Here is a 57,671-nt window from a genome sequence, read left to right as displayed (position 1 = left end):
CGCAGATCGCCAGTCGTTGCGTCTCATGATTGTCGGCGGCGACGGCTGGACCTTCGTCATGCATCCGCTGATGGGGGTCGCGACGCTCGATGAGGACCCGGCCGGGTCGGCATGAACGCGCGTCTGAAGTGGGATACGCGAGAAGGTGCGCGAACGTCCGCAACTGGGTCATCAGACTGAGGCGTCGATCGCGCAACCATGTCCCCTGTAGTGGGCCATTCCAGCTACCGTGCAGCGCAGTCTTTGCCGGTTCTGCATCCCTGAGTGGCAATGTCGGAAACGGACAATCCGGAAAATTTTATCGGGAAAACGGAACCCCGGACGGCCGCTAGCGGGACCAGCTCGACCTGCTACCGGCACACTTGCCACCCGGATGTTCGCCGATTGCTTGGGGAATATCCGGCCCAGCTTAACCGCAAACACCGCCGGCCCGCTATGCCAGGTCCCACCCAACAACAACGGAAATGGATCAAAAGCCGCTTGCCGATTATCGATATGCCAAATATCGTTTACCAATACAGTGCGGGGGCAATGCGGTGGGTGAGGGAGTCGATCAATAACGCCGAAGGATCGCGTTCTGACGGGCGCAACGATCCTGCTGAGGCTGATGTTGGTCATGAACATCGTCCTGCTGGTGATGTTCGCGGTAGCACTCGCGCTGTCCTGGCCGCTCGGACACGCCCTCGCGCTCCGGCTCGGTGCGAAATACGGGCCGTCGCTCGATGTCGCGGACGCGGTGATGGCGATGCGGCTGATGGTGGTGCTCGGGATCGCTTCCGCGCTCGCGATCCATCCGATCTTCGCCAGCCTGCTCCGGATCGTCGCGACCGTGCAGGCAGGCGATCCGTTCGTCGACGCGAACGCCACGTTGCTCGGCCGAATTGGCTGGGCACTGCTGGTCCTCCAAGGCCTCGATCTCGTGCTGGGCGCGCTGATGCGCTGGATCTCCGCGCTCAAGCTCGATGCGACGGGCTGGAGCCCATCGCTCGGCGGGTGGATCGCGGTCGTCATGATTTTCGTGCTCGCGCGTGTTTTCCGGATCGGCGCACGGATGCGCGACGACCTGGCGACGACGGTCTGATGCCGGTCGCGGTCAGCCTGGACGACATGCTTTACAAGCGCCGCATGACGCTGACCGAATTGTCCGAGGCGGTCGATATCACGCTCGCCAACTTGTCGATCCTGAAGACGGGCAAGGCCAAGGCAATCCGCTTCACGACGCTGGAAGCGATCTGCCGCGTGCTCGAATGTCAGCCCGGCGACCTGCTGAGGGTTACCGATGAACCGTCGGACGAAACGTTCGCGACGATAGAAACGGGGAAATAGCGGATGGACGCACTGGTTCTCGACGACGTAACGAAGCGGTTCGGGGAGCGGACGGCCGTCGACGCACTGAGCTTCACGGTGAAGCCGGGCGAAATCTTCGGATTCCTGGGCGGCAACGGCGCGGGCAAGACCACGTCGCTGCGGATGGTGCTCGACATCCTGCGGCCGACATCGGGGCGGATCGCGGTGCTGGGCTGTCCGCCGGGGCGGGAGAATGCGGCCGATCTCGGCTTCATGCCTGAGGAGCGCGGGCTTTACCGCGGAATGTCGGCGATCGACACCGTCACCTATTTCGGCCGTTTGAAGGGCATGACGACCGCCGCGGCGCGCGCCAAGGGGCATGACCTGCTCGAGCGGTTCGGACTGGCAGGCTCGGCCAAGATGCAGATCGACAAATTGTCGAAGGGCATGGCGCAGAAGGTCCAGCTTGCCGCCACACTGGTAAACAGCCCGAAACTGCTGCTGCTCGACGAGCCGTTTTCGGGGCTGGACCCGGTCAACCAGGGGCTGCTCGAGGACGAGATACTGGGGGCCGCGCGCGGTGGCGCGACGGTGATCTTCTCGACGCACGTTATGCAGCATGCCGAGCGGCTGTGCGATCGGCTGCTGCTGCTGTCGCAGGGGCGCAAGGTGTTCGAGGGGACGCAGCCCGAAGCGCGCGGGCGGTTGCCGGCACGTCTCGGGATCGTCTCGCGCGATACGCCGATGCGGTGCCCCGGCGTGGATCGCGCGGAGGAGGTCGCAACGGATCCGGACGGTTGGCGGACGTACGACGTGACGCTCGGCGACGGCATCGATCCGGCTGACGTCCTGCAATGCCTGACCGAACAGGGCATCACGCTGCGCCGGTTCGACCAGCACCGCGTTAGTCTGCACGAGGTTTTCCTCCACCTCGTCGGTACCAATTCAGCCGATACGCAGGGGCAGCCGTCATGATCCACAACATCTTGCTCGTCGCGATGCGCGAGTTCCGGCAGATCACCGGCATGCGCAGCTTCTGGCTGACGCTGCTTATTCTGCCCATCGCGCTCGCGATCGGACCGATCGCCACCAAGCTGATGGGTTCCGACAAGGTTCAACGCGTGATGCTGATCAATCCCGAAGGCCGCGAGGCGATCGCGATCCGCGCGCGGCTCGACGGCGATCGGCAGCGCCGCATCCTCACCGCGCTCTCACGCTATGCGCAACGCTACGATCTCGACCGGGCGGATCCCGCGGCGCTCTGGGCGCAGCACGACCGGCTTTACGACGATGCGGAGGTCACGGCGTTCGTGAAGGCGGGCGGCATGCCGGCCGCGTTGGCGACGATGAAGCGTGCGGCGACACCTGAAACGCCCGCCTTCGATCCGCCGGAGCCCGACTTCACGATCGTCCCGACCCCGCCGGCGATCGCCAAGGCCGATCCCGCAGCGCTCGACCGGATGCTCAAGCCGTTGATCCAGCCCGGCGAGTTCGGTGACAAGAAGGCCAAGCCGCTCGACTACGCCGTGTACATTCCGCGTGGGTTCGGGACGAGCACGACCGCCGCGCGCCTCTGGTCGAGCGAACAGCCGGCCGCGAACTTCGTCCAGCCGTTGCAGTCGGTGCTGACGTTGCGGGTGCGCGCCGCCTATCTCCGATCGACCGGGCTCTCCCCGACCAAGCCGGCGCGGCGACCACGCTGGTACCGGCGATCGCCATCTCGACGCCGGCACCGGGCGGCGGTCGCGAACGGATGCTGGTGCGTTCGATCGTGCCGTTGCTCAGCGCCTACATTCTGCTGATGTCGCTGCTGCTGTCTGGCAATTGGATCCTCCAGGGGCTGGTCGAGGAGCGGTCGAACAAGTTGATCGAGACGGTGCTGGCCTGCATCAGCCCTGACGAACTCCTGTACGGCAAGCTTGCGGGGACGGTCGCGGTGGGGTTGACGATGGTCCTGGTTTGGGCGCTGTGCGCGGCAGGGGCTGCCTTCGTCACGCAGGGCGCGGTCGGCACGTTCCTGCGCATGGCGCTCGCTCCCCTAGCCTCGCCGTGGATCATCCTGGTGATGCTCTACTTCTTCCTGGCAGGCTATCTCATGGTCTCGATGATCCTGCTCGCGATCGGCGCGATGAGCGATTCGATGCGGGATGCACAGAGCTATCTGACGCCGGTGCTTATGATCATTGCGATGCCGTTCACGATCGTCGCGCAGGGGATCCTGTCGAACACGGGCGCTACCGCACTCAAGGTGCTGACCTGGATCCCGCTCTACACGCCGTTCACGATGCTGGCGCGGCTCGGCGGCGGCGTGTCGGTGTGGGAGATTGTCGGTAGCGCGCTGACGCTCGCGCTTTTCATCGCGATAGAGTTCGTCCTGCTCGCGCGCGTGTTTCGCGCCAGCCTGTTGAATGCGGGACAGAAGCCAAATCTCGCCGCGCTCGCTCGGCTGATGCGGCGGGACCCCGCCTAAATGACTTCCACATCCTATAAAATCTTCCATACCGAAGGAGTTGCGATGCCGTTCAACCATTTCTCCCGCCTGTCGCTAGGCGTTGCCACGCTAGCGCTGTCCGCGTCGGCACTGGCCCAGACCGCGCCACCGACGACCACTAGGTCCACGGCGCCGACTGGCACCCGCTACGGCACGTTCGGGATCGACTTGACCGCCGCTGACAAGGCCGTGAAGCCGGGCGACGATTTCTGGACCTACGCGAACGGCAGCTGGAACAAGCGTACCGAGATCGCCGCGGATCGCACGTCCGCCGGCGGTAGCGTGATCCTGGCCGACCAGGCCGAGCAGCAGGTTCGTACAATTCTCGACGATGCCGCGCGCGATCCGGCCGCGGTCGGCCCCGGTGCGAAGCAGTTCGGCGATCTCTACGCCAGTTTCATGGACGAGGCCGCGATCGAGCGCGCCGGCGCCACGCCGCTTAAACCGTATTTTGCCAAGATCGACGCCGCGAACGACAAGCACAAGCTCCAGACCTTGTTCTCGACGGTCGGCTATGCCGCGCCGGTCGAGGTCGGCCAGCTTCCAGATCCGGCGGATCCCAAGCGTTACGCGGTTGCCGCGGGGCAGGGCTCGCTAGGCATGGGCGGGCGTGATTATTACCTCGAACAGGGTCCCAAATACGACACCTTCCGCACCGCGTACCGCGCCTATGTCGAGAAGATGCTGACGCTGTCGGGTATCGCCGACGCATCGGCCAAGGCTGATCGGATCGTCGCGCTCGAAACCGCGATGGCCAAGGTCCAGTGGTCGCCGGTCCAGTCCCGTGACCTCAAGGCGATGCTGAAGCCAATGGATGCGGCTGGCCGCAAGGCGCTGGCGCCCGAGTTCGACTGGCCGCTGCTGCTGTCGACCGCGGGATACGGCAATTTTCCGACCGTCTACATGACCAACTCGACCGCGCTGACCGAGCTCGGCAAGATCTTCGCGGCCACGCCGGTCGCGACGTGGCAGGACTGGATGAAATTCCGGCTCGCATCCGCCAGCGCGAGCATGTTGCCCAAGGCGTTCGACCAGGCGACGTTTGATTTCTACGGCAAGACGCTCGCGGATCAACCGCAGCAGCGAGCCCGCTGGAAGCGCGGCATCGCGCTGGTCAACGGCACGATGGGCGAGGCCGTCGGCGAGGTCTATGTGAAGCGCCATTACCCACCGGAGAGCGAAGCGAAGATGGGTGAGCTGATCGCCAACCTTCGCGCCGCCTACAAGGAGCGGATCGGCGCGAACGGCTGGATGGACCGGGCGACCAAGACGCAGGCGCTCGCCAAGCTCGCCGCGTTCGATCCGCGGATCGGTCATCCGGTCAAGTATATCGACTATGCCTCGCTCCAGGTCGTGCGCGGCGATCCACTCGGCAACGGGATGCGGTCAGGCGAGTTCCAGCACCAGCTCGACCTCTCGCGGCTCGGCAAACCGGTCGATCGTACCTTGTGGGGGATGACGCCGCAGACCGTGAACGCCTATTATGATCCGCTCAACAACCAGATCACCTTCCCCGCCGCGATCCTGCAGCCGCCCTATTTCGATCCGAAGGCTGATGCGGCGGTCAACTACGGCGCGATCGGCGCGATCATCGGTCACGAAATGGGTCACGGCTTCGACGACCAGGGCAGCCAGTTCAGCGCGTCGGGCAAGTTCGAGAATTGGTGGACGCCCGAAGCACGTGCCGCCTTCACGCAGCGCACGGCTGCGCTGTCGAAGCAGTATGACGCCTACGAACCCATCCCTGGTGTGCACGTGAAGGGGGCGCTCACGCTCGGCGAAAATATCGGGGACCTTGGCGGCGTCGAGACGGCGTATTCCGCCTATCAAAAATATCAGGCGGTGCACGGCAAGGCACCGGTGATCGGCGGTCTGACCGGTGACCAGCGGTTCTTCCTCGCCTATGCGCAGGCGTGGCAGGCAAAACTGCGCGAGGGTGCGGCGCGCGCGCGCCTGCTCACCGATCCACACTCGCCGCCATTCTACCGGGTCAACGGCATCGTCCGGAACGTCGACGCCTGGTACACAGCGTTCGGCGTAAAGCCCGGTGATGCGCTGTATCTTGCCCCCGCCGACCGGGTCCATATCTGGTGAGCCTGAAGGGCGCGCAGCAACCCTGCGCGCCCTTTTAAAGCGAACAGGCAGTCAATCCTGACGTCCGAAAGCCAACGTCCAACGAAATACGCGAATGGCGGGAGTTGGGAGGCTAAAATAGGGCTGCGAATGGCCGATTGTGTTTCGAGCCGGACTGTTATGGCTTTGTCAGGTGGCATCATGGCGGTTTGGGGCAGCCTGATGGATCGGACCGGCTAATACCCGGCAATCCGCTCGACGATGATCTTGACCGCATCGCGGTCGAGAGGCTCGTGATCGATCGAATTATGGATGCCGATACCCTCGATCAGCGCGTCGAGCGCGCGCGCTGTGAGTGGGTCGAAGAAGCGGCCCAAGGCCTCTCGGCTGCTGTCCATCCAATTTTGCATGACCGCGCCGACCGGTGGGTGCCGGGCTGCAAAGGCGTAGAGTTCGTAGCTCAACAACAGCGTGCGCGGTTCCGCCCAAATCTGGTTCGCGATGATGTCGATGACTGCCGTACACGCCGCTGCCCTGTCGGTCGCAGCGTCCAGGCGGGCGTGGAAGGCAGCCGAGGATTCCGCGGCCAATTGCAGGAAGGCCGCCGTGAGCAGGTCCTCCAGCGTCGCGAAATAATAGGTTACCGAACCGAGCGGCACCTGTGCCGCCTCGGCGATGCGGCGATGGGTCGTTGCCGCGGTTCCATGATCCGCAACGACCACCAGAGTCGCATCGATAATGCGCTGCCGCCGTGCCGGATCGTTGCGCCGGGACTGTTGGGTCATCGCCTCTTTACCTCGATCTCGGTATGTGTACATATGTACATAACATCGCGGATGATGGAAAGGTAGCGGGCATGACGGAGGATGGGGTGAGCAGGCGGACGGTGATCGGCGGTGCTGCGGCGCTGGCGATCGCGGGCAATGCCGGCGTCGCGACCGCGCAGGGCTCGGGAATTTCGGCGTTTGGACGCCGTGACGGTCGCTGGCTGAATGCGCCGAAGTCATGGAAGGTCGCGCCCAGCGGCGACCTGACGCTCGTCACCGACAAAGGCAGCGATTTCTGGCGCGAGACGCATTACGGCTTCACCCGAGACAGTGGTCATTTTCTCGGTTTCACCGCGCCTGCCGCGTTTACCGCGCAATTGCGCATTCGCGGCCAGTATCAGAAACTCTACGATCAGGCCGGCATCATGGTGCGGGTCGACGAACGACGCTGGGTCAAGGCGGGGATCGAATTGTCCGACGGGCGCGCCATGCTGAGCAGCGTGCTGACCGACGGAAAGTCCGATTGGGCGACCGGCCCCTACGAGCATGATGCGCAGGATTTCTGGATTCGCGCGACCGTCGCCAAGGGCGTCCTGCGGTTGCAGGTCTCGGCGGATGGCAAGACCTGGCCGCTGGTCAGGCTCGCGCCCTTTCCGATCGCCTCCGCATATCAGGTCGGACCGATGGCCTGCACGCCCGAACGTGCCGGACTGGACGTGCACTTCTCCGACCTGAGCATCACCGCGCCGTTGGGCAAGGACCTCCACGACCTGAGTTGATAGCAATGACGCAGAAGGAACGGATGCTGGCGGGCCAGCTCTACGTCGCCGATGATCCGGAGCTCGTCGCGGACGCGGCGCGCGCCGCCGAGTGGCTCGACCGCTACAACCGCGCATCGACGGCGACCGCGGCGGAGCGCCATCCGCTGTTGGTTGAAGGGCTTGGTCACGCGGGGCGCGGAGCGACGATCCGAGCGCCGTTCCATTGCGACTACGGCTATAACATTCATCTGGGCGAGGGCGTGTTTCTCAATTTCGGATGCACGGTGCTCGATGTGGTGCCGGTACAGATCGGTGCGGGCACGCAGATCGGTCCGGGAGTGCAGATTCTCACCGCCGATCATCCGCGCGATCCGGTTCAGCGTGGCCAAATGCGCGAGTTCGGGCGGTCCGTCACCATCGGTAGAAACGTCTGGATAGGCGGTGCGGCGCTGATCCTGCCTGGCATCACCGTGGGGGACAACGCGATCGTCGGCGCAGGCAGTGTCGTGACGCGCGATGTTCCCGCTGGCGTGACCGTGGCGGGCAATCCCGCTCGCCTGCTGAAATAGCGTCCGGTGACTCACGCACGCTAGCTTTTGCACGGATCGGAATGAGCGTCCGAAGTAGGGAAACGCAAAGGGTCCTACGAACGTCTGCAATCGGGTCACTCCTAGCACCCGATCGGCGGCTTCGGTCGCCTTGCGCTTGGCAACCGTGTCCAGCAGCACGATAAAGGTAGATCGTCAGAATTTTGGGTCGCAATGAATTATCGCCATTCCTTCCATGCCGGCAACAGCGCCGATGTCGTAAAACACAGCCTATTGATCGCTCTCGTGCGGGCCTTGCAGCAAAAACCGGGCGCACTGACGCTGATCGACACGCATGCCGGCTGCGGGTTGTACGACCTTGAGGGCGAGGACGCCCAGCGCACCGGCGAGTCCACGCAGGGCGTACTGCGGGCCTTTGCCGACCCGAACCCGTTGCTGGACGACTACCGTGCCGTCGTACAGGCGGTGAACGTCGGGGCCGAGCTGCACGTCTACCCAGGCTCGCCGCGGATCCTGGCGCAGCGTCTGCGCCCACAGGATTTCCTGATCCTGAACGAAAAACATCCCGCAGATGCCTATACCCTGCGCGGCGTGATGCGCGACACATCCGCTGCCGTGCACGAGCGCGACGCCTATGAGCTTTGGCTGGCGATGGTGCCGCCGCGAACTGCGCGCGGCGTAGTGGTCGTCGACCCGCCATACGAGCAACTCGATGAGCGCGAACGGATCACAGCCACCCTTGCCGCCGCTCACCGCAAATGGGCGCATGGCGTGACGGTGATCTGGTTTCCGCTGAAAGACCGTGCCACGCATTGGCGATGGAAGGCGCAGTTGCGCAAGCTCGGCATCCCGAAACTGCTGGGAGTGGAGCATTGGTTGTACGATGACGATCAGCCCGGCATCTATAATGGCGCTGGCCTTTTTATCGTCAACCCGCCCTACGCCTTCATGCAGGCGCTGCCACCTCTTCTGGAAGCTCTGCGCGCTGTGCTGGCACCGGAGGGGCATAAGGGCGAGATTACAGCCGATTGGTTGGGTGGCTGACGTAAAACTTGCGTCGTCGCCTTCTCCCGAAGGAGAAATGGCCGCGCTGCAGGTTTCAAGCAGAGCATCTCGCCAGACTTGATCGCTGTCGGCGGTTGTCCGGTGATCGTCGCCACCTGTGCTTCGCATTCACCGGGACCTCTACGATCCTAAGACGACCCGTATATGCGTCTCCCCACGGCCACTACGCCACACAAATTCGTCGCTCGACATAGTGCGATCAATTGCGGATGTCCGAAGACAGGGCGAATCTGATCGCTTTAACGGGGGTGTCGTGAAAGAATACAAGGTCATGTCCCAAAAGGACAAGTGGTTCAGTTCGAAGTTTGACCCTGAAAACTCATCGCCCATCCATTCGCGGACGAGATTATCGTTGATGAAGTGAAGCCGTTCCGTTTCGCTGAACGGGACGGCAAGATGACGGAGCTTGTGAAGGCCATGGTCGGAGATAGCTGACGATCGCGCCTGATTACCCCAACTAGAGCAATTATTGCCCGTTTTGGTTCAGTTACCATTCGTTAGGCGTGACCGTCGATCAGTGGGGCACGTGCGACGATGCGCGGCATCGGAGGGGCGAGGGTTGGATCAGCTCGGACATCAAGAATTTCGGTCCCATGACGACCGGGATGCACCTGGAGATCCTTTCGCCGAAGCGGTCCTTGCCGCGGAGGAAGCGGCGATGGGCGTTGCCGGTCAGCCGTCGACCGGTAGCCTCGATGAGGATGACGAAGACGCGCGTTACGCCGTGGCGCTTAGTCCCCAGATCAACTGGACCGCGGCACCGGACGGGAGCATCGAACGCGTCAGCCCCCGATGGGCCGAGATGACGGGCGCAGAACCATCGGCCGCTTTGGGGGATCAGTGGCTCAAAAGGCTTCATCCCGACGATGCGACGGATACGGCGAAGGCCTGGAGGACGTCGGTCAGAACCAAGCTACCGATCGACATCGAGTATCGGTTGAAGACGTGCAACGCCGAATATCGATGGGTCCGTTCGCGTGCAGTGGCCCGGCTCGATAATGCAGGTCGGGTCGTGCGCTGGTACGGGACGCTGGAGGACGTTCATGACCGCAAGTTGGCGGAGCAGGCCCTGCGCGACAGCGAAGAGCGTTTCCGCCTCGCGGCGCAGGCCGCCGGTCTTGGCATCTGGGACTATAATGCATCGCACGACCGGCGTGAGTGGTCAGACGAGTTCAAGGCCATGCTGGGCCTGCCGATCGATGCCACACCGTCCATCGATACCGCGTTGTCCTGCGTCGTGCCAGACGACCGACCCAAGCTGCTGACGTTGATCGGCGCGGTTCGTGCCGGCCATAGCGGACACCGGTTCGAGACGATGGTCCGGATCCGGCGCGCCGACACGGGTGCCGAGCGGTGGATGAAGACGGCCGGGTGGCGGATCGAAGCCCCATTGGGCAGGCTGCACCGCGTTCTCGTGACGGTGCGCGACGTGACCGAGGAACGAAACGTCGAAGACCGGATCAGATGGACGGCGGAGCACGACGGGATGACGCGCCTGCCCAATCGTACGGCGTTCGTGGGGCGGTTGGAGAGCGCCATCGCCACCGCCGCGAGGGATCATACGCATGTTGCTCTGGTGTTGTTCGACGTCGATCATCTGAAGGAAACCAACGACACGATCGGGCACGACGCGGGCGACCTGCTTCTGCAGACCCTGGCCGACCGGCTGACGACTTTTTTGGCAAGCGCGGTGCCATCGGCAGGCTTGGCGGCGACGAATTCGCCGTCATTCTCGAACGAGCCGACGAGGATACCCTCGTCGTCGAGGTCCAGACCGCGCTCGATGCGCTCCGTGAGCCCCTTACCTATGAAGGGCGCATCGTCGATTGCCAGGCTACGGCGGGCGGATCGGTGTACCCCCAGGATGGCGCCAGCGCCGCAGATTTGCTCAAGGCCGCCGACATCGCGCTATACGCGGGGAAGGAGCGCAACCGTGGTGGGTTTCTGCCCTTCCGAGCGGCGATGCGCGCCGACCTCCAGAGACGGTCCTCGATGATCAGCGTCGCCCGCGATGCCGCTCGGGATAACCGGATCATGCCCTATTACCAGCCGAAGGTCTCGCTGAAGGACGACGCCGTTTGTGGTTTCGAGGCGCTCCTGCGCTGGCATCACCCGACGCTGGGTGTGCAAGCGCCCGGAACCATCGCCGCCGCATTCGAGGATCTCGATCTGGCCACCGGTATCAGCGAACGCATGTTCGCCCAAATCATCCAGGACATGCGTCGTTGGCTCGACGACGGCGTTGAGTTCGGGCGCATCGCGGTCAATCTTTCGCCTGCCGAGTTCCGCCACGAATCCCTCGTTTCACGGATTCTGGAGCGGCTACACCGCTCGGGAATAGCGACCTCGCGTCTCGAGCTCGAGGTCACCGAAACGGTATTCCTCGGTCGCGGCGCGGACTCCGTCGCGGAGGCACTGAACGTCTTCAGTCGTGAAGGCGTGAAGATCGCACTCGACGATTTCGGCACCGGGTACGCATCGCTTACGCATCTCAAAGCTTTTCCCGTCGACATCATCAAGATCGACCGCAGCTTCGTCAGCAATCTGGATACGGATCCCGACGATGCCGCGATCATCGACGCGGTCGTCGGGCTTGGTCACAAATTGGGCATGGAGGTCGTGGCGGAGGGCATCGAGACCAATGTTCAGGCGCGCTACCTGCTCGACCGCGGATGTGACTACGGACAAGGCTATCTGTTCGGAAAGGCCGGTCCCGCTGCCACGGTACCATTCATCTTGGCGGGCCAACGCGTCCATGGCGGACAAGAGCCAACGGGCAACGCCGCAGTTCGCGGCTAGGCATCGGTGGAGCGCATGCGCGCCCACCCGAGCCTATCCCCCTGCGCTTGTGTCACCTCGGCTCCACCCAGCGACGACGTTCGGCGCGCTGTCGGAACGCAACCAGATTGACGATCATGAACTTCGCATAACAATTATGTTCAGACGGTGTGCCAAACGATTTGGATAGTCTCCTCGTTTAGGAGACTGGGAATGCTGAAAATCGCACTGATCATCGTGTTGGTCATATGGGGTGGGTCGTTCGCCATAGCCGGTATGATGTTCATCACGAGTAGCCTGTCGAAGCGTTTGCGCAATCGCGTCGGCCCTTAACGGCGGCAAGGTCGCGATTAGCCCGCCGTTCATATTGCCGCGGCAATACGCCGCCGACCGACACATCGATACCGAGGGTGAAACAATGGAGCACGAAACCCGGGAATCGGTATTCGCGACGCGACGGAGCGGCGTGGCGCGCGATCTCGACGCAATTTTCACCGACCGACGCGACACGCCGCGATCGACCAGCATCGTCAAGATCGTGAAGACGCGGCGGCGGCGGGGAGTGATGCCGGCGGTCATCGGCATTGGCGTACTTGTGCTGGCGGGCGCATCGGCGGGGCTGGCGCTATTCGTAGGCGACGTGTCTCCCACCCGGCCTACGACAGTGGCGCAAAAACCTCAACCGTGCGTAAGACCGCTCTCGTCCCGCGTCCGCCAGTAACCCTTCCTGATCCGATACAGGCGTCTGCAGATACGACGTCGGCGTCATCGGTCTCTCCGCCGACGGTGGTCGCATCGACCTCTAAGACATTGCCCTCCCCTCGCAAAACCGAGGTTCAAGTCGAGCGATCCGGGTTGGGCGCTCGATCCGATAATGTCCGGCGCCCGCCTCCGTCGGCTGACAATTGTGATGATCTGCCAGACGACGAGCGTGCATGGTGCATGCGCCCAAGCCTGTTGGCGGCGCATCGTCAGCTCCTCACGACCTATGAAGCGGCGCGTCGTGCCGGCGTCGATAGCGAGGCTTTGGCGCGCGTTCAGAGGCGCTGGACCAATTTGCAGCGACGCGCATCTGACCGCCCGGACGCTACTCTGGACCGCTACCGCGACTTGCGGCTGCAGCTTCTCGATCTCATTGAAGAGCGGCAATCGACGGGGAATGACTGGTGACATCGGCAGCTATTTTGTCTCCTGGCACGCCTCCCATCATCGGCAGTGTCGACGGCCAAATCATATATGCGATTGGTGACATCCACGGCTGCTACGAATTGCTCCGTTCGTTGCTGACAAAGATTGCTCAAGACGTTGCAACGCGAAGCGATACGGCCGCCCCAATCCTGATTTTTTGTGGCGACTATGTCGATCGCGGCCCCGACTCCGCGCGCGTCCTCGACGCGCTTTGCTGGCTGAAGCGTCATGCACCGTATGATGTGCGCTTTCTCAAGGGCAATCACGAGGCTGTGATGCTCGACTATGTTCGAGATCCGGAGCAAGCGCGCGACTGGATGCGGTTCGGGGGCGTGGAAACGCTACAGTCCTATGGCGTCGAACCACCGTGCGCCACGGTCGACGTCTTAGAGCATCTGCGCGCGCGCGACGATCTGCTCGAGCGCTTGCCGGTCGCCCATCTGCACTTTTTGGAACAGCTCGACCTGATGTTGACGGTTGGCGACTACGCCTTCGTACATGCCGGTATCGTGCCGGGTATGCCGCTTGCGGAGCAATCCGAAGCCGACCTGTTATGGATCAGGGACGAGTTTCTCGGTTCGCCGAACCGCCATGAGAAGATCGTGGTCCATGGGCATACCTGGACGAGCAGCAGTCCCGAACACCGCGCCAATCGGATCGGCATCGATACCGGGGCCTATGAAACCGGCGTCCTTACCTGCGTAAAGCTTGAGAACGGGACCGTGACGTTCTTGTCGGTGAGCGATGCGGATTGAGGACCTGCTCGGCAGTATGAGGCCCGAACCGTCGGCACCGCATCTCAGACCGCATCTTCCACGTCGTGCACCTTATGAGGGGCCGACGCCGCGTTCATGTGCCCAGACGATCGCGGCGCTGCGCCGGTTGACGCCGATCTTCGCGTAAAGCCGCGCGACATGGTTGCGGACCGTGTTGCGCGACAGGCCGAGCCGTTCCGAGATCGCCGCGTCGTCGAGATCCTGGCAGATCAGCTCAAGCACCTCGCGCTCGCGCTTGCTGAGATCAGCCGTGGGGGCCGCGGACCCGGTCGCGCCGCGCGGATTCCGCAAGGTCGCCAGCTTGTCCATGATCGACCGGCTGAGCCAGTTGGCGTCCTTCATCACCGTGTCGATCGCCTCGACGAGTTCCAACTCGTCGCGTCGTCGAGCCGAGATGTCCTGATACAGCCAAAGCACGCACGGCGTTCCGTCGACGCTGATCCGTTCGGCGGACACAAGGCAGTCGAGCGCCTCGCCAGCCTTGTGCAGCAGTTGCACGTCGCGACTGCGGAAGCCGCCATGCTCGCCGATCTCGGTTTCGAGTTGCTGGCGCTGCGCGGCATCGTTCCAGAGTTGCAGGTCGTCGGCGATGCGGCCGATCACCGCGTGGTCGGTGTAGCCGGTCAACGCCTTGAACGCCGCGTTGACCTGGACGATGCGGTTGTCGTCGCCTTCGGTCACGACCATCGCGACCGGCGCCATCTCGAACACCGAGGCGAAGTGGCGCTCGCTTGCCTTCAGCGCATGTTCCGCGCGCCGTCGCGGTTCGAGATCGGCGAAGGTGAACAACAGGCAGTCCTGGTTGGCGACCTCGATCGGTTGCCCCGCAAGGATGACCAGCGTCGTCTCGCCGCCGGCGAGCGGCAGTTCGGCTTCGAGCTGCGGGATCGTCTTGCCCGCCGCGACGCATTCCTTGACGAACGCCTTGCGCTCGACCTCCGCCAGGAAGTCGAAATCGAACAGCGTCTTGCCGACGATCTGGTCGCGCGCATAGCCCGACAGGTCGAGGAAACCCTGGTTGACCAGTACATAGCGCTGGTCGGCGACGCGGATGATCAGTGCGGGGGCGGGGTTGGCGTGGAACATCGCCTCGAACCGGTCCTCCGCGTCGAACCGTTCGGAGACGTCGTTGATGACGAGGCCCAGGCAATCGGGCTCGCCGCCATCCTCGTCCATGACGATGTCGCGGACCTGATGGACCCAGCGCGGCTCGTCGGCGTCGACCGGCGCGACCTCGACGATCAGATCGGGAAAGCTCTCGCCTGCGAGCAGCCGCATCAGCGGATAGTCGCGCCGTGGCAGCTTGCGGTGATCCCGGTAGCGTAGCCGGAACCGCGTGGCATACTCATCCGCGGTCTGCCCGAGATCCTCGACCGCGCGCACCCCGTGCATCTTCAGCGCGGCCGGGTTCGCGCTGAGGATGATCCCGGTCGGATCCATCAGGATCACACCCTCGAGCAGTCCGGTCATCAGCTGTTCGAGATGGTGCAGGGTGGGGGCGTGCAGCGATTTCGCGGGCATCTTGGTCATCCCGGTTCAGCGCCGTGGAGGGCTCCTGGTTCCAGTCACACCGGCATTAATCTACCAATGGTCCCGGTACTTGAGCACCAATTTCGAATTTGCCGAAAACCGCGCGAACTGAACGGATCGGGCGCCGCGACCGTTGAGCATTTGTACCAATATCGAACAGGAGCCTCATCATGAACCTCATTATCCTTCTCGTCGTCGGCGGACTCATCGGCTGGGTCGCCAGCATGATCATGCGGACCGACGCGCAGCAGGGCGTCTTCCTCAACGTCGTCGTCGGCATCGTCGGCGCGTTGCTTGCCGGCTTCCTGATCACGCCGCTCATCGGTGGCGCTTCGATCATGGACGGCGCGCTCAACATCCAGTCGATCCTGATCTCGCTGGTGGGCGCGGTGATCCTGCTTGCGATCGTCAACATGTTTCGTCGCGGTACGGTTCGCTGAGCGAACGGGAGGGCGTCGCGCTGGCGTCGCCCTCCCACATCCAGATCGGTACGTAAGAACATTGCATGAACATCGATCTGATGCGATTGGTGGGCCAATGATTCGAAGGACGCGAAATGACCGATCACGATGACGACCAGCAGGAGCCGAAACCGGCGTTCGGCGAGTGGCTTGTGACGCAGAAGGACCGAAGCGATCTTGTCGGTCAACTCTCTGTGGCCGCACTCGCCGACCGCCGCTTCCCCGAAATGGGGATCCCGAAGCGGTGCGGAAGCATCTCAGCGCCATGCAGGCCGAGGGCGACATGTTCGCCGCGGTCGACGATGCTGAGTCCGATTGGTTATCCGTTTAATGCAGGACGCATGGGAGCAGGCCTTCGCCTTGATGGCCGATCACGGACAGATGGGCGCGTGCGAGATCGTCGCGTCCGGTATGCAGAAAACGCCTCCCGGGCGGCCGGAGCAATACCGGCAATGGGAAGTGCTGGCAGACTGCCTGAACGCTGTGGCTGATGCCAGTCGGACGCGGCACTGATGCGCCGGATGGCGTGATGATCGGACCTTGCACCATCGACGGCCCTCTCGAACACGGTGACGCGCGTCCATGATCAGTGCGGTTGTGGCGACGATGGGGCCGCTGATGGAACGGATGGTCTAGCGCCGCGCGTTCAAACGCGACCGCGGGCAGTTCGGCTTGCGTCGGTGTAAGGAGCAAGCGTTTTGGCGACAGAGCCGAGGTGGCTGAAGGCGGCTAGGGCGAAGTTGGGCACAGAAGAGGCTGCCGGTTCAGCGAACAGCGCAACTATTCTAGGCTGGGCGAAGCGGCTCGGCACGAAAGTGCTGGGCATGGTCTACAACGCCGATAGCGTTCCGTGGTGCGGCATATTCGTCGCCTACTGCCTTCAGGAAGACGGTATCGAGCCGGTTGCAATCGCGGTTCGCGCGACGTCGTGGTCGACATGGGGGCAGGCGCTTCGTCCGGAACGGCTGGCACCGGGCGCGGTGCTGGTGTTCGCGCGTCCGGGCGGTGGTCACGTCGGCTTCTATGTCGGCGAGGACGCCGATGCGTATCATATCCTTGGCGGTAATCAGGGCGATGCAGTCACTGTCGCGAGGGTCGCAAAGGATCGGTGTATCGCGCGGCGGTGGCCGCCCGGCCGCCCGGTCATCGGCAAGCCCGTACAGATGGCTGCGCGCAAGCCGATCTCGACCGACGAAGCCTGATCGCGAGTGTCTATTCTCGGTTACCGCGGCGGTAACCTTCAATATCTGGAACGATCGTCTGTCGACACCGCTTCTATGAGCATCTGCACTCTGAGCCATCGATAGGAATCATCATGAGCACGACCCTCATATCCGCCGTTTTCGATACTCATGCCGACGCAGAGCGCGCGGTATTGGAGCTTCGCAATGCCGGCGTCGAAGATCGCGCCATTTCCATCGTCGCTCAGCACGATGGTAAGACCGCGACTACCGACGGCAACGGCGACACGCAGGAGTTCGCTAGTAAGGTTGCGGCCGGCGCTGGCATCGGGACGCTGCTCGGCATTGCGGCGCTTGCCATCCCGGGTGTCGGCTCCCTGGTTGCCGCTGGCGCGATCGCATCGGCGGCGATTCCTGGTGCTGCGATAACCGGAGCAGCCCTCGGTGGTGCCATCGGGGGGCTTGAGAAAGTGATGACCGATCACGGTGTCAGCCGCGTTGATGCCAGCTATTACGAGGGGCGGATTAACGAGGGTGGCGTGTTCGTGTCCGTCGATACTAGCACTGCCGCGGTGACCCTCGAGGATGCAGCCGAGATCCTGCATCGCTCCGGCGGTCATACCTCCACGCGTACCAAGGTGGCCGCGGCGTAATCGCCAGCGGTCTGGGGGCGCAGGCGCCCCCAAGCACTAAAGTGACGCCCGATCAAAAGGCCTAAGTTCCAAAGCCTGCTGACGGACGCGAACGTCTGGCATGGGGCGCCGTTACGCATTGCGTCGCCGTGTAGGTGCGCGGAAGTCAGGCGCTTTGCCCGCGATCCATCGAAGATATTGCCGTATATCATGGCGCTCACGCAACTTATCCATCGTCGCATAGGTCGAAGCCAGCTCGCGATTCGTCACAAAGGCATGGATGGTACGGTGGCAGATTGGATGTACCGGTACGGTCTGTGTGCCGCCCTCGCTCTTGGGAACAACGTGATGCCGCTCCACGCGTTGTCCGAGCAGCCGCCCGCATAATGCGCAGCCCTCATCTTCTTGCTCTGCTGCGGATCTCGCGGCAGCCTCCGCGAGCCCGGCTATCCTTTTTACGCGACCACCCATGCTCGCCATATGAGGATTTCCCGTTCATATTCGAGGGCGCGCTGGCTTGGGGCTTTCGAGAATATGCTTGATGAGACGCTCACTTAGCGGACATCGACCGTTACCTCCGCCGGCCGATACTCGAGGGTTCAAGATGTCCGATCGCTTTACCGTCCTGCTGCAATATGCCCTGCCAAAGCAGCGCCTGACCCTTCTGGCCGGTAGGATCGCCCGCGCGCGGGGCGGTGCTATGACGACCCGGCTGATCCGCTGGTTCGTCGACAGATACGGGGTCGATATGAGCGAGGCCGAAAACCCCGACATTGCCAGCTACGCAAGCTTCAACGACTTCTTCTCGCGGCCTTTGAGGAAGGGCATTCGGCCGCTGGCCTATGCTGACTTCGTCTGCCCGGTAGACGGCGCGATCAGCCAGGTCGGTGCGATCGACGATCATCACATCGTGCAGGCCAAGGGACATCGGTTCACCACGACCGAACTGATCGGCGGCGACGCCGTGTTAGCAGCGGCGTTCCGTCATGGCAGCTTCGCGAACCTTTATCTGTCGCCGCGTGACTATCACCGTCTCCACATGCCGTGCGCCGGCCGATTGACCCGTATGCGCTACATTCCAGGCAGTCTGTTTTCGGTGAACCCCGTCACGGCGCAAGGTGTGCCCAACCTGTTCGCGCGAAATGAGCGCCTCGTGTGCGTATTCGAGAGTCCGGAGCATGGCACATTCGTCATGGTGCTGGTCGGCGCCACCATCGTCGGCAGCATGGCGACCGTATGGCACGGCATCGTCAATGCCAGGCGTACCGGCACGCCGACGGAATGGCGCTATGCCGATCAGGAGATTGCCCTCGAACAGGGCGAGGAAATGGGGCGCTTCCTGCTTGGCTCGACCATCGTAATGCTATTCCAGCAGGGAACGATCGCCTTTGATGAAAGCTGGGTGCCGGCGCGGCCTGTGCGGCTCGGCGAGCGCATGGGTGACGGCCCGGTTTGATCCTCGAGACCGAGAAAAGTCAGTCTCAATCTTCGGCCCAACGCCTGAGCAGGTTGGACTGGGTTTTCGCCAACAGATCCAGCTCGGGCGTTTTACCGAGGCGATCAAACAACGCGTGCCGCGCCGTTTCCAGATCGAACAACAGTTCGCGCGCATCCGCATCGCGGATCAGGCTGCGTATCCAGGTGACGGCGGCCAGTCTTTCGCCGGATATCACCGGCGCGACGCGGTGAAGCGCGGTCGTTGGATAGACAACCGCATCGCCCGCCGCCAATTTGACATCCTGTTCGCCCGCCGCAGACTCGATCACCAGTTCGCCGCCTTCGTACGTATCGGGGTCGGACAGGAAGATCGTGACTGAAACGTCGGTCCGCATGCCACCCATGATCGCGTCATCGACATGGCTGCCATACGCCATGCCGAGTTCGTAGCGGCTGAATAAGGGAGGGCGAACCACGTGCGGTCGTGTCGCCATCCGGAACAACGGGTTCGCGAGCAACCGATCAACCACCAAGTCCTGCATGTCGGCCAGCAACGGGTCGGCACGGTCGACTTGCTCGTTGCGCTTGACCGGGCGGGCTTCGCGACCGGCAGTCCGGCGCCCATCGACATAGCGCGTCTTGCCGAGATTATCTCGCAACGACCGGAGATTGTCGGCGTCCAGAACGTTGGCAATCATGATCAACATTAGGGTTCTCGTGGCATCGGCATGACGTCGGGCGGGTCCCCTATCAGTCCACGCCCATGCGGCCAACGCGTTGGCGAGTAAGGAATTAGGTATGCGTACGAAATTGTGGATGGGCGTCGGTGCCTTTGTCGTCGCGCAGTCGGGCCAGGCGATCCTGTCCGAAGCAGCAGCCAAACCCCTGGCGCCGTCGGTCGATCAGGTCGGTGAAGGCGGCGAGAACGAGCGCGACGAGGGAGAGGGCGAAGGCGAGGGTCGCCACGTCGTGCGCTCGACCAAATCGCGCCATGTCGTCCGCAATCCCCGTCGCGCGCGTGCCGCACAACACCATGCCCGTCAGCGCGGCGAAGGCGAATATGAGGGCGGCGAAAACGAGGGCGGCGAAGGCGAGGGCGAACGCTGATCGCCGGACATACACCAGGATGACCCGGTCCGGGATCACGCGCAGGGTCATTTGGGCAGTGGCGGCGTTGTGCGTTTGCATCGTCGTCTTCGCGATCATAGCGTACCGGCCAGCAATCGCGACCGTGACGCGGCCCGATCCTCGTCTGTTTGATCCGGCGCTCGTTGCGCAGGGCGCCAATGTCGCGCGGTTGGGCAATTGCGTCAGTTGCCATCAGTCTGCAGGCGGGCGTCCCTATGCCGGCGGGTATCCGGTCAAGACGCCGTTCGGAACGATCTACGGCAGTAATATCACACCCGATCCCGCGACCGGGATCGGCGCCTGGTCACCGGCAGCGTTCCGACGCGCGATGCGTGAGGGCGTCGGGCGTGACGGCAGCCATCTGTACCCGGCCTTTCCCTACACCCATTATGCGAATGTGACGGACGGCGACCTGAGCGCGCTGTACGCGTTTCTGATGACCCGACCGGCCGTGCGGTCGGTTCCACCCGCCAACACGATGATTCCGCCGCTTGGATTTCGGCCATTGCTTGCCGGGTGGAAGCTGCTGTTCTTCCGAGGAGAGCCGATTACGACCTATCCCCGCCAATCGACCGCCTGGAACCGGGGGCGCTATATCGGTGAAACGCTGGCGCATTGCACCGCCTGCCACAGTCCGCGTGGCCTGTTGCAGCAGGAGAAGCGCGGCGCGCAGGCGTATGACGGCGGGTGGTCGGGTGGCTGGTATGCACCCCCGATCAACGCGCACTCGCCTGCGGTACGGGCATGGACGGTCGAGCGACTCGAGGCCTATCTCCGTACCGGGCTAAGTACTGCGCATGCCGCTGCGGCGGGGCCGATGGGATCGGCAACCTATAATCTGGCCCGTGCAGCGCCGGCCGATGTCCGCGCGCTCGCGACCTATTATGCGTGGAGGATGCGCGATGCGCCTGCTGCACGGTTCGAGCGGCTGCTGCCCGATCGTCGCGCCTTGGCGTCGCAGCGTCATCCGGACGGCGCGCGGCTCTACGAAGGGGCCTGCGCGGTATGCCACGAGCCGGGCGCGGCGATGATGGTTGCGGGGCGTCCAGCCTTGCCGCTCGGCACACCGCTGCACGAGGACAACCCACGCGACACGATCCAGATAATCCTGAAGGGTCTCCATCCGCCGGTCTCGCCGCGGGGGCCATACATGCCGGCATTCGCCGACGCTCTCGACGACCGGCAAATGTCCGAGATCGTTGCATATCTGCAAATGCGCCACGGCACCGGACCGGCATGGAAGGATTTGGAAAAAGACGTCGCCACGGCGCGCAAGGAGGGCGAATGATCGACCTGACCGTCAATGGCGCGACGACGCGCGTCGATATCGATCCCGCGACCCCGCTGCTCTACGTGCTGCGCGACGATCTGGGACTGCATGCCGCCAAGTTCGGGTGCGGGCTGGGGCAATGTGGGGCGTGCACCGTGCTGGTCGATGACAGGCCGGTGTTCTCCTGCCTGCTTCCCGTCGGCGCGATCGGGACGCGGGAGGTTACGACGGTCGAGGGACTGGGCACGGCCGCAAAACCAGGTGACGTTCAGCGCGCCTTTCTTCACGAACAAGCGGCGCAGTGCGGCTATTGCATCCCCGGCATGATGGCGCGTGCAGAAGCGCTGCTGCGCAAGACGGTGACGCCGACCGAGGATGAGCTGCGGACGGCGATGGCACCCTCGCTGTGTCGGTGTGGGACGCACATGCGGATCCTGCGCGCGGTCCGACGAGCAGCGGTGATGCGCGGCGGCGGCGTGGTCGATGCCGCGGAACCCGTGACGTGAGCGGGGTGGCGTCACGTCGCGACGTGCTGGGTGGTTTGCTGGTTGCATTCTCGCTCGCGCCGGCTGCCGCGCTGGCGCAGACCGGCGGTGGCGAGGGTAGCGGCGGACCGCCGACAATCGCGCCCGACCTGCCGGGGACATTGGCGAAGTTCCCCGATCTCGACGCCTGGATCCGGATCGCGCCGGACGGTCGCGTGACGGTGTTCACGGGCAAGGTCGAACTTGGCACCGGCGTAAAGACAGCGATGGCGCAGCTTGCCGCCGACGAACTCGACGTCGCGATCGAACGGATCGACCTCATTACCGCGGACACCGGCCTGACCCCGAACGAGGGCGTGACCGCGGGCAGTCAGACGCTCGAACAGAGCGGCACCGCGATCGCCAACGCTGCCGCCAACATCCGTCTGCTGCTGGCGGAGACCGCGGCAACGCAATGGGGCGTGCCGGCGACCACGGTATTCACCCGCGACGGCACCGTGCTCGACGGGCAGGGAAGGCGCGTGACTTATGCGGCGCTGGCCGCATCGATCTCGCTGGCGGTGCGCGCGAGAGCAGATGTGCCGCGCAAGCGTCAGGAGGCGCGGCGGCTGATCGGGCAGCCGGTACCGCGCGTCGACCTTCCCGCCAAGTTGACCGGCTTGCCAAGCTATGTGCACGACATGCGGCTGCCCGGCATGGTGCATGCGCGGGTCCTGCGCGGACCATCGTCCGGCACGCAACTGACGCCCGACCTTGCCGCGCTACGTCGGCAACCGGGCGCCGTCAGGGTCGTGCAGCTCGGGCGTTTCGCGGCGATCGTCGGGTCACGCGAATGGCTGCTCGAACAGGCCCTTCGCGTTGCCAATCGCGGCCGCTGGGTGCGTGACGCCGCGGTGCCGGCGCTACCGACGATGCCGGCCGGGTTGCTGACCATGCGGCGGGAAAGCCAGGTGATCGACAACCGCCGCGACGATCCCGGCGCGCGCGGCGTCCAGCGACTGTCTGCGCGCTATGACAGGCCCTATCTGATGCATGGCGCGATCGGGCCGTCCTGTGCGGTAGCGCTGTTTGCCGAGGATCGACTGACGGTGTGGACGCACAGCCAAGGCGTCGAGCCGCTGCGGCAGGCGATCGCCGAACTGCTCGCGATCCCCGCCGACCGCGTCCGGTGCGTCCACCGCGAGGGGGCAGGGTGCTACGGGCATAACGGTGCGGATGATGTCGCCGGGGACGCAGCACTGATCGCTCGCGCTATGCCCGGCGTGCCCGTCCGGCTGCAGTGGAGCCGCGAGCAGGAGCATGGTTGGGAACCGCTCGGCCCGGCGATGCTCGCACAGGTCGATGCGACGCTCGATGCGTCGGGACGGATCGTCGATTGGCGACATCAGGTGTGGAGCAATACGCACAGCACGCGCCCGGTCGCAGCGGGCGACCTTCTCGCCGGCGCCGAAATCATACCGCCGTTCAAACCGACACCGCCGAAACCCATCCCGCAGCCCAATGGCGGCGGCGACCGCAACGCCATTCCACTTTATCGCTTTCCCAACCAGACCATCGTCAGTCATTTCCTGCCCGACATGCCGGTGCGAGTCTCGGCGCTGCGGGGTCTTGGCGCACACCTGAACATTTTCGCACTCGAAAGCTTCATGGACGAGCTCGCGGCGGCGGCGGGACGCGATCCGGTTGCGTTCCGGCTGGCCCATCTGGACGATCCGCGGGCGACCGCCGTGATCCGACGAGCCGCAGCGCGGTTTGGCTGGGCGCGATACCGCGCTACACCCAATCGCGGACGAGGCTTTGCCTTTGCGCGCTACAAGAACCACGGGGCCTATTGCGCAGTCGCGCTGGACGTCGAGCATATCCCCGACGAGGGTCGGCTTATCGTCCACCGCGCCGTCGCTGCCGTGGACAGCGGCGAGGCCGTCAACCCGGACGGTATCCGCAATCAGGTCGAGGGCGGGATCGTCCAGTCGCTGAGTTGGACCGCGTTCGAAGCGGCGGGGCATGACGGTACGCGCCGGACCGACTATGACTGGAGCACCTATCCGATACTCCGGTTTGCCGATGTACCACGCAGCGTGACCGTCGAGGTTGTCGATCGGCCGGGCACGCCGTTCCTCGGTACCGGTGAGTGCGCCCAGGGGCCGACCGCGGCCGCACTGGCGAACGCTCTCGCTTCAGCGACCGGGAAACGTCTGAGAAGTATGCCGTTGACAGGCCGGCTGCCAACGCAGGCTTAAGCCCCTTGGGTGCGTTGGACAGCCATGCATGAACGGCTGAAGTGAAAGGCGGAGAAGCGAGGGTGAATGTCGGAAAGCGGCGCCTCGTGTCGCCAGCCGCGGCCGCGCCGATACTATTCCCTCATTGACGACGGCCAGCATCTCAGACCATCGCCTCGTCCATGACTAAGAGCAAGGGGCGCACCGGTGCGCATGCGCGGGCTAATATCCAGCCTGCACCAACAGCCACCGAACTTGATGCAGCCAAGCGAGAGGTCGCTCAGATTGAAGGGCGGCTTGCCGGCCTGGCGTCCGGGCATCCGTCGGTTAAGATATGGAAGGCCCGTCTTCGTGTCGCTCAGGGCGTGATCGCCCGTGCTCCGCGCGACTGAAAGAGCATTTTCCGATCTATCGCGACGGGTCACCTTCGGTGAAAATGGCCCGCGTGGACGCTGCACGCATTAGCCTCTTGTCCTTGCTCGCGGTGCTAGCGAAGATCGCCCACTAGCACTGGGAGCGTCCATCATGCGTCGTCGATCTTGCGTTGCAGCCTCACCAGAGGACGCATTGCTACTAGCTAGGGGCATGGGCTTAGGGCCTGCGCGGATTGCTGCGGCTGGAATTGCGTCGAGCATCGCATCGGCGGTGCAGCCCGCGTCAATGACGTTGGCGGGCGAGATGCGCGCCCGCAACTGCGCTTTGGCTTATTGAAAGGATGACGATGCGCCACCTGATCCATACTGCCTTGGTTGCTTTAGTCGCTACGGCGGCGCCCGCGGGCGCTGCGACCTACGAACTGAAGGCGACTCCGCAGACGGTCGCCTGGGGGCATTACGATGCGACCGACAAGCCTGTGCTGACGATCCGGTCGGGCGACACGGTGGTGATCCATACGTTGCTGACCAACAGTCCGGCAGGTCTGGAAAAGGCCGGCGTCGCGCCCGCGCAGATCGAACCGGCGCTGCGTGCCGTTTATGACGGCGTCCCGGCCAGCGCACGCGGCCCCGGCGGCCATATCCTGACCGGACCGATCGCGATCGCGGGCTCGGAACCCGGCGACATGCTGGAAGTGCGCATCCGGAAAGTCGATCTGGCGATACCCTATGCCTATAATGCGTTCCGGTACGGGGCGGGGTTCCTGACCGATGATTTTCCCTATGCGCGCATGAAGATCGTCCCGCTCGACACCAAGCGCATGGTCGGCCTGTTCGCGCCCGGCGTCGAAGTGCCACTGGCGCCGTTCTTCGGCAGCATGGGGGTCGCGCCGCCCCCGGCGTTCGGCCGCTACGACAGCGCGCCGCCGACGATCAACGGTGGCAACATGGATGACAAGGCGCTCGTCGCCGGAACGACCTTGTTCCTCCCCGTCTACGCCCCCGGTGCGCTGTTCCAGGTCGGCGACGGCCATGCCGCACAGGGCAATGGCGAGGTCGATATCACTGCACTGGAAACCTCGTTGACCGGTACGTTCGAGTTCGTGCTGCACAAGAAGGCGGCAATCACTTATCCGCGCGCCGAGACGCCCAAGGCCTATATCGCGATGGGCTTCGACGACGATCTAAGCCATGCGACCCGCAAGGCGTTACGCAACATGATCGATTTCCTCGTCGCGGAAAAAGGCATGACGCGCGACGATGCGTACATGCTGATCAGCGTCGCGGGCGATGTCGAAATTACCGAACTCGTCGACCGCAACAAGGGCGTCCACGTCGTCCTGCCCAAAGCACTGTTCACGAAACGCTAGATACCGTGGCTTTCCGTCCCGATCCGCTCGCGTGCGACTTTTTCCAGAACCGTCAGCGGCATCGCGCCCATCGTCAGCAGGCGGTGGAACTGCTTGGGATCCCAATCGGCGCCGGCCTTGAGCTTGGCCTCGTCGCGCAGGCGGACCCACATGGTGTGGCCGATTTTGTAGCTGCACGCCTGCCCGGGCCAGACCGTGTAGCGGTCGATCTCGCCCTGGCTGCGGCCACGCGCGATGCCGGTGGTGGCGATCAGGTAATCGGTCGCTTTCTCCCGGCTCCAGCGCTTGGCGTGCATGCCTGAATCCACGACCAGGCGGGTCGCGCGGAACAGCAGCGACTGGAGATAGCCGACCTGACCCAGCGGGTTTCCGTCGTACACGCCCATCTCGTCGGCAAGCTGTTCGGCGTAGAGTGCCCAACCCTCGGAATACCCGGAATAGAAGCCGCGGCGGCGGATCAGCGGGATGTCCTCGCTCTCCAGTGCCGACATGACCTGGAGATGGTGGCCCGGGATCGCCTCGTGATAGCTCAGCGTCGCTAGGCCGAATTTCGGGCGGTCGAACGTGTCGCGCAGGTTGATGAAATAGATCGCCGACCGCGACCCGTCGAGCGACGCGGACTGGTAATAGCCGCCGGGTGCACCGGCCTGGATATCCTCGGGAACGCGGCGGACCTCGACCGGCGCCCTGGGGAGAACCGCAAATTGCTCGGGCAGGCGCTTCGCCATTGCTGCGATCTGCGCACGGAGTTGCTCCAGCAGGGCTTCACGACCCGGATCGGTGTTGGGGAAGAGCTGATCGGGTCGCGTGTTGAGCGCGACCAGACGCTCGCCGACGCTGCCTTGCGCCATGCCCTGCGTTTTGAGGATGCCGTCGATCCGTGCGCTGATTTCGGCGACCTGCGACAGGCCCAGCGTGTGGATCTCGTCTCCCGTCAGTTGCACCGTGGTCGCGGCGCTCGCGGCTGCTGCATAATACGCGTCACCGTCCGGCAAGCGCCAGACACCCGCATCGTGCGTCGCCGTGCTCCGCAGTTCGGTCACCAGCGCGCGTTGCCGGTCGAGCGCGGGAAACACCTGGTCGCGCATCAGCGCCGCTACCGCCTGGCCGCGCTCGGGGGCAAATTGGCCGCTTTCAGCTTGGCGGCCAGGTCGGTCGCCGGGCCCGACAGGTCGGGCGCCTTGTCGCGCGCCGACGCGAGCTGCTTTAGCGTGGTGTCGAGGATATAGTCCGGCGCGAACACCCCCTTGGCGGCATCCTCGCGCTGACGCTCCGTTTCGGCATCTATCGCGCCCGCAAACGCCAGCACGCGGGCGACATAGGCATCCGCGTCGGCAGCACTGCGGACCGCGTGCTGGTTGGCCAGGAAGTCCGGTACGTCGCGATAGGCGCCCGTCAATTGGGTCAGCACATAGGGCGCATACCGTCCGGCGCTGGCACCATAAGCGTAACGCTGCCCCGCGATCTCGCGGTCCAGGCTGTATTCGACCACGTCGTAATCGAGCTTCGCCGCGTCGCCCAGCGCGTCGCGCGACACTGTCTTCAGCGCGGCCAGCTCTCTCTTTGCCCGCGCGAACTGGCGCTGCTCGCCGGCGCGCGAGGTATCGTCGAGCTTCGATTTAAGCCGGGTCCGCGCACCCGTATCGAGACCGAGCGAGGTCGCCTGTTCGGGGCTCTCGTCCAATCGCGCGTAAAAGAACCGGTCGAGCATCGCCCTCAATTTGACGTCGTCGCGACCCATTGCGGCCCGCGCAATCGCCGGCAGGGCCATCAACGCGGAGGCGAAACCGGCAGACGCGATAAAGTGGCGACGATGCATGAAGGCTCCTGACCGAACAGTACGCGCACCCGAGCGGTGCATGCATGGTCTGGAGGCCATGACCGGATTTGTCGAGCGTGAGCGGCACTCGCCGCGCGACGACTATTGTCGTCCAATCCTGAGACGTCGGCGTGAGGGGCGATCACCACCGCGTCTAAGATCCGAGACCGCGTTTTCAGGCGCTGCGTCTCTTACCGATCAGGGTTGATCAAGGTTCCCTGTCATCGGGGCCATTTCCCTACAGGTATTCCGACAGGGGGCGGTAACGCTTCGCCGCCAAGAACATAGCGTCGCCCGTGGCATTTATGACCGGCTAGTTCGGGCGCAGGTGTTAGTGACGATATTGGCTGTAAGCCTGCCGTTTAGGACGGGGGCTACATGTAATCGAGTTATCAGAGCTCATGTCTTAGTTGCGACAACTATAACATCTGGGAGTGGCGGATAAGCCATGCTTTCTGGAACCTTGTCCAGGCCGGCACGACTTATCCGCACCCCATAAAACCTTACGTCGCCTGGTTGGACGATACAGGCTTGGCTGTGACGTCGAAGCGATCAGCGTTCATGACCTTGACCCACGCCTTGATGAAGTCGCGAACGAACTTCTGCTCGTGACCGTTCTCGGCATAAACTTCGGCCGTCGCGCGGAGCTGCGAGTTCGAACCGAAGACCAAGTCGGTGCGCGTCGCCTGCCACTTCTTCTCGCGGCCGCCACGATCATAGCCGATGAACTTCTCGTCGCTCGACGTGTCGACCAGATCCCAGAACGTGTCGTTGTCGAGCAGGTTGACGAAGAAGTCGTTGGTCAGCTGGCCCTTGCGCTCGGTGAGCACGCCCTCGGGCGCATCGCCGAAGTTCGCACCAAGCACGCGCAGGCCGCCGACCAGCACGGTCATCTCCGGCGCGGACAGCCCGAGCAGCGAAGCCTTGTCGAGCAACAGCTCCTCGGTCTTCACCGGGTGACGCGTCTTCAGGTAGTTGCGGAAGCCATCGGCCTGCGGCTCCATCCACACGAAGCTCTCGACATCGGTCCACTCCTGCGTCGCATCTCCGCGTCCGCCGAGGAACGGCACCGACACGTCGTGACCGGCATCGCGCGCCGCCTTCTCGACCGCTGCCGAACCGGCCAGCACGATCGCATCGGCCAGCGACATGTCGCCGCGCAGCTCGTTGAGCTTGGCCAGAACCTTGCTCAGCTGCTCTGGCTCGTTGACCGGCCAATCCTTCTGCGGGGCGAGCGCGATGCGTGCACCGTTCGCACCACCGCGGTGGTCCGACCGGCGATAGCTCGATGCCGACGCCCAGGCGGTCTTGACCAGCTGGCCGATCGTCAGCCCGCTCGACAGCACCGCATCCTTGAACGCAGCGGCATCGGCGTCCGACGGCGCGGTGCCTTCGGGAACCGGATCCTGCCAGATCAGCGTCTCTTCCGGAACCTCAGGCCCGAGGTAACGAACGCGCGGACCCATGTCGCGGTGCGTCAGCTTGAACCAAGCGCGCGCGAACGCGTCGTCGAGTGCCGACTGATCGTCCCGGAAACGCAGCGCGATCTCGCGGAACTCGGGGTCCATCTTCAGCGCCATGTCGGCGGTGGTCATCATCGTCGGCACGCGCTTGTTGGGATCGCGTGCGTCGGGTGCCATGTCCTCGGGTGCCGGGTTGACCGGCTGCCACTGCTTTGCGCCGGCCGGGCTCTCGGTCAGCTCATAGTCGTACTTGAACAGCAGGCGCAGGTAATCGCCGGTCCACTTGGTCGGGTTGTTCGACCATGCGCCCTCGATGCCCGAGGTCGTGATGTGGCCCTGGCCGATCTCCTCGCTATCGGTCAGCCAGCCGAGACCCTGCATATGCACGGATTCGGAAGACGGGGCCTTGAAATGCGGTGCCGGCTTGGCGCCGTGCGCCTTACCGAACGCGTGGCCGCCCGCGGTCAGCGCAACGGTTTCCTCGGAGTTCATCGCCATCCGCTGGAACGTCGCCTTCATATCGCGCGCCGACAGGAGGGGGTTCGGATCGCCACCCGGACCCTCGGGATTGACGTAGATCAGCCCCATCTGGATCGCGGCAAGCGGGCCTTCCAGCTCCGGCATGTCTTCGCTGATACGCGTCTGTGCACCCTCATTGACCCACAGCTCTTCGGCACCCCAGAACGTATCGCCCTCGGAGGCGAAGACGTCCTTGCGGCCGCCGGCGAAGCCGAAGACCGGTCCGCCCATGCTCTCGATCGCGACGTTGCCGGCGAGGATGAACAGATCGGCCCAGCTGATGTTCTTGCCGTACTTCTGCTTGAGCGGCCACAACAGGCGGCGTGCCTTGTCGAGGTTGCCGTTGTCCGGCCACGAGTTGAGCGGCTCGAAACGCTGTTGCCCTGACGACGACCCACCACGGCCGTCAGTCACCCGGTAGGTGCCGGCAGCGTGCCACGCCATGCGGATCATGAACGGACCGTAGTGACCATAGTCGGCAGGCCACCAGGCCTTGCTGTCAGTCATCAGCGCGGTCAGGTCCGCCTTCAGCGCGGCATAGTCGAGCTGCTGGAACGCCTTGGCATAATCGAACTCTTCGCCCATCGGATCGGGGGAGACGCCGTGTTGGTGCAGCATGTCGATCGGCAGCGCATCGGGCCACCAATCCTTGTTCGTACGACCCAGCAGCGAACGGGCCTTCACCTCGCCGCCGCCGTTGGGGCCCATTGGGCAACCGCTGCTCTTGGGCTGTTCGTAATCGGCCATCTTGGCGTCCTCTCTCGATGAGTCTTACCGTCTTGCTTTCAAGATGCAGGATCTAAAGGACATTTGTCCAATCGATTATTCGGGCAAGATCGATCACAGCAGTCGATCACAGGGGCTGGGGAGCGCGCTGTCGCTTGGCGCGTACGTCCGCTACGCGCGGAAGCCTATCTGTCGTCGTCGCAGAGTAAGCAATTCTGAGCCGTCTGCACCAACGCCCATCACCGACGGGCGGGCCTTTGAAAGGCCGTAGCGCATGAACTGCCCGTACCATCAGCTTATCGATAGCGTCGTGAAAGCGTGCGGATTCAGACGGGAAGGGGCTGTTGGTGTGACGCTTACCGGATCCGATGCGGCGGAATACATCTGCCTTGGATCCCGAAGGCCCTGTAATAAGGCACTTTCCCTGTTCCTTATCATTAAATGCGTCGCTCATTCGACGATTACTCAACAGCCGGCGCGGCATATGAGACAGATATAGTGCCATATTAGTCACAAGATGACAGAAACGTCATGTCTCAATGCGTAATCCTTTACAGCCCCAAAGCACGGCTTCACCAATGTGGACATCTTCCGAGCAACCTTGGTTGCAGTTCGGAAACCTTTCGCAATCGACCGTATAAGGGCCGTTGCGGTTATATTGGGGGATTTTCACTTGGTTGCTACCACTCGCTTTACGTCGAAGTCGTTGCTGCTCGCCGCGGCCGCGCCTTTTGTCCTCGTATTGTCAGCCATGCCGAGCGTCGCGCAGACCGCGACCGCTGCACCGGAACCGCAGAAGACCGTCTCCCCAGAGACCGCGCCGGCCGAAGAGGATGCTGGCCAGGATATCGTGGTTACCGGGTCCCTGTTCCGCGGCGCCGATACAGGTCCTTCACCCGTCACAACGTTGACGGCCGCGACGCTTCAGCAGCGCGGAATCAATACGGCCGCTGAGGCCGTGCAGCGACTGACTGCGAACGGCGCTGGCACGATCAGCCAGGGCTGGAATACCGGTAGCAACTTCGCAACGGGCGCAACGGCGGCATCGCTGCGTGGTCTGTCCGTGCAATCGACGCTGACGCTGTTCGATGGACTGCGCATGGCGCCGTATCCGCTCGCCGATGACGGTCAGCGCAACTTTGTCGACATGAACACGATCCCGAGTTCGCTTGTCGACCGCATCGAAGTGCTGAAGGACGGCGCGTCGTCGACCTATGGCGCAGATGCCGTTGCAGGCGTCATCAACGTCATCATGAAGAAGCAGATCGAAGGCCTTCACCTGAATGGTTCGGCAGGTATCTCGGATCGTGGCGATGGTGGCGAACAGCGTCTTGATGCGACGTGGGGCTATGGCGACCTCGCCACGCAAGGCTTCAACTTCTACGTTAACGGCGAGTATCAGAACACTGCGGCGGTCAATGCAAGCGATCGGGGTTACCCGTTCAACTCGTCGGATCTGAGCCGCATCTGTAACGACGCGGGCAGCTGCATTGCGCAGCCCGCAGGGGCTCGCAACTTCTTCAACGCGGACGGTACCTATTCCGGTCTCGCATCGACGACGGTGGCGATGGTACGTCCCGTCGATGCCACGGGCGGGGCTCTGGGCCGGTACAATATTCTCAACGCCGCCGATGGATGCCGTGACCTGAATCCGGTGACGGTCCTGCCGGGCCAGAGCCCGACTGCAGGTTCGGTCGTTTGCCAGCAGGATTTCCGTAAGCAGTATCTGCAGGTCTTGCCGCAGCAGGAGCGCTACGGATTCTCGGGTCGGTTTACGGCCAATGTCGGCGACAATGCTCAGGCCTATGTGTCGGGCAATTACTACCGGACCAACACCTTCACGCAGATCAGCCCGCTCGGCTTCAACAATCAGACGACGCCGCCAGGCTCGGTTCTACTCAACCCACTGTATCTGCCGACCTATGTCTGCGCCGGTGGGGTCGGCTCGCTGACCATGCTCGACACGGGGTGCAACGCGGGTAACGGCGTCCTCAATCCCAACAATCCTTTCGCAGCCAGCGGCAGCCGTGCGCAGTTGCTGAGCCTCTATGACCGTCCGCGTACGATCGAGACGAATTCGCGGGCATTGCGCCTCGCGGCCGGGATCACCGGTACATTCGGTGACGACTGGAAATATAGCGGTGATTTCACGGCATCGAATACGCAGCTCGATGTGATCCAGAAGAACTATCTTATCCCGCAGCGGATCTTGGACGTGGTCGCGCGCGGAACATATGATTTCGTTAATCCGAGTGCCAATTCGGAAGAGATCCGCAACTATATCGCCCCCGAGAACCGGACGCGCTCGACGGCCGATCTCTGGCAGATTCAGGGCACCCTCTCGAAGTCGTTGTTCACTCTGCCGGGTGGTCCGTTGCAGGTCGCCATCGGCGGGGCGTATCGCAAGGAGTCGATCGATAACCCCAGCGCGAACCCGCAGAACGACGCGCATCCTTATGACCGCTATTATGGTGTCAACTCGGTCGGCGCGGTCGGCAGCCGCAACGTGAAGTCCGCTTTCTTCGAAATCAACGCGCCGGTCCTGGATCAGCTCGTGATCAACGGGTCGGGTCGTTACGACGATTATTCGTCGGGCCAGAGCAACTTCTCGCCGAAGATCGGTGCAAAATTCTCGCCGATCCAGCAGTTCTCGGTTCGTGGTACCTTCTCGAAGGGCTTCCGCATTCCGAGCTTCAACGAAGCCAATGGTCTGCCAACCACTGGCTATGTGACGCGCTCGCTTGATCCGAGCATTCCCGCGCAGGCCGCGTTCATCGCGGCGCACGGCGGCAACGCCTACGCGACGGGCCAGTTCTCGCTCGGCAACACGTCGACGGGTAACCCGGATCTGGATCCGGAGAAGTCGACCAGCTGGACGCTGGGCGCGATCTTCGAGCCCACGTCGCGGATCAACTTCACGGTCGATTACTTCAACATCAAGGTGAAGGGCATCATCAACCCGGCGAGTTCCGCGGGTGCGTTCGAGCAATATTACGCGAACAACGGCGTCGTGAACCTTCCGGGTGTCGTCGTCCGGCCGGGTCTGGCCGACAACGATAATCCCGCTGCGTTGCCGCAGATCGGCTTCATCGAAGTGTCGTATCAGAACGCCGACGAACAGCGCGTATCGGGCATCGATTTCGGCGCCAATGCCCGCTTCCCGATCGGTAACAACGTGACGTTGATCACCTCGGCCGATGCGTCGTACCTGCTCAAGTTCGAGAAGCAGACAGCAGACGGCAACGTCGAGCGGTATGACGGCACGCTCAGCCCCTGCAACAACACTTCGTGCTCGGGCTCGCCGAAGTGGCGTGCGACGTGGCAGAACACGCTCGAAGTCGGTGCCGCATCGCTCTCGGCGACCGCCTATTATACCGCCGGCTATGACCTCGCTTCGACTGATGTGTCCAACGGCTACAGCGGCGTCAAAGGCGATTGCGAAGCGAGCATCGGCTCGTCGGTCGTGACGTATCAGGACGGAACGCCAGTATTGTGCAACGCAAAGGCAACCTGGAACGTCGACATGACCGCAACCGTCAAGGTCAACGATCGTTTCACGCTGTACACCAACGTGCTCAACATCTTCGACATCAAGCCCCCGTTCGATCCGAGCGGCGGGTACAGCATCAACCAGTATAACCCTGCCTGGACGACCGGCAACATCATGGGCCGCTTCATCCGGGTCGGCGCGCGCGTCGGCTTCTAAGGAGGCAATTGAGGCAGCTTCTTCGGAAGCTGCCTCTTTTTACGCAGCACGTTCTTTTTACGCAGCACGTTCTCGTCCCGTGTCAGGGCCGGGAGGCAGTGGACGATGGCTTTCAGCTAGCGCCCCAGCCACTTCAATCAATATTACACGATCGGATGCGTGATCATCGCGTCCGCGAATGGCGCGATTCGATAGTAGATCGCGTGTAATGTCGGGAAGAGACTCGACCGTCAGGCGGTCATGCGTGATCCGGGGCGACGGTAATTTTGCCAGGGTCGGTATCGGTCCTCGCGCTCTCGGATGTGGTCGGACGGTCGTGGCGCAATCGTTGACATGATTGGCTGAGCGCCGTCTGCCCGAAAGGCTACCAGGCCATAGGCGCAACTCATCGGTGTCGCGATCCGCCGTTGCTCGAACTTTATCGGTATGCATAACGACATGTTCAGGTTCGTCGGTTTAGTGTGACCACGTCGATGCAGGACAATATTCGAGGACGATTGATGCGCGCACTCCGGGTTTTCCGCCTGTTTCTATCCAGTATCGCCGCCAGCATCCTCGTCCCGGCACCGGTCGCCGCAAGCTCGCCCGAACTCGTCGGGCTCGAGCACGCGTTGACCCAGTTGGTCGCGCAACGCTCCGGTGACTATGGCATCGCCGCGCTCGATTTGCGCGATGGCTCGACCGTTTCAATCAACGGTAATACGCCTTTTCCTATGGCGAGCACGGTCAAGATCGCGATCGCCGCCGCCTATCTCGCCGAGGTCGATCAAGGTCGACGCTCTCTCGGTGACATGATCATGGGCCGTCCTGCCGCCAAGGTCATGGAGCTGATGATCATCCGCAGCGATAACCAGGCAACCGATCAGCTGCTTGCCGCTCTCGGCGGCCCCGCCGCGATCCAGCAGTGGTTGTTGTCGCTGCAGATACCGGGCATCCGGATGGATCGGACCATAGCCCAGCTGCTTCGCGAGCGCGGCCACCTTGCCGACAGCAAGGATGTCGCCACGCCGGTCGCCATGGTCACGCTGTTGAACAAGCTCGACAACGGCTCGGTGCTGACGGCGCAAAGCCGCAATTTTCTCTTCGAGCTGATGAGCCGATGCGCGACGGGCACGCGGCGTATCCGCGCTCTCCTTCCCGCTGGTACGCGGGTCGAGGACAAGACCGGCACGCTTGACGGTATCACCAACGATGTCGGGTTCATTACTATGCCCGATGGTCGTCGCGTGGCGGTCGCGGTGTTCGCTCGCGGTGGACGTGATCGCCAGCCTGTCATCGCCGAGGTCGCACGCGTAATCTATGACCGCTTTGCAGACAGCGTCCGCAACGCGCTCTCGCTGTTCATGCGAATGCAGTGACCCTGGGTTAGCGGATTGCGCCGATATGCGCGTTCGGTATGCGCGCCGTTCCGCGGACGGTTCGATCCTTTCCATACGACCAACGCCTGACGCTTCTGCTTCCTAGGCTGTCAGGCCCGCAGCCTTGGTGCGTAGCGCGCGCCGGATCAGCGCGAAACCGGGGACCAGCGGCAGCCACAGCGTAAAGACGCGCAGCAGCAACGTCGCCGCCAGCGCCGCCTCGACCGGCACCCCCATCAACGCCAGCATCCCCGTCGCACCCGCCTCGAACGTGCCGAGTCCGAGCGGGATCGGGCCGAGCGTCGCGATCATCGATGCGGTCATCACCGCGACGAACGCGACCGGGAAGCCGACCGGCTGGCCAAGCGCGAGGAAGCACACCATCAGGCTGACGGCATCGGCGACGAAGACCAGGCCGTTCACGCTCGCGACGCGAAGGATCAGCCGGCGGTCGACCAGCAACCGCTTCGGCGCTTCGCCGACGATACCGACGAGCGCACGGATGCTCGCGAACCGGGCAAGGGTCGACGAGACGGGGCGCCGCCCGCGCCGGCGGATCCACAGCGCCAGTCCGGGAATCGCGGTCGTGACGGCGAGGAACACGAGCACGAAGCCCACGATCCAGATCGACGCCAGCCCTTCGATCCACAGCGTGACGAGCATCGCAACCGCGCAAACCCCGTACGCCGCGTAGAAGCCGATCATCGCCACCCGCAGCGTGGCGACCGCGTTGCCGCGCCTGACGCCGAGCGCGGTCAGGCGGTCGACCAGGAACATGTTGCCGCCCATGCCCGCGACCGGAAGGACCTGATCCGCGAACAGCTTGCCGACCGCGATCGAATAAAGCCGGCGCAGCGGTTGCGGCGTGTCGGTCCGAAGCAGCACGATCTTCCAGCCCACCGCGACGCTCGCATAGGTTGTTGCCTGCAACCCCAGCGCGACCAGCAGCCAGCCGGGACGCGCGTTCTCAAGCATCGTCGCGAACGCGTGAAGATCGCCGATCCGCAGCACCGCGCCGACGACGATCGCGATCACCGCGAGGCCCAGCACCCAGCCGATATGGCGCAACGCCCCGCGCCAAAGTGTGGCTACGCTCATTCAGCGGCGCGCGCGTTTGGTGGGGCGGTGGTCGAACAGGAACGTCTTGAGTAGTTCGGCGAGTACCAGATAGGCGAGCGTGATGCCGCCGATGCTCGCCACCACCACGAGCGGCGGCGCGACGAAGCCGAACCAGTCGCCGACCGGGGTGAACGGTAGCACCATCGCCACTAACAGTGCGCCCAGCGATGACAGCGCGAGCGCCGGTCGCGGCAGGTCCGCCCATGGCCGCCCGTTGGTGCGGATCACGAAGATCACCAGGATCTGCGTCGCCATCGATTCAAGGAACCAGGCGGTGCGGAACTCGGGCGCCGCGACGTGGAGTACGAGCGAAAGGCCTGCGAACGTCAGCAGGTCGAACGCCGACGACAGCGGACCCATCACCGCGGCGAAGCGGATCAGCGCGGGCATGCTCCAGACCTGCGGCCCCACGACCGCCTCGGCGCGGACGCCGTCGAACGGGATGCCGATCTCCGACACGTCGTAGAGCAGGTTGTTGAGTAGGATCTGTGTCGGCAGCATTGGCAGGAAGGGCAGGAACAGCGACGCTGCAGCCATCGACAGCATGTTGCCGAAGTTTGAGCTCGCCCCCATGCGGACGTACTTCAGGATGTTGGCGAACGTCCGCCGTCCTTCCTCGACGCCGTCCGCGACCACGCCGAGATCGCTGTCGAGCATGATCATGTCCGCCGACGCCTGCGCGACGCTGGCCGCGCCGGCGACCGACAGGCCGATATCGGCGAGTTTCAGCGCGGGGGCGTCGTTGATGCCGTCGCCGAGATAGCCGACGATCGCGCCGCTCGCCTGGAGCGCGCGTACCAGCCGTGCCTTCTGGTCCGGCGCGAGACGGCCATAGGCGTCGACGTCGCGGACTTGCACGGCGAGCGCATCGTCGCTGAGCCTGGCGATGTCGGCGCCGGACAGGACGCGCGAGGTGGCGAGGCCGACCAGTCCGGCGAGGCGGCCGACCACCACGGGGTCGTCGCCGGACAGGATCTTCAGCCGGATGCCCGCCGCTTGCAGGCGGCCGACGGCGGCGGGGGCGGTCTCCTTCGGCGGATCGGCGAACGCGCAGAGCCCGGCATAGACGAGGTTGGTTTCGTCCTCCGGGGTCGGCGCATGCGTCGGGCCGGTCCAGGGGCGGGAGGCGATCGCAATGGCGCGCAGGCCTTGTTCGGCGAGCGCGCGGACCTGCGCTAGGATCGCGGCTTGGTCGACCTCGCTCAAATTGCAGCCGGCGAGCACGGCCTCGGGCGCGCCCTTGGTGATCAGGATCGTGCCGCCTGCACCCGTCGCCAGCACAGTCCCGAGCCGCCGGTCGAAATCGAAGACGCTCTGCGCGGCGAGCGTCCAGTCCTTCGCGGCGTCCGGCGATGCGGTCACCAACGCCGTATCGAGCGCGCCACGATCGCCGCCGAACGCTGCGGCCATTGCCCCCAACCGCGCGGCTTCGGGATCGTCGATACCCGTGGCACCGATGCTCCGCGCCAGGCTGATCTGCGCCGAGGTGAGCGTGCCGGTCTTGTCGGTGCACAAAATGGTCATCGCGCCTAGATCGTGGATCGACGCGAGCCGCTTCACGATCACCTTGCGCTTCGCCATCCGCATCGCGCCGCGCGACAGCGTGACGGTGGTGATCATCGGCAGCAGCTCGGGCGTGAGTCCCACCGCAAGCGCGACCGCGAACAGCAGCGATTGGAGCAGCGGCCGCCCTAGGAAGATGCTCGCCGTCAGCACGACCACCACCAGCGCCAGCGTCAGCCGCGTCGTCAGCAGGCCGTACGCATGGAGATCGCGCTCGAATGGGAGGGGGCGGCGGCGGTCGCCAGCGCGGCGGCCGCCGAGCCGAACAGCGTGGCGCGGCCGGTGCCTACGACCAGAGCGGTCGCCGTCCCCGTCTGCGCGATCGCCCCGCGGAACAGCGCGTTCGACGCTTCCGCGGCGGTCGTCGCGGTGACGAGGCCGGCGCGTTTGTCGACCGGATAGGGCTCGCCGGTCAGCGCCGCTTCGTTGGCGGTAAACGCGGTGCTGTCGAGGATCAGCGCATCGGCGGGGATGATGTCGCCGGCGCGGACCTCGACGATGTCACCGGGCACCACCGCCTCGATCGCGATCGCGACCAACGCGCCGTCGCGGCGGACGCGTGCGGAGACGGCGACCGACTGGCGCAGGATTGCTGCGGCGTGGACCGCCTGGCCCTCCTGATAGGTGTCGAGCAGCACCGAGAAGCCGAGTATCACGACGATGATCGACCCGCCGACCGCATCGCCGGTCGCCGCCGATACGAGTCCGGCAGCGAGCAGGATCAGCGACAACGGCTCTAACAGCCGCCGCGCGATCGCCCGCGCGGGGCCGGTATGTGCCTCCGCGCTGTCGCTGTTCGGTCCGTAGCGTGCGAGGCGCTGCGTCGCCTCCGCCGCGCTCAGCCCATCACGCGATGTTCCGAGATCGGCGAGCAACGCATCGGCCGAGCGAATCCAGAACGGCGGTGCGTCCTGCGTCAGGCGACCGGCTCGGCGATCGGGAGCTCACCGGTTAATTGTGCGTGCGGCGACGCGTTACTGTGGTCGTGATGCACGGTGATCCGACGCGGGCTAAGCGGTTCGAGCACCAGCTTGGCGCGCTCCATTTCGGCCTCGCTGCCATGCGCCATGACGAGGAACCCGTCGGCCGCGATATCGGTCTCGTAGGTGACGATCGAATCCTCCGGAATGCCGAGGCTGGCGAGGGCTGCTACCAGCGCGCCGGTGCCGCCGAGCATGACCGCGCCCTCGATCGCCGTGATCACCGTGGCAGCGAGATGCCCGAGCAGCACCACCCCGCCGACGACGGGAACGGTCGCGTAGAGCCCGCCCATGAACAGCCCCCACAGGCCACCCCATAGCGCGCCGCGCGAGCCCCAGAAGCGGATCCGGTCGCCGCTGTTGTAGAAGCCCGTCGCGACCTGATCACTGTGAAATCCCTTGCCGACGATGCTCAACCGCCGCAGCCCGAACCCCGATGCGGCCAGCGCCTTCACCGCGGCATCGGCTTGTGCGTGGTCGTCGAATACGGCGACGATCGAATGGCTGAACTTCATGGCGTGGTCCTCGATTGGGGAGCGTAGCCAAACCGTACGATCGGGGTGGACCGGCACCAGAATCGGGAACTACCTAACGCGGGCCCCGCGATCGGCGCAGGAATGCAGCTATCAACCGCGGTCGATCGAGGTGGCGATTGCGGTCGACAGCGGGGCGTCGTCACTGGCGACCGTTGTCACCGGTGGCTTAATATCCGCTCCGGCGAGGACATTCTGCGGCGTAGCGAGACGGACGGGTGATGCGTGAATAGGGGCGGTTGCCCGCCCCTACCACCGCTTCAGTCGTGGTGCGTGCCGCCCTTGGCAGGATCGCAGCAATCCGCAGCCTGGGCTTTTGCGCCATCTTTGCAGCAGTCTGCGCTGTCCTTGCAGCAGGCCATGTCGGCGCAGCAATTTGCGACCGCGGCAAATGCGCCGGTCGACAGCGTAAGGGCGAGAGCGGTGCTGATGAGCTTGAACTTGGTCATAATAGTCTCCGAAAATATGCGCGTGTGAGATTGGTTTCACACGGTTTGCGGAGGGGGCGTCGCGGGTGCGCTGGTAAGGCCGAACAGGCCGGTATGCGCAACCGCCCATTGGGAGAGCGGCGCGAACGCGATCGGCTTGACATGAGCAACCATCTCGCCGGGGACAGCCGCGCATGGCGTGGCGCAGGCCGACAGCGCGGTATTTTTTGCCGGACCGTTGATCGGGGTGCTGGCACAATCCATCATCGTCGATGCGACCGGCGTTGCAACCATCGCCGTTGTTTCGCACCATGGTCCTAGCCGCACCAGCAGCATCATCGCGAGCATAACGAACGCCGCAGCGCGAAAACCGTCGAAGATTGGCCGAGCCCGAAGCGACATGCGTGCGGCTTATAGCGGCCGTCCGTCGCGTACAATGCTTCTATCAGAACGGCTTACCATGAGCGGCTGTGCGCGCTTGCCGCGTAGCAACCCGCCCGCCCGCGCCATTGCGGAAGCGGCCGGATCAAGCACTGGCATAGGTATGTTACCGCGTCGAAACGATCGTCAGCGCTGTTTCTTCGTCGTGGTCGCGGTGAAGTCCGGATCCTTGTTCGCTACCCAATCGACGAACTTGCGCACCGCGCCGTTCGCGAGGAGGCTTTCGACATCCATCGCGTGGCGCTGCAGTTCGGAATTGGTGAAATTGGCGGTCAGCGTCTGTTGGCAGATCGGATGCATCGGAACGACATCGCGACCGCCCCGGCTCTTGGGAACGGGATGATGCCAGACGATGATCTTGCCGGTAGGCCTGCCACACAGCCAGCAGGGGATCGGGGCGGCCGGAGCCTCCTCGCCGCGCTCCCCATCGTCATAGGAGCCGTGTCTTGAATGCTTGCGCGCCATGTGTTCACCAAATGCCTGATCCCGCTATCGCCTTTAGCGGTCGAGCGGGGATTTTACAGCGCAGTCGACCAAGCCTCGCGGTGCGACCGGTCAGGACTTTGCCCTGGAACTGGTCCGGTCGACCGCGTCCTGCCACCCCTGCATGAGCGTTGTCCGCGCCTCGCCGGTCATTGTCGGGTTGAACACGCGGTCTTCCTGCCAGGCGGCGGCGATATCGTCGGGGCCGTTCCAGATTCCCACCGCCATCCCGGCGAGAAACGCTGCACCGGCCGCCGTCGTCTCGATGTTTGCGGGCCGGACCACATCGGTGGCGAGCATGTCGGCGAGGAACTGGCAGAACCAGTCGTTTGCCGCCATCCCGCCATCGACGCGGATCTGGCGGGCGTCGCGCGCGCCGTCCGCGACCATCGCGTTCATCAGGTCGGCGGTCTGGTAGGCGACCGATTCCAGCGCGGCGCGGGCGATGTGCGAGCCGGTCGCGGCGAAGGTGAGACCGGTGATGCTCGCACGCGCGTCGGGGTCCCAGTGCGGTGCGCCCAGACCGACGAACGCGGGCACCATGTAGACGCCGCCATTGCCGTCGAGCTTGGTCGCCATGTCGTTGGTATCGGCTGCCTGATTGATCAGGCCCAGTCCGTCGCGCAACCACTTCACCGCCGCCCCCGCGACGAAGATCGAGCCCTCCAGCGCATAGGTGATCTCGCCGTCGAGCTGATAGGCGATGGTGGTGAGCATGCCGTTCTTGCTCGTGACAGCCTCCTTGCCGGTATTGAGCAGCACGAAGCAGCCGGTGCCGTAGGTCGATTTTGCATCGCCACGCTGGAAGCAGGCCTGGCCGACGACGGCGGCTTGCTGGTCGCCCGCCATCCCGCCAATCGGGACCGACGTCCCGAGCAGGTCCGGCGTGGTTTCGCCGAAGATCGTGCTGTTGTTCTTGACCTCGGGCAGCAGGCTTTCGGGAATGTCGAGCATCCGCAGCATGTCCGGGTCCCAAGCGCCCTTATGGATGTCGAACAGCAGGGTGCGCGAGGCGTTGGACGCATCGGTCGCGTGGACCTTGCCGCCGGTCAGCCGCCACAGCAGGAAGCTGTCGATCGTTCCGAAGGCGAGTTCGCCGCGATTGGCACGGTCGCGAACGCCGTCGACCGTGTCGAGGATCCATTTGAGCTTCGTGCCCGAGAAATACGGGTCGAGGATCAGCCCGGTCCGCTCGCGCACGAGCGGTTCGTTACCGTCGGCCTTGAGGTGCGCGCAGAGCTTGGCGGTGCGGCGGTCCTGCCAGACGATCGCGTTGTGGACGGGCTCGCCGGTCTTGCGGTCCCAGACGACCACCGTCTCGCGCTGGTTGGTGATGCCGATCGCGGCGACCTTGCCGCCGTCTGCCTCGGCCGCCTGCTTGAGCGTCACGACGGTATCGCGCCAGATGTCCTCGGGGTCGTGCTCGACCCAGCCGGACTGCGGATAATGCTGGGCGAATTCCCGGCGTACCGTCTGGCGCGGCACGCCGTCGCTGCCGAACGTCATGCTGCGGGTCGAAGTCGTACCCTGATCGATGGCCAGGATGATGGTGTCGGTCACGCTTCACTCTCCTTCGGTCGTGTCGGCGGGCGTCCAAACGGCGCGCTCGTTATTGGGGCCCTGCGATGGGCGTGTCGCGTGGCAGGAACGGCCGGATCAACAGATGTTGCGCGCCGCCGCCGATTGCTGCGCCAATCAACGGCCCGGCGATCGGCGCCCACCAATAGTTGCCCACGCCCGGAAACGCGGATGCGTCCCATCCCATCAACCAGGCAAAGGTACGCGGTCCGAGATCGCGCGCGGGGTTGATCGCCCAGGCTTCCAGATACCCCATCGATGCGCCGATCACCGCGACGAGCAGGCCGATCACGATGGCGCCGAAGTTCGCTTGTGGTGCCATCGTGTTGAACTCGTCGGTGATCGCGAAGATGCCGAAGACGAGGATCGCCGTGAGGATGATTTCGTCGATAAAGCCCTTCATCGTCGTCACCGCGACACCCGGCGCGGTGAAGAATACGCCGGCTGCACCGCCACCGGCGCGGGTCATGTGCTGCGTCGCGTTGAAGTGATCGATGACGTTGTAATAGAGCGCATAGACCAGCGCCGCGCCGAGGAACGCGCCGACGAGCTGCGCGCACCAATAGGGCAGGACCTTCCTCCAGGGAAAACCGCGGTACAGCGCGAGTGCCAGCGTCACGCCCGGATTGGCATGCGTCCCCGAGACCGCGCCGGTGACGTAGATCGAGATCGACACCGCCATCCCCCAGGTCATGCAGACTCCCCAATAGGCGGTCTTGTACGGACTGGGATCGTAGAGCGTGTACATCGCGGCGACCGACAGACCGAACGTCATCACGATGAAGATCGCGATCGCCTCCGAGATCAATTCGCCGAGATACGCCTTGCCAGGGCTCATCGACTTGGGCCGATCGGTCGTTGCCGGCGCGATACGGTTCGTCCTGCCTGCTCGATGGGCATCCTGTGCTCCTTCTTGAACGCCGACCCTTTGGGTGCTGGTCTTTGGACCCTCTTTTACCGGTACCGATACCGTTGTCGACCAGCGGTACCGGTGGCTCCCACTTGATGCACCGTTTCCGCAGGCACCGGCCGTACCAACGGTCCTGCTAGACATGCCGGCAGCATCATGGTTTCCGCCGGTAATGATCGACCTTCTCTCTCCCGCGTCAGACGCGATCGCGCAGCTGGACACGCTGTTCCGCGGCGGAGCGATCGGGCTGTTGCTGCTGGCGGTGGTGGTATTTGCGCGCGCCCCGGCATCGTTGCCGAGCCGGTTCGGGCTGGCGCTGACGCTGTGCACGGTGGTCGGTACGCTGGCGGGGTTGCCGCACACGCCGACCGCGTTCGATCCGTTGCTCGATCTGAGTTCGAGCGCGGCGATCCCGCTGTTCTGGCTCTTTGCGCGCGCGTGGTTTGACGATGCGTTTCGCGCCAAACCGATCGACCTGGTGCTGGCGGCGGCGTTCCTATGTTGCACGACGTACGCCAGCCTGCAGGGCCGTGGACTGGCCGCGCCAATCGAGGGGCTGGACGTCCTGATTTACGCGGCGGGCATGGCGTTTGCGATCCATGCGCAGTGGCTGGCGTGGCGCAACCGGCAGGGCGATCTGGTCGAGGCACGGCGGCAGGCCCGGTCGATCTTCGTCGTGTCGATCGGGCTGATCATCCTGTGGCTGCTTGGGAGCGAGATCGTTGGCCGTGCGACGGGCGAGCTCGCGGTGTCGGGAATGGCTTCCGCTGCCGGGCTGTTCATGGGGGCGTTCGTGATCACCGCGCTGCTGTTCGGGTTGCGCCACCCGGAGATTTTTCCGATTGCGGTTGCAGGCCCCGTTGGTGGCGAGGTGCCGGTGACCGCCCCGGTTCCCGAACCGCTCGATGCGACGCTTGAGCACGCGCTCGCCCGGATGATGACCGAAGACCGGGCCTATCGCGACCCCGATCTGACGATCGGCGGAATCGCCGCGCGCGTCGACACGCCGGAATATCGCGTGCGGCGGCATATCAATGGCGGGCTCGGCTATCGCAACGTCAGCGACTATCTCAACGAACACCGGATCGCCGAAGTCCGCAGCGCGCTCGCCGACCCGAGCCAGGCGGACGTGCCGATTCTGACGATCGCGATGGATGCGGGGTTCGGCAGCCTCGTGATGTTCAACCGCGTGTTCAAGGACCGCCTCGGCGAAACGCCTAGCGCATTCCGACGGCGGCATCTGGAGGGCTGACCGCACCGGTTTCCAGGCGTGATGACCGGTCGTTTCCGAAAACGACTGGTCGGTTTCGAGGATCGGCAGGCCAAGATCGGCCCGGACCTTCAGGGCGACCGCGTTCACCAACGGGACGCGACGATGCCGAAGACTTTCCACTCGACGACCGAGCTCATTGCGGCCGGACTAACTCTGTTAGCGTGCGCCGGCTGCTCCTCCGAGCCGGTCGCCTCGCCCAGATCCGACGCCACGCTGGTCGATGTCGTCACGATCCATCACGCCGGCGGCCAGACCGCGACGTTCGACGGCGTGCTGCGCCCGCGCCGCGATATCGCGCTTGGGTTCAAGACCGGCGGACGCGTGCTCGCGCTGAGCGTGCAGATCGGCGATCACGTCCGCGCCGGGCAGGTCCTCGCCCGCCTGTCGCGCGCCGAAGCGATCGCCGATATCGGACAGGCGCGTGCCGAACTCGCCGCCGCGACGGCCGAGGCTACGCGGGCCGGCGACGCGGCACGACGCGCGGCCGGGCTCGACGGGATCGGTGCGCTTTCGGCCGCCGAGGTCCGCGACCGTGCACTGACCACCAGCGCTGCGACGGCCAAGCGTGAGGCGGCGCGCGCGGCGTTCGATCACAGCTGCGCCACGCTCGCGGACGGGGTGCTGGTCGCGCCCGAAAACGGCGTCGTGACCGAACGCGCGGTCGAGTCCGGTGCGGTGGTCGATGCCGGCAGTGTCGTCGTCCGGCTGGCCGCGGGCGCGCCCGAAATCGAGGTCCGCCTGCCCGATCGCGTGCGGTTGAGCAGCGGGACGATGGCGGATGCGAGCTTCTGGTCCGCGCCCGACACGATCGTGGAGGCACGGCTGCGGCTGGTCGGGCCAGCGGCGGATGGTGCGCTACGCATGCGGACTGCGCGTTTCAGCGTGCTCGGCGACGTTTCGCAGATCCCGTTCAACAGTTCGGCGACGCTCACGCTGCGGATCCCCGATCCCAAGGCGACGATCCGCGTGCCGCTGACTGCGCTCGGCGCGCAGGGCAACCAGCCGCATGTCTGGTCCTTGTCGATGGTTGGCGACCGCGTCCACCGCCAGCCGGTGCACCTCGTCGAGCTACGCGGCGACGACGCGATCGTCTCCGGCCTGCCCGATGGCCAGCGGATCGTCGCGAGCGGCGGCGACACGCTGTCGGAAGGGCAGCGCGTCGTCTTGGCCGGCGTCGTCCCAGGCGGCAACTGAGCGATGGACTGCTTCAACCTGTCGCGCTGGGCGATCCGCCACCCCGCACTCGTCGGCTTCCTGATCGCGTTGCTGTTCGCCGCGGGCACCGCGCAATTCTTCGCGCTCGGTCGCGACGAGGATCCCACTTTCACGCTGAAGGAGATGATCGTCGCCGCGTCCTGGCCCGGTGCGGCGCCGGCGCAGATGCGCGAGCAGGTCGCCGACCCGATCGAACGCCGGCTGCGCGCGATGGAGGATCTCGATTTCCTCCAGACCTATTGCGTCGATGGTCGCTGCGCGATCCGCGTGTCGTTGAAGGACGGCGCGCCGAAAGACCGGGTCCCTGTGATCTGGCAACAGGTGCGCAAGCAGCTGAAGGATATCGAGCCGGATCTGCCGACGGGGGCAACGGTTGCCGCCGATGACGATTATGCCGACGTCTATGGCTATGTGTTCACGCTGACCGGCGCGGACAACGCGCGGCTGGTGGCGCTGGCCGAGCAGGCGCGCGACGCGGTGCTGCGCGTGCCCGGCGCGGGCAAGGTGCAGATCACCGGCGAGGTGCCGCGCCGGCTGTACGTCGATGTAGACTCGCGCCGGCTTGCCGCGCTGGGTCTGTCGCCCGACGCGGTCGTGCAGGCTTTGGCGAAGCGCAGCAGCGTCGCACCGGCGGGCGTGGTCGAGCGGTCGATGCGCGTCCCAATGCGGATCGGTGGTGCGGTCGACGGTGTCGATACGGTCGAGAATACCGCCATCGCCGGCGCGGGCGGTACGATCAGGGTCGGCGACATCGGCACAGTCAGCAACGGCTATGCCGATCCCCCCGACGGTCTGGTCCGCCACGCGGCCAAGCCCGCCGTGGTGCTGGCGATCGCGATGGCGCCGGGGGCCGACGGGCTCGGCTTCGGCAAGCAATTGTCGGAGGCTGCCGCGGCGTTCGGCCGGACGTTGCCCGCGGGCGTGACGATGACGCAGGTTCAGGACCAGAGCCAGAATATCCGCGAGGCGGTCGACGCGTTCCTCATCAAGTTCTTCTGCGCGCTGACGGTCGTTCTGCTGGTCGCGTTTGTCACGCTGGGCTGGCGGACCGGCGTCGTCGTCGCACTGTCGGTGCCGCTGACGCTCGCGATCGTCGCGCTGTTCATGGGCGTCAGCGGAATCGGGCTCGAGCGGATCTCGCTCGGCGCGCTGATCCTGTCGCTCGGGTTGCTGGTCGACGATGCGATCATCAGCGTCGAGGCGATGGTGGTCCAGCTCGAAAAGGGCGCGAGCCGGGCCGATGCCGCCGCCTATGCCTGGACGCACACCGCGTTCCCCATGCTGACGGGGACGCTGCTGACGATCGTCGGCTTCCTGCCCGTCGGGTTCGCGCAATCGACGACCAGCGAATATGCCGGCGGGATCTTCTGGGTGACCGGGTCGGCGTTGCTGGTCAGCTGGGTCGTCGCGGTCGTGTTCACGCCGTATCTGGGCGTGCGGCTGCTGCCTGAGGCTCGCAAACACCACGATGCGGACGCGATGTACGATACGCCGGTGTACCGGCGGCTGCGCAAGCTGGTCGATGCGTGCATGGCGCGGCGCAAGACCGTGGTCGCGGTCACCGCGGCGCTGCTGGTGGCCAGTCTCGCCGGCGCGATGCTGGTCCGCCAGCAATTCTTTCCCGTATCCGACCGCCCCGAAATTATCGTCGACGTCAGTCTGCGGCCCGGCGCGTCGCTGTCCGCGACCTCTGCGGCGGTGAAGCGGATCGAGGCGAGCATCGCGAAGGACCGCGATATCGCGCAGGTCGACAGCTATATCGGCCAGGGCGCGCCCCGCTTCTATCTCCCCTACGGCCCCTCGCTGCCCGACCCGGCGACCGCGACGATGGTGCTGGTCGCGACCGACCTGCACGCGCGTGAACGGGTCATCGCGCGGCTGCTCGCAAACCACGCGTCGCCCGAGGCCAAGCTCCATGTCCGCCGCCTGTCGCTCGGACCGAGTGCCGGCTTTCCCGTGCAATATCGCGTGATCGGACCTGATCCGGAGGTTTTGCGGACCATCGCCACGCGGCTTGAGGCGGTGCTGCGCGCGACGCCCGGCACGACTGCGGTTCAGGCGGACTGGGGGACGCCGTCGGTTGCGGTGCGGCTCGATCTCGACCCCGATCGGGTCGCGCGGCTCGGGCTCGATCGGGCGCGGCTGGCGGGCGAGGTCGCGACGATGCTGTCGGGCCAGCCGGCCGGTGACGTGCTCCGCGGGACCAAGCGGATCGGCATCGTCGTGCGTGGCACGGCGCCGGATCGCAGCGATCCGGGGCGGCTCGCCGACATGGCGGTGAGCACGCCCGGCGGTCCGGTCCCGCTCGATCAGGTCGCGCGGATCGGCGCGATTACGGAGCAGCCGATCGTCTGGACGCGCAACGGCGCGCTCTGCATGACCGTGCAGGCGGACATGACCGGCGACGTCCAGGCCGGCGAAGTCGTCGACGCCGCCGCCGCGCGCGTCGCCGCGATCGCGACCTCGCTCCCCGCCGGCTACCGGATCGAGGACGGCGGCGACGGCGAGCTGTCGGCCAAGGCGAACGACGCGATCTATGCGCTGCTGCCGATCACCGTCGCGCTCATGCTCCTGCTGCTGATGATCCAGCTGCAAAGCATCGGCCGGACGCTTCTGGTGCTGGCGACCGCACCACTTGGGGTGATCGGCGCGGTGGTGGCGCTGGTGCTGACCGGCGCGCCGTTCGGGTTTGTCGCGCTTCTTGGGCTGATCGCGCTCGCGGGGATGATCATGCGCAATTCGATCATCCTGGTCGATCAGGTGACGCATAACCAGGCCGAGGGCATGGACCTGCACGCGGCGATCGTCGCTGCGACGATCGGTCGATCGCGCCCGGTCGTGCTGACCGCACTGGCGGCGGTGCTCGCGTTCATCCCGCTCTGCTTCAACATCTTCTGGGGGCCGATGGCGATCGTGATGATCGGCGGGCTGATCGGCGCGACGATCCTCACGCTGGTCGCCCTCCCCGCGCTCTACGCCCTCGCCTTCGATCGCACATCCGGCCTTACCGACGAGGACCACGAAAATGCATGATCCGAAGCTCTCACGGACACCGCTGCTGCTCGCCGTCGCGCTGGCGGGCTGTACGGTCGGCCCGAATTTCGCGCCGCCCGCAGCGATCCTGCCGCCGGTCTGGCAGAGTGCGGCCCCGGTCTCGGCTAGCACCGATGCGCGCTGGTGGCGGAGTTTCGACGATCCGGTGCTCGACGCTCTGGAAGCACGCGCAGGTTCTACGAACCTCGACATCGCCGCGGCGATCGAACGGATCACCGCCGCGCGGATCGAGCGCGGCCAGGCTCGTGCTGCCGGTGCGCTGCAGGTCGAGGGTCAGGCCGGGTACAACCGCGAGCGCGTCGGCACCGCGGGGATCGCCTCGGTGACGCAGACGCTGCTCGGCGTCACCCCGACGACGACCCCGCCCAAGGGCGTCGACTTCGATCTCTACAGCATCGGCGTCGGCGCGAGCTGGGAACTCGATCTCTGGGGTGGCCATCGTCGCCAGGTCGAGGCGGCGCAGGCCTCGGTCGAGGCCACCGAAGCCACCGCGCGCGGCGTACGTCTGTCGGTCGAGGCCGAGGTCGCGCGCACCTACTTTCAACTGCGCGGCCTGTGGGACGAGCGCCGCATCGCGCAGGACGGGGTCGGACTCGCCGAGCGCAACGCCACGATCGCGCGTGCGCTGCTGGGACGCGGTCTCGCCACGCCGATCGATCTCGCCGCAACCGAAGAGACGCTGCGCGCACTGCGCGGCGAGATCGTCGACCTCGACCATCGGGCGACCACGACGCAGCGCGCGCTGGCGATCCTGGTCGGTGGTACGCCCGATACCGCCCCGTTCGACCGCACGACGCTGCAACCGCAAAGCCCGCTCCCGGCGGCGGCGGTGCGCGTGCCCTCCGAGGTCGCCCGCACACGTCCTGACATTGTCGAGGCCGAAGCACGGCTCCACGCAGCGACCGCGCAGATCGGCGTCGCGCAGGCGGATCTCTATCCCAAGATCAGCCTGACGGGCCTGTTCGATATCGACGTCCTGAACCTCGCCGATTTCGGCTGGAACGCGCGCAGCACGAGCATCGGGCCGAGCCTGTCTCTCCCGATCTTCTCCGGCGGCCGATTGCAGCGGCAACTCGACCTGCGCCGCTCGGAGGAACGCAGCGCCGCGCTCGCGTACCGCCAGACCGTTCTCAACGCCTGGCGTGAAGTCGACGACGCGCTGTCGGCGAGCCGCGCCGCCGCCGAGCGCACCAGCCTGTCCGACCGCGACCTCGCATCGCGTCGCCGGACGGTGGCGATGGTCGAGGCCCGCTACGCCCGCGGCGACATAGCGGCCTCGCCGCTGCTCGACGACCGCCAAGCGGCCTTGTCCGCGGAGTTGGCCGTCGTTCGCCAGCGCGTCGCCACCGCGCTCGCGCACATCCAGCTTCACCGCGCGCTCGGCGGCTGACCGCTCACCGCGCCGATCACATTTGAACCAAGGACCTTCTCATGCCCTATATCCGAACTCTGTCGCTCATCCTCGGCAGCACATTGGCGGCGTTCACCACGCTACCCGCCCATGCGCAGGATGCACCCGCCGATCCGTACCGCGATACCGTGACCGTCGGTGTCGGGGTCGCGGCACTCCCCGATTACGAGGGCTCCAACGACTATCGGATCAGCCCGGCACCCGCCGCGATCGGGACGATCAAGGGCTATGGCTTCGTCCTGGCCGGCAACCAGCTGAGCGTCGACCTGATCAAGAACGCGCCGGGTCCGGTCTGGGACGTCCAGGCCGGACCGATCGCACAGCTCAATTTCAACCGTAGCGCCCTCGGCAGCATCGACGACCGCCGCGTGCGCGCACTCGGCAAGCTTGACGTCGCGGTCGAACTTGGCGGCTATGTCGGCCTCGGCAAGACCGGTGTACTGAGCAGCTCGTACGACACGCTGTCGGTGACGCTCGGCTATCGCCACGACGTCAGTGGGGTTCATGACAGCGGCATCTGGAGCCCCGGCATCACCTATGTCACGCCGCTGTCGCTCAAGGCCGCGATCGGCCTGTTCGCCTCCGCCGACATCGTCGAACGCGGCTATGCGCAGACCTATTACAGCGTGTCCGCAGCGCAGAGCGCGACGAGTGGACTCCCCGTCTACACGGCCAGCGGTGGCCTCAAGAACTGGACGCTCGGTGCGGTCGGCAGCTATTCGCTCACCGGCGACCTGCTGCATGGCGTCAAGCTGGTCGCAGGCGGCACTTATGGCCGCATGGCAGGCTCGATCGCGCACAGCCCGCTCGTCGCCATCGCCGGATCGCGCGACCAGTGGCTAGGGACGCTAGGGCTCGGCTATACGTTTTGAGGATATCAACCCGGTAGCCTTGGTGAACCCGTGACATGCGCTAACTGCGACGCGGACATCGCCATCCCCGGCAATCTTGACGCTGATCGCCATGCCGTCGCGAGGTGAACCGACGTGACTTAAGCCGCTTCGGCGCGGCGCGGCAGCTTCCAGTTCGGGCGGACGAAATGGCAGGTATAGCCATTCGGCTTGCGCTCGAGATAGTCCTGATGCTCGGGCTCGGCCTCCCAGAAATCGCCCACCGGCGCGAGTTCGGTCACGACCTTGCCGGGCCATAGCCCCGACGCCTCGACATCGGCGATCGTATCCTGCGCCACCGCCTTCTGGGCGTTATCGGTATAAAAGATCGCGGACCGGTAGCTGGCACCGCGATCATTGCCCTGCCGGTTGACCGTGGTTGGATCGTGGATCTGGAAGAAGAATTCGAGCAGAGTCCGAAAGTCGGTACGCGCCGGATCGAAGACGATCTCGATCGCCTCGGCATGGTTGCCGTGATGGCGATACGTCGCATTGGCGACCTCCCCGCCGGAATAGCCGACGCGCGTCGAGACGACACCGGGCAGCGCACGGATCAGATCCTGCATGCCCCAGAAGCATCCGCCGGCAAGAACCGCGCGCTCGGTTTTGGCCGGCACATCCTCGACCTGATCGAGATACGCGGCATAGCCTTTGGCGGCCATCTCGCCCCGCGGGACGAAACGCAGTGCCGCCGAATTGATGCAGTAGCGCAAGCCACCGCGACTGCGCGGGCCGTCCTTGAAGACATGGCCCAGATGACTGTCGCCATGCGCCGAGCGCACCTCGGTACGGGGGATCAGCATCGACCAGTCGCGCTTGGCCGTGACGTTGGCGGGCTCGATCGGTCGGGTGAAGCTGGGCCAGCCGCAACCGGATTCATATTTGTCGGTGCTGGCGAACAACGGCTCTCCCGACACGATGTCGACATAGATCCCCGCGTCCTTGACGTGCAGGAGCGCGCCGGAACCGGGGCGCTCGGTCGCGTTCTCCTGCGTAACGCGGTATTGTTCCGGCGTCAGCGCGGCGACGGCGTCTTCTGTCTTGCGATAGCTGGTCATGGCGGCACTCCGTTGACCAGGATGTGGTGTGCCGTGGCGGCGCTGTCGAGGTGCGGACGGCGACCGTGGGCAGCGGCGTTCGTCGAACCGGAGTCGTCATCGCCCCGGCGACCGGTTCGCGGTCCGGCCTCACGACAGCACCAAATTGACCCGTGTCGCGTCGAACCCTTGGGCTGCGGCGAAGCGGACCGGCGCGGTGCAATTAGCGAACACCATGGTCTGGGAAACGATCGAGCCACTGACGCCTCAGCCCTGGCCCGGCCCGGCCCGGCCCGGCACCGCGATCGTCGTCGAACAGTCGGGGTTCGGCGGCTTCAGCCCGTCCGAGACTCGCGCGATGACAGGCGCTCCATGGCTTCCCCGTTGGCCTGAACTCTCTTCCCCGGTACAGGGGCGGGATGACGAAGCGACGCGCGCAATCCTCGCACTCGCGGGCTCGGGGATCGCGGCACGGCGCGTCGTCGGAACAATGGCTGCTGTTGCTCGGGGTCGCGGTGGTGGCCGCGTCGATCTTCGGCACGTTGACCGACCTGCCCTGGCCCGCGGCGACGATCGATCTACGGCGTCCCCAACGCCTGACGATGGCGCAAGCCCGCGCGTCCAACGCACTGGTCCCGATTGCGGTGGAAAAGCGTCGTTCTGCGACGCGGTTCCGTTTCAAAGGTGGCCCTGCGGCACGCGAACAGGCGACCGAATGTCTCGCGACCGTGGCGCTGTACGAAGCCGGTGACGATCGTGACGGACAGCGCGCCGTGATCCAGGTCGTGCTCAACCGCGTCGGGGCGGCGGGCTTCCCCAAGACCGTCTGCGGCGTCGTGTACCAAGGCGCGAACCGCAAGACCGGGTGCCAGTTCTCGTTCTCCTGCGATGGCTCGCAAGTGCGCAGGCCCGAACATGACGGCTGGGAGCAGGCCAGACGCGCTGCGCGTCGCGCCCTGAGCGGGTATGTCTACGCGCCCGTCGGTCGGGCAACGCACTATCATACCGACTGGATGGTGCCCTATTGGCGCGCGTCGCTCGTCAAGGTCGCGACAGTCGATTCGCATATCTTCTATCAGCGGCGTTGATGGCCGGGGCACCGCATCGCCGCCGCGGTACTGTTCACACGCCCCGTTCCACACGCGCCGACCCGACGGGATCCGACATGCCGAAGCTTTCAAGATCCACGCTGTTCGTTGCAGGCTTGTCGTTCGCGATGACGGGATGCGCTGGCGGTACGTTCCGACCGGTCAGCGACAGCCCCGTCCGGCTGGGCGCGGCTTACCGCGTCAAGGGCACCACCTATGTGCCGGTCGTCGACCCGCACTACGACGTGCTCGGCTATGCCAGTTGGTACGGAACGGAGTCGGGCAACCGGACCGCAAGCGGTGAACGCTTTCGCGCGGATTGGATAACGGCGGCGCATACGACGCTGCCGCTGCCGACCTATGTTGAGGTGACCGCGCTTGATACCGGGCGACGCATCATCGTGCGGATCAACGATCGCGGTCCGTTTGTCGGCCGTGCGCGGATCATCGACCTTTCGCGCGGTGCCGCGGTCGGTCTCGGCGTGCGGTTGGCCGGTCCCGCCGCCGTGCGCGTGCGCCGCGTCGAACCGAGCGAGGCCGACCGCGAACGCCTGCGCAAGGGAAAATCCGCGCGTGCACTCCCGCCGATTTCCGAACGCGAGCGGCTCAACCTGCGATCGCAACTCACTGCCGCTGGCTTCTAAACCGGTTCGTCGCGCAGCGCTGCTCTATTATATCGGGAAAGCCTTTTCCGCGGCAGCACCGCGAGGTCAGGGCGGCACATGCAAGCAGTGGGGGCGGGGATATCGCGAAGGGTCAAGCGGTAGTATCGAAACGATAGCGTATCTAATCTTTCGCACCTGCCGCATAGAGGGGATCTACCGCGCTGAAGTCATGGTGATCCTCCTTCGTTGATGATCTCATGGAAGGTGGGGAAGTGCCGGATTTATCCAAAATCTTACCGGCAAGTGCCTGATCCGCGTGTTTTAATTGCCAGTCGCGTTGCACTGTGCGAACCGCGCACGATAAGGCACCACAATCTATGTTAAGGCCTGATGAATGAAGGCAGAACAATTTGGCGGCGGAACGCAGGCGCGGGGCCTGTCCGCATCGGCGTTGGACATGCCGGCCGGGCTTCACGTCCGCTATGCCGCGCCCGACCGGACGCTTGCCGAATGCATCACCGGCTACGCGATCTATGCGGCCGAAAGTCGCGACGCGATGGTCAACTGGTATCTGCCGTCGCCGCCGATGCTCTCGATCGTGCTCGATGCCGGCCCGATCACCGTATCGCTGGGCAATCATCGGTTCGGTCCGCTCGATCCCGTCAGTCTCTATGGACCGACCAGTCGTGCGTTCCGCACCGTGACGCATGGCGGGATCGCGGTGGGGATTGGTATCAGTGCGCTCGGCTGGGCGCGTATGACGCAGCGGCATGCCAGCGATTTTCACAATCGGATCGTCCCGGCGAGCACGCTGCTTGGGGCGGACTTCGTCGAACGGCTGCGCGAGGGGCTCGACGTGCTCGACGACGAAGCGTCGATCAAGCCGCTGCTCGACGACATGCTCGCGCCGCTGTTCGCGGTCCAGAATCCGCGTGAGCCGTTGATCCGCGCGTTCACCGCGCTGACGATCACCGATGGCGTGATCGAGATGAAGGATGTCGCCGATCGCCTGGGCGTGCCGACGCACGAACTGCGACGCGTGGCGACACGGTATTTCGGCATGCCACCCAAGATGTTGCTGCGCCGTGCGCGGTTCCTGCGATCGTTCATCGGCTTGATCCGGGACGAAGGGCTCGGCGATTATTCCAAGATCGACAGCAGCTATTTCGATGCATCGCACTTTCTGCGCGATTCCGGGACATTCCTCGGCACGACGCCGCGGCGCTTTCTTGCGGCGGAGACGATCTTCCTGCGTGCGAGCCTGCGCGCGCGATTGACGATTTTGGGTGCTCCCACCGCGACGCTTCACGACGGCATCCCGCGCACGCGCGTTTCCCATCCCCACCGCGATGACGACATGCGCGCCCAGCCCGAAATCTAACGCACCGGTCTTCAAACCGCGCGAGCTAGCGCCTTCTTCAATTTTGCGTGCGCCGATGCCTTGATCTGGCAGACGCGCGCCGAGCCGACGCCGAACACTTCACCGATCTCCTCGAGGTTGAGTTCCTCAACGTAATAGAGCTGGATCACTTGCGCTTCGCGTTCGGGGAGCGCGGTGATCGCCTTGATCAGGGCTTCGCGCAGGTCGCTGTCGGCAAGTTGCTCGAATGCATCCGGGGTATCGTCGGCGAACCAGGGGAGGTCGTCCGCATACATCTCGTCGATCGAGTCGAAGCGGATCGCGTCGGCGGTGACGTAGTCGGTGCGGAGTTTCTCGATCGTTATGCCGATATGCTCTGCGATCATGTCTTCTCCGGGAGCCTTGCCCGTGCGGGCGGTTAGCGTCGAGATCGCCTCGGCATATTGGCGGCGGCGGCGCATCGCGCCGCGCGTGCTCGTGGCCTGGCGGCGGAGTTCGTCGATCATGCTGCCGCGTAGGCGGGTGATGAGGTAGGTCTTGAACGGCATGCCACGCTCGTCGAAATTCGCGGCGGCCTCGACCAGCGCGACCAGGCCGACCTGGATCAGATCCTCGACCTCGACGCTGCTGCTCATGCTGCCGTGAACGTGCCAGGCGATCCGGCGGACCAGCGGGAGGTGCTGTTTCACCAACTGGTCGGCGTCGCCGCCGGGGCGTTGGTGTGGGCGGTAGGTGAGCGGCTGGCCTGTATAGGGCTGCGCATCGGCGAACGCGCCGCGCATCGGGAGCGCGCTCATGCCGCCAGCGCCTGCTGCGAGGCGCCGATGACCGCGACGACTTCGACCGCCTTCTCCTCGGGCACTTCGAAGAACGACATCACCGGCGTGTCGGGCAGGCATGTCCGCACGAGCTTGCGGATGGCGATGCGGATGGTCGGCTGGACGACCAGCGCGAACGGTTTCGCCTCGGCGATCAGCGGTTCGGCGGCGCGTTGCAGCGCCTCGACGATGCGGCGGCCGAGATCGGGTTCGATGACGTGGCGGCGCGATTGATCGGCGCGCATCGCCTGGCCGAGCAGACCTTCCAATTGACCCTCCAACGTCATGACGCGCAGCGGTTCGCGCACGCCGCACAGTTTCTGGATGATGAGCGCGCCGAGCTCGGGACGGATCGTCTCGATGATCTCCTCGGCGTCCTGCGTGCGCTGCGCCGCGACCGCGATCGCGCCGGCGATGCGACGGAATTCCTTGAGCGGGACGTTCTCCGCGAGCAGGCCTTTTAGCACCTGCGTCAGCGTCGTGATCGGCAGCGGTGCGAGTGCGGCGACCAGCTGCGCGGCGCGCTCCTTGAGACCATCGAGCAGCGCCTGCACTTCGTCCTGGCCGAGCAGGTCGGACGCGTTCTGGCCGAGCAGGTGGTTGAGATGCGTCGCCATCACGGTGCCGGGATCGACCACGAGATAGCCTGCACCGGTCGCGGCATCGGCATCGCCCGCGTCGACCCAGGTCGCGTCGAGCCCGAAGGTCGGATCCTTGACCTTCTTGCCGAACAGGTCGCCGAACGCCTGCCCGGTGTCGAGCGCGAGCATCTCGTCGGGCGACACGGTGTCCTCGCCGACGACGACGCCGTTGACGAGGATGCGGTAGACGTACGGCGCGAGGTTGATGTCGTCGCGGACGCGGACCTGCGGCACGACGAAGCCCAGTTCCTTCGACAGCTGGCGACGGACGCCGGTGATCCGCCCCATCAGCGGCGACCCGCGACGCTCGTCGGCGAGCGGCACCAGGCCGTAGCCGATGTCGAGGTTGACATGCATGCCGTCGGTGACTTCCTCCCAGCCGATCTTCGACTGGTCGATCGTCTCGACGGGGACGACCACGACGGGGGCAGGGCGGCGCTCGATCTGGCGCAGCTTCCACGCGGCGAACCCGGCGATTGCCGCCGCCGGCAGGATCACCATGTGCGGCATGCCGGGCAGGATGCCGAGTAGCGCGAGGATGACCGCGACCGGCGTCCAGGTGCGTGGGCTGCCGAACTGGCCGCCGATCTGGCCGGCAAGATCCTTATCGGAGGTGACGCGCGTGACGATCGAGGCGGCGGCGATCGAGAGCATCAGCGACGGCAGCTGCGCAACGAGCGCGTCGCCGATCGCGAGCAGGATGTAATTGTGCGCCGCATCGGCGATCGTCATGCCGTGGCTGACGGGGCCGAGGATCAGCCCGCCGATGATGTTGGCGGCGAGGATCAGCATGGCGGCGACCGCATCGCCCTTCACGAACTTCGACGAGCCG

Annotated in this window: 47 protein-coding genes and 4 pseudogenes (2 of these 51 only partly in view); 32 read left to right on the top strand and 19 right to left on the bottom strand. The window is 64.9% G+C overall.

The features are described 5' to 3' along the window. The 7 genes from QP164_RS13310 to QP164_RS13280 form a co-directional block, all read left to right on the top strand. Nucleotides 1–115, top strand: the 3' end of a protein-coding gene (locus QP164_RS13310) for a hypothetical protein (protein WP_333923448.1). It extends 311 nt beyond the left edge of the window; only the last 115 of its 426 coding nucleotides appear in the window; the start codon falls outside the window, past its left edge; the stop codon is at nt 113–115. A gap of 492 nt (nt 116–607) precedes the next feature. Continuing rightward, on the top strand, nt 608–1,081 hold the full coding sequence (locus tag QP164_RS13305; protein ID WP_333923447.1) for a DUF2975 domain-containing protein: 474 nt from the start codon (nt 608–610) through the stop codon (nt 1,079–1,081). After that, nucleotides 1,081–1,326 carry a helix-turn-helix domain-containing protein gene (locus QP164_RS13300; protein WP_333923446.1) on the top strand — a complete coding sequence of 82 codons (246 nt, stop codon included), beginning with the start codon at nt 1,081–1,083 and terminating at the stop codon, nt 1,324–1,326. Before QP164_RS13305 ends, QP164_RS13300 begins: the two co-directional genes overlap by 1 nt. A gap of 3 nt (nt 1,327–1,329) precedes the next feature. Continuing rightward, nucleotides 1,330–2,262: an ABC transporter ATP-binding protein gene (locus tag QP164_RS13295; RefSeq protein ID WP_120298741.1), complete on the top strand. Its 933-nt coding sequence runs from the start codon at nt 1,330–1,332 to the stop codon at nt 2,260–2,262. Further along, nucleotides 2,259–3,089, top strand: a complete 831-nt coding sequence (locus QP164_RS13290) for a hypothetical protein (protein WP_333923445.1) — start codon at nt 2,259–2,261, stop codon at nt 3,087–3,089. The genes QP164_RS13295 and QP164_RS13290 overlap by 4 nt, the downstream gene beginning before the upstream one ends. Next, nucleotides 3,047–3,757, top strand: a complete 711-nt coding sequence (locus QP164_RS13285; protein ID WP_333923444.1) for an ABC transporter permease — start codon at nt 3,047–3,049, stop codon at nt 3,755–3,757. Before QP164_RS13290 ends, QP164_RS13285 begins: the two co-directional genes overlap by 43 nt. Nucleotides 3,758–3,802: 45 nt before the next feature. Further along, nucleotides 3,803–5,872 carry a M13 family metallopeptidase gene (locus QP164_RS13280; protein ID WP_333923443.1) on the top strand — a complete coding sequence of 690 codons (2,070 nt, stop codon included), beginning with the start codon at nt 3,803–3,805 and terminating at the stop codon, nt 5,870–5,872. A 215-nt stretch (nt 5,873–6,087) separates the two neighbouring features. Here QP164_RS13280 and QP164_RS13275 read toward each other — a convergent pair whose 3' ends face one another. Then, entirely contained in the window at nt 6,088–6,636 is a 549-nt protein-coding gene (locus tag QP164_RS13275) for a TetR/AcrR family transcriptional regulator (RefSeq protein WP_333923442.1), read from the bottom strand. A gap of 86 nt (nt 6,637–6,722) precedes the next feature. On the opposite strand from QP164_RS13275, the gene QP164_RS13270 reads away from it, so the two are divergent. From QP164_RS13270 to QP164_RS13240, 7 genes and pseudogenes are all read left to right on the top strand, one after another. After that, nucleotides 6,723–7,397 (top strand): DUF1349 domain-containing protein, encoded by a 675-nt coding sequence (locus QP164_RS13270; RefSeq protein WP_333923441.1) that lies wholly within the window; start codon nt 6,723–6,725, stop codon nt 7,395–7,397. Between the two features lie 23 nt (nt 7,398–7,420). Next, complete coding sequence (locus QP164_RS13265; RefSeq protein ID WP_333923440.1) at nt 7,421–7,948, top strand: sugar O-acetyltransferase; 528 nt, start codon at nt 7,421–7,423, stop codon at nt 7,946–7,948. 192 nt (nt 7,949–8,140) lie between these two features. Then, nucleotides 8,141–8,971, top strand: coding sequence for a 23S rRNA (adenine(2030)-N(6))-methyltransferase RlmJ (locus QP164_RS13260; RefSeq protein ID WP_333923439.1), 831 nt, complete (start codon nt 8,141–8,143; stop codon nt 8,969–8,971). A gap of 679 nt (nt 8,972–9,650) precedes the next feature. Continuing rightward, nucleotides 9,651–10,867, top strand: a pseudogene (locus tag QP164_RS13255) (diguanylate cyclase domain-containing protein); the annotation flags it as partial. Nucleotides 10,868–10,984: 117 nt separating this feature from the next. Continuing rightward, on the top strand, nt 10,985–11,791 hold the full coding sequence (locus QP164_RS13250; protein ID WP_333923437.1) for a putative bifunctional diguanylate cyclase/phosphodiesterase: 807 nt from the start codon (nt 10,985–10,987) through the stop codon (nt 11,789–11,791). A 921-nt stretch (nt 11,792–12,712) separates the two neighbouring features. Continuing rightward, nucleotides 12,713–12,940 carry a hypothetical protein gene (locus QP164_RS13245; protein ID WP_333923436.1) on the top strand — a complete coding sequence of 76 codons (228 nt, stop codon included), beginning with the start codon at nt 12,713–12,715 and terminating at the stop codon, nt 12,938–12,940. Beyond that, nucleotides 12,937–13,713: a metallophosphoesterase family protein gene (locus tag QP164_RS13240; protein ID WP_333923435.1), complete on the top strand. Its 777-nt coding sequence runs from the start codon at nt 12,937–12,939 to the stop codon at nt 13,711–13,713. Before QP164_RS13245 ends, QP164_RS13240 begins: the two co-directional genes overlap by 4 nt. A gap of 72 nt (nt 13,714–13,785) precedes the next feature. Here the strand turns inward: QP164_RS13240 and QP164_RS13235 are convergent, their stop codons facing one another. Beyond that, nucleotides 13,786–15,264, bottom strand: a complete 1,479-nt coding sequence (locus QP164_RS13235; RefSeq protein WP_333923434.1) for a PAS domain-containing protein — start codon at nt 15,262–15,264, stop codon at nt 13,786–13,788. Nucleotides 15,265–15,434: 170 nt separating this feature from the next. Between QP164_RS13235 and QP164_RS13230 the strand changes: the two genes are divergently transcribed. From QP164_RS13230 to QP164_RS13220, 3 genes are all read left to right on the top strand, one after another. Next, nucleotides 15,435–15,704 (top strand): GlsB/YeaQ/YmgE family stress response membrane protein, encoded by a 270-nt coding sequence (locus QP164_RS13230; RefSeq protein WP_093400148.1) that lies wholly within the window; start codon nt 15,435–15,437, stop codon nt 15,702–15,704. Nucleotides 15,705–16,423: 719 nt separating this feature from the next. After that, on the top strand, nt 16,424–16,927 hold the full coding sequence (locus QP164_RS13225; protein ID WP_333923433.1) for a TIGR02594 family protein: 504 nt from the start codon (nt 16,424–16,426) through the stop codon (nt 16,925–16,927). Nucleotides 16,928–17,040: 113 nt separating this feature from the next. Then, nucleotides 17,041–17,559, top strand: coding sequence for a general stress protein (locus tag QP164_RS13220; RefSeq protein ID WP_333923432.1), 519 nt, complete (start codon nt 17,041–17,043; stop codon nt 17,557–17,559). A 111-nt stretch (nt 17,560–17,670) separates the two neighbouring features. On the opposite strand, the gene QP164_RS13215 is transcribed toward QP164_RS13220, so the two are convergent. After that, nucleotides 17,671–18,009 (bottom strand): HNH endonuclease, encoded by a 339-nt coding sequence (locus tag QP164_RS13215; protein ID WP_333924259.1) that lies wholly within the window; start codon nt 18,007–18,009, stop codon nt 17,671–17,673. A 133-nt stretch (nt 18,010–18,142) separates the two neighbouring features. Here QP164_RS13215 and asd point away from each other — a divergent pair, with 133 nt between their 5' ends. Next, on the top strand, nt 18,143–18,994 hold the full coding sequence (gene asd, locus QP164_RS13210) for an archaetidylserine decarboxylase (RefSeq protein ID WP_333923431.1): 852 nt from the start codon (nt 18,143–18,145) through the stop codon (nt 18,992–18,994). Between the two features lie 25 nt (nt 18,995–19,019). Here the strand turns inward: asd and QP164_RS13205 are convergent, their stop codons facing one another. Beyond that, on the bottom strand, nt 19,020–19,682 hold the full coding sequence (locus QP164_RS13205; protein ID WP_333923430.1) for a Fe2+-dependent dioxygenase: 663 nt from the start codon (nt 19,680–19,682) through the stop codon (nt 19,020–19,022). A gap of 85 nt (nt 19,683–19,767) precedes the next feature. Then, complete coding sequence (locus tag QP164_RS13200; protein WP_333923429.1) at nt 19,768–20,181, bottom strand: hypothetical protein; 414 nt, start codon at nt 20,179–20,181, stop codon at nt 19,768–19,770. Nucleotides 20,182–20,206: 25 nt separating this feature from the next. Between QP164_RS13200 and QP164_RS13195 the strand changes: the two genes are divergently transcribed. From QP164_RS13195 to QP164_RS13180, 4 genes are all read left to right on the top strand, one after another. Next, nucleotides 20,207–21,391: a cytochrome c gene (locus QP164_RS13195; protein WP_333923428.1), complete on the top strand. Its 1,185-nt coding sequence runs from the start codon at nt 20,207–20,209 to the stop codon at nt 21,389–21,391. Then, nucleotides 21,388–21,879, top strand: coding sequence for a (2Fe-2S)-binding protein (locus tag QP164_RS13190; RefSeq protein WP_333923427.1), 492 nt, complete (start codon nt 21,388–21,390; stop codon nt 21,877–21,879). The genes QP164_RS13195 and QP164_RS13190 overlap by 4 nt, the downstream gene beginning before the upstream one ends. Further along, nucleotides 21,876–24,098 carry a molybdopterin cofactor-binding domain-containing protein gene (locus QP164_RS13185; RefSeq protein ID WP_333923426.1) on the top strand — a complete coding sequence of 741 codons (2,223 nt, stop codon included), beginning with the start codon at nt 21,876–21,878 and terminating at the stop codon, nt 24,096–24,098. Before QP164_RS13190 ends, QP164_RS13185 begins: the two co-directional genes overlap by 4 nt. A 700-nt stretch (nt 24,099–24,798) precedes the next feature. After that, a complete protein-coding gene (locus QP164_RS13180) occupies nt 24,799–25,821 on the top strand; it encodes an acetamidase/formamidase family protein (RefSeq protein ID WP_333923425.1) in 1,023 nt (340 codons plus the stop codon). Here QP164_RS13180 and QP164_RS13175 read toward each other — a convergent pair. Together QP164_RS13175 and katG are read right to left on the bottom strand one after the other, a co-directional pair. After that, a pseudogene (locus QP164_RS13175) lies at nt 25,818–27,640 on the bottom strand (DUF885 domain-containing protein). The gene QP164_RS13180 and the pseudogene QP164_RS13175 overlap by 4 nt on opposite strands. 503 nt (nt 27,641–28,143) lie before the next feature. After that, nucleotides 28,144–30,369: a catalase/peroxidase HPI gene (katG, locus tag QP164_RS13170; protein ID WP_435368405.1), complete on the bottom strand. Its 2,226-nt coding sequence runs from the start codon at nt 30,367–30,369 to the stop codon at nt 28,144–28,146. A gap of 652 nt (nt 30,370–31,021) precedes the next feature. Between katG and QP164_RS13165 the strand changes: the two genes are divergently transcribed. Then, complete coding sequence (locus QP164_RS13165; protein ID WP_132895644.1) at nt 31,022–34,054, top strand: TonB-dependent receptor domain-containing protein; 3,033 nt, start codon at nt 31,022–31,024, stop codon at nt 34,052–34,054. Between the two features lie 500 nt (nt 34,055–34,554). Beyond that, nucleotides 34,555–35,412: a serine hydrolase gene (locus tag QP164_RS13160; RefSeq protein ID WP_333923424.1), complete on the top strand. Its 858-nt coding sequence runs from the start codon at nt 34,555–34,557 to the stop codon at nt 35,410–35,412. Between the two features lie 102 nt (nt 35,413–35,514). Here the strand turns inward: QP164_RS13160 and QP164_RS13155 are convergent, their stop codons facing one another. The 9 genes and pseudogenes from QP164_RS13155 to QP164_RS13115 all read right to left on the bottom strand — a co-directional run bounded on the left by QP164_RS13155 (nt 35,515) and on the right by QP164_RS13115 (nt 43,375). Then, the gene (locus tag QP164_RS13155) at nt 35,515–36,510 is read right to left on the bottom strand and encodes a lysylphosphatidylglycerol synthase transmembrane domain-containing protein (RefSeq protein ID WP_333923423.1); all 996 of its coding nucleotides are present in this window, start codon (nt 36,508–36,510) and stop codon (nt 35,515–35,517) included. Next, a pseudogene (locus QP164_RS13150) lies at nt 36,511–38,732 on the bottom strand (HAD-IC family P-type ATPase). A 117-nt stretch (nt 38,733–38,849) separates the two neighbouring features. Continuing rightward, a pseudogene (locus QP164_RS19870) lies at nt 38,850–38,969 on the bottom strand (cation-transporting P-type ATPase); the annotation flags it as partial. 41 nt (nt 38,970–39,010) lie between these two features. Then, the gene (locus QP164_RS13140) at nt 39,011–39,589 is read right to left on the bottom strand and encodes a DUF1269 domain-containing protein (protein WP_333923422.1); all 579 of its coding nucleotides are present in this window, start codon (nt 39,587–39,589) and stop codon (nt 39,011–39,013) included. A gap of 278 nt (nt 39,590–39,867) precedes the next feature. Further along, on the bottom strand, nt 39,868–40,056 hold the full coding sequence (locus tag QP164_RS13135) for a hypothetical protein (protein WP_333923421.1): 189 nt from the start codon (nt 40,054–40,056) through the stop codon (nt 39,868–39,870). 36 nt (nt 40,057–40,092) lie between these two features. Further along, complete coding sequence (locus QP164_RS13130; RefSeq protein WP_333923420.1) at nt 40,093–40,437, bottom strand: hypothetical protein; 345 nt, start codon at nt 40,435–40,437, stop codon at nt 40,093–40,095. 165 nt (nt 40,438–40,602) lie between these two features. Beyond that, a complete protein-coding gene (locus QP164_RS13125; RefSeq protein ID WP_333923419.1) occupies nt 40,603–40,941 on the bottom strand; it encodes a hypothetical protein in 339 nt (112 codons plus the stop codon). A 90-nt stretch (nt 40,942–41,031) separates the two neighbouring features. Continuing rightward, nucleotides 41,032–42,519 (bottom strand): glycerol kinase GlpK, encoded by a 1,488-nt coding sequence (gene glpK / locus QP164_RS13120; protein ID WP_333923418.1) that lies wholly within the window; start codon nt 42,517–42,519, stop codon nt 41,032–41,034. Nucleotides 42,520–42,568: 49 nt separating this feature from the next. Then, nucleotides 42,569–43,375 carry an MIP/aquaporin family protein gene (locus QP164_RS13115; RefSeq protein ID WP_333923417.1) on the bottom strand — a complete coding sequence of 269 codons (807 nt, stop codon included), beginning with the start codon at nt 43,373–43,375 and terminating at the stop codon, nt 42,569–42,571. Between the two features lie 244 nt (nt 43,376–43,619). Here QP164_RS13115 and QP164_RS13110 point away from each other — a divergent pair, with 244 nt between their 5' ends. Genes QP164_RS13110 through QP164_RS13090 form a run of 5 tightly spaced genes read left to right on the top strand, consistent with a single transcriptional unit; the run spans nt 43,620 to nt 51,272 of the window. After that, nucleotides 43,620–44,699, top strand: coding sequence for an AraC family transcriptional regulator (locus QP164_RS13110; protein ID WP_333923416.1), 1,080 nt, complete (start codon nt 43,620–43,622; stop codon nt 44,697–44,699). A gap of 21 nt (nt 44,700–44,720) precedes the next feature. After that, nucleotides 44,721–45,914, top strand: coding sequence for an efflux RND transporter periplasmic adaptor subunit (locus tag QP164_RS13105; RefSeq protein WP_333923415.1), 1,194 nt, complete (start codon nt 44,721–44,723; stop codon nt 45,912–45,914). 3 nt (nt 45,915–45,917) lie between these two features. Next, nucleotides 45,918–48,968 carry an efflux RND transporter permease subunit gene (locus QP164_RS13100; protein ID WP_333923414.1) on the top strand — a complete coding sequence of 1,017 codons (3,051 nt, stop codon included), beginning with the start codon at nt 45,918–45,920 and terminating at the stop codon, nt 48,966–48,968. After that, a complete protein-coding gene (locus tag QP164_RS13095; RefSeq protein WP_132895634.1) occupies nt 48,961–50,379 on the top strand; it encodes an efflux transporter outer membrane subunit in 1,419 nt (472 codons plus the stop codon). The genes QP164_RS13100 and QP164_RS13095 overlap by 8 nt, the downstream gene beginning before the upstream one ends. Before the next feature lie 41 nt (nt 50,380–50,420). Continuing rightward, on the top strand, nt 50,421–51,272 hold the full coding sequence (locus tag QP164_RS13090; RefSeq protein ID WP_333923413.1) for a MipA/OmpV family protein: 852 nt from the start codon (nt 50,421–50,423) through the stop codon (nt 51,270–51,272). A 119-nt stretch (nt 51,273–51,391) separates the two neighbouring features. Here QP164_RS13090 and QP164_RS13085 read toward each other — a convergent pair whose 3' ends face one another. Continuing rightward, nucleotides 51,392–52,348 (bottom strand): bifunctional methionine sulfoxide reductase B/A protein, encoded by a 957-nt coding sequence (locus QP164_RS13085; RefSeq protein ID WP_333923412.1) that lies wholly within the window; start codon nt 52,346–52,348, stop codon nt 51,392–51,394. Nucleotides 52,349–52,746: 398 nt separating this feature from the next. Here QP164_RS13085 and QP164_RS13080 point away from each other — a divergent pair, with 398 nt between their 5' ends. The 3 genes from QP164_RS13080 to QP164_RS13070 all read left to right on the top strand — a co-directional run bounded on the left by QP164_RS13080 (nt 52,747) and on the right by QP164_RS13070 (nt 55,401). Continuing rightward, nucleotides 52,747–53,415, top strand: a complete 669-nt coding sequence (locus QP164_RS13080; protein WP_333923411.1) for a cell wall hydrolase — start codon at nt 52,747–52,749, stop codon at nt 53,413–53,415. Nucleotides 53,416–53,492: 77 nt separating this feature from the next. Continuing rightward, on the top strand, nt 53,493–54,059 hold the full coding sequence (locus QP164_RS13075) for a septal ring lytic transglycosylase RlpA family protein (RefSeq protein ID WP_333923410.1): 567 nt from the start codon (nt 53,493–53,495) through the stop codon (nt 54,057–54,059). Nucleotides 54,060–54,414: 355 nt separating this feature from the next. Then, the gene (locus tag QP164_RS13070; protein ID WP_132736561.1) at nt 54,415–55,401 is read left to right on the top strand and encodes an AraC family transcriptional regulator; all 987 of its coding nucleotides are present in this window, start codon (nt 54,415–54,417) and stop codon (nt 55,399–55,401) included. An 11-nt stretch (nt 55,402–55,412) separates the two neighbouring features. On the opposite strand, the gene QP164_RS13065 is transcribed toward QP164_RS13070, so the two are convergent. Both QP164_RS13065 and flhA read right to left on the bottom strand, forming a co-directional pair. After that, a complete protein-coding gene (locus QP164_RS13065) occupies nt 55,413–56,177 on the bottom strand; it encodes a FliA/WhiG family RNA polymerase sigma factor (RefSeq protein WP_333923409.1) in 765 nt (254 codons plus the stop codon). Next, nucleotides 56,174–57,671 carry the 3' portion of a flagellar biosynthesis protein FlhA gene (flhA, locus tag QP164_RS13060; RefSeq protein ID WP_333923408.1) on the bottom strand. The gene runs 563 nt beyond the window's last position, so only the last 1,498 of its 2,061 coding nucleotides appear in the window; its start codon lies off the right edge, out of view; the stop codon is at nt 56,174–56,176. Before flhA ends, QP164_RS13065 begins: the two co-directional genes overlap by 4 nt.

Source organism: Sphingomonas sp. LR59 (assembly GCF_036855945.1).
In the GTDB taxonomy this organism is placed as follows: Bacteria; Pseudomonadota; Alphaproteobacteria; order Sphingomonadales; family Sphingomonadaceae; genus Sphingomonas.
The sequence above is the reverse complement of the archived record's forward strand: the minus strand, read 5'-3'. Positions and strand labels throughout refer to the sequence as shown.

Bases quoted from the DNA above. Each gene is read 5' to 3' on its own strand.
- QP164_RS13085 (WP_333923412.1), bottom strand. From the start codon at position 52,348: ATGACCAGCTATCGCAAGACAGAAGACGCCGTCGCCGCGCTGACGCCG.
- QP164_RS13305 (WP_333923447.1), top strand. From the start codon at position 608: ATGTTGGTCATGAACATCGTCCTGCTGGTGATGTTCGCGGTAGCACTC.
- QP164_RS13125 (WP_333923419.1), bottom strand. From the start codon at position 40,941: ATGGCGCGCAAGCATTCAAGACACGGCTCCTATGACGATGGGGAGCGC.
- QP164_RS13100 (WP_333923414.1), top strand. From the start codon at position 45,918: ATGGACTGCTTCAACCTGTCGCGCTGGGCGATCCGCCACCCCGCACTC.
- QP164_RS13295 (WP_120298741.1), top strand. From the start codon at position 1,330: ATGGACGCACTGGTTCTCGACGACGTAACGAAGCGGTTCGGGGAGCGG.
- QP164_RS13275 (WP_333923442.1), bottom strand. From the start codon at position 6,636: ATGACCCAACAGTCCCGGCGCAACGATCCGGCACGGCGGCAGCGCATT.
- QP164_RS13155 (WP_333923423.1), bottom strand. From the start codon at position 36,510: ATGAGCGTAGCCACACTTTGGCGCGGGGCGTTGCGCCATATCGGCTGG.
- QP164_RS13245 (WP_333923436.1), top strand. From the start codon at position 12,713: ATGCGCCCAAGCCTGTTGGCGGCGCATCGTCAGCTCCTCACGACCTAT.
- QP164_RS13230 (WP_093400148.1), top strand. From the start codon at position 15,435: ATGAACCTCATTATCCTTCTCGTCGTCGGCGGACTCATCGGCTGGGTC.
- QP164_RS13250 (WP_333923437.1), top strand. From the start codon at position 10,985: ATGATCAGCGTCGCCCGCGATGCCGCTCGGGATAACCGGATCATGCCC.
- QP164_RS13200 (WP_333923429.1), bottom strand. From the start codon at position 20,181: ATGATCGCGAAGACGACGATGCAAACGCACAACGCCGCCACTGCCCAA.
- QP164_RS13095 (WP_132895634.1), top strand. From the start codon at position 48,961: ATGCATGATCCGAAGCTCTCACGGACACCGCTGCTGCTCGCCGTCGCG.
- katG (WP_435368405.1), bottom strand. From the start codon at position 30,369: ATGGCCGATTACGAACAGCCCAAGAGCAGCGGTTGCCCAATGGGCCCC.
- QP164_RS13215 (WP_333924259.1), bottom strand. From the start codon at position 18,009: ATGGGTGGTCGCGTAAAAAGGATAGCCGGGCTCGCGGAGGCTGCCGCG.
- QP164_RS13265 (WP_333923440.1), top strand. From the start codon at position 7,421: ATGCTGGCGGGCCAGCTCTACGTCGCCGATGATCCGGAGCTCGTCGCG.
- QP164_RS13090 (WP_333923413.1), top strand. From the start codon at position 50,421: ATGCCCTATATCCGAACTCTGTCGCTCATCCTCGGCAGCACATTGGCG.
- QP164_RS13110 (WP_333923416.1), top strand. From the start codon at position 43,620: ATGATCGACCTTCTCTCTCCCGCGTCAGACGCGATCGCGCAGCTGGAC.
- QP164_RS13235 (WP_333923434.1), bottom strand. From the start codon at position 15,264: ATGACCAAGATGCCCGCGAAATCGCTGCACGCCCCCACCCTGCACCAT.
- QP164_RS13080 (WP_333923411.1), top strand. From the start codon at position 52,747: ATGACGAAGCGACGCGCGCAATCCTCGCACTCGCGGGCTCGGGGATCG.
- QP164_RS13065 (WP_333923409.1), bottom strand. From the start codon at position 56,177: ATGAGCGCGCTCCCGATGCGCGGCGCGTTCGCCGATGCGCAGCCCTAT.
- QP164_RS13220 (WP_333923432.1), top strand. From the start codon at position 17,041: ATGAGCACGACCCTCATATCCGCCGTTTTCGATACTCATGCCGACGCA.
- QP164_RS13205 (WP_333923430.1), bottom strand. From the start codon at position 19,682: ATGTTGATCATGATTGCCAACGTTCTGGACGCCGACAATCTCCGGTCG.
- QP164_RS13070 (WP_132736561.1), top strand. From the start codon at position 54,415: ATGAAGGCAGAACAATTTGGCGGCGGAACGCAGGCGCGGGGCCTGTCC.
- QP164_RS13290 (WP_333923445.1), top strand. From the start codon at position 2,259: ATGATCCACAACATCTTGCTCGTCGCGATGCGCGAGTTCCGGCAGATC.
- QP164_RS13190 (WP_333923427.1), top strand. From the start codon at position 21,388: ATGATCGACCTGACCGTCAATGGCGCGACGACGCGCGTCGATATCGAT.
- QP164_RS13280 (WP_333923443.1), top strand. From the start codon at position 3,803: ATGCCGTTCAACCATTTCTCCCGCCTGTCGCTAGGCGTTGCCACGCTA.
- QP164_RS13180 (WP_333923425.1), top strand. From the start codon at position 24,799: ATGCGCCACCTGATCCATACTGCCTTGGTTGCTTTAGTCGCTACGGCG.
- QP164_RS13115 (WP_333923417.1), bottom strand. From the start codon at position 43,375: ATGAGCCCTGGCAAGGCGTATCTCGGCGAATTGATCTCGGAGGCGATC.
- QP164_RS13300 (WP_333923446.1), top strand. From the start codon at position 1,081: ATGCCGGTCGCGGTCAGCCTGGACGACATGCTTTACAAGCGCCGCATG.
- QP164_RS13105 (WP_333923415.1), top strand. From the start codon at position 44,721: ATGACCGGTCGTTTCCGAAAACGACTGGTCGGTTTCGAGGATCGGCAG.
- QP164_RS13130 (WP_333923420.1), bottom strand. From the start codon at position 40,437: ATGTCGCTTCGGGCTCGGCCAATCTTCGACGGTTTTCGCGCTGCGGCG.
- QP164_RS13160 (WP_333923424.1), top strand. From the start codon at position 34,555: ATGCGCGCACTCCGGGTTTTCCGCCTGTTTCTATCCAGTATCGCCGCC.
- QP164_RS13260 (WP_333923439.1), top strand. From the start codon at position 8,141: ATGAATTATCGCCATTCCTTCCATGCCGGCAACAGCGCCGATGTCGTA.
- asd (WP_333923431.1), top strand. From the start codon at position 18,143: ATGTCCGATCGCTTTACCGTCCTGCTGCAATATGCCCTGCCAAAGCAG.
- QP164_RS13135 (WP_333923421.1), bottom strand. From the start codon at position 40,056: ATGACCAAGTTCAAGCTCATCAGCACCGCTCTCGCCCTTACGCTGTCG.
- QP164_RS13075 (WP_333923410.1), top strand. From the start codon at position 53,493: ATGCCGAAGCTTTCAAGATCCACGCTGTTCGTTGCAGGCTTGTCGTTC.
- QP164_RS13140 (WP_333923422.1), bottom strand. From the start codon at position 39,589: ATGAAGTTCAGCCATTCGATCGTCGCCGTATTCGACGACCACGCACAA.